This is a genomic window from Halomonas sp. Y3 (assembly GCF_024137965.1).
GTDB lineage: Bacteria > Pseudomonadota > Gammaproteobacteria > Pseudomonadales > Halomonadaceae > Halomonas > Halomonas mongoliensis.
Window position 1 is genome coordinate 900,296 of the sequence record NZ_CP099975.1, and the last position, 55,047, is coordinate 955,342.

The following is a 55,047-nucleotide window of genomic DNA, read 5'->3' on the forward strand; positions in this document are numbered from 1 at the left end:
CGATACCCCAGCACGGCGTAGAGCGCCCGGCTGGCGTCCATGCCGATGAACCAGCGCCCCTCGGCGTCCTGCAGGTGCAGTCGTCCTATCATCGCCTCGAAGCGCTTCCCCAGGGCCTCGGCATCGAACTCCGGCGCCTGGATATCCACCAGGGCCACGCGTTCCCGACGCGGGTGGCGCGAGAGCCAGGCCACCTCTCGCTGGCAGAGCGGGCAGTGGCCGTCGTGATAGAGGGTGACCGGGGGCGTGGCGGAGAGGGCGGCGCGTCGACTCATGGGGTGTCCTCAGGATGCGTGGGCTCGTGGGGAACCGGCTCGGAGGCGTAGCCGGCCAGGTGGTGGCGGCGCTGCTCGTGTGCGGCGTCGCGCCAGGCGCTCGAGCGGGGCAGCGCGTCCAGAAAGGCCTGTGCCTGTTCCCGCATGGCCGAGCGCTTCTCGTCGCTCATCCTCGTCAGCGAGCCGTAGATCAGCTTCATGCGCGGGTTGGCGGAGAGGGTCTCGGCGTGGCGCTCGAGGAAGCGCCAGTAGAGGCTGTTGAGGGGGCAGGCCCTGTCGCCGGTGGCCTTCTTCGGGTCGAAGCGGCAGTGGCGGCAGTGGTCCGACATGCGGTCGATGTACTTGCCCGAAGCGCAGTAGGGCTTGGAGCCCATCAGGCCGCCGTCGGCGTGCAGCACCATGCCCAGCACGTTGGGTAGCTCTCCACCCACTCGCAGGCGTCGGCGTAGACCGCCAGGTACCAGTCACAGAGCGCCTCGGGGGAGACGTCGCAGAGCAGGGCGATGTTGCCGGTGACCATCAGCCGCTGGATATGGTGGGCGTAGGCATTGTCGCGGGTCATCTCGATGGCTCGGCGCAGGCAGCGCAGCTCGGTGTCGCCGCTCCAGTAGCAGGCGGGCAGCTCGCCGTTTGCTCCCAGGGCGTTGCCGCGCTTGTAGTCGGGCATGCGAGTCCAGTAGAGGCCGCGCACATACTCCCGCCAGCCCAGAATCTGGCGGATGAAGCCCTCCACCGAGTTGAGGGGCGCGCGCCCCTCGAGATACTCCCGCTCGGCGGCTTCGCACACCTCCCGGGGGGAGAGCAGGCCGATATTGAGCGCCGCCGAGAGCCGGGAGTGGAAGAGGAAGGGCTCGCTGTCGCTGATGGCGTCCTGGTAGCGACCGAAGTCGGGCAGCAGGTGAGCCAGGAAGTGGCGCAGGTCGACCAGCGCCTGGCGCCGCGTCACCGGCCACTGAAAGCCTGCCAGGCCGCCGAAGTGATCGCCAAAATGCTCCTCGACCAGGGCCATCACCGCCTCGGTGGTGGCGTCCAGGCCGTGGCGGGGCGCGGCGGGTATCTCGAGGGCATCGGGCAGCGGCTCACGGTTGTCGGCGTCGTAGTTCCACTTGCCGCCGGCGGGGGCGCCGTCCTCCATCAGCAGGCCCGTACGGCGACGCAGTTCGCGATAGAAGTACTCCAGGCGCAGCGCCTTGCGGCCGTCTGCCCAGGCGGCGAATGCCTCCGGCGTGGTGTAGAAGCGGTCGTCCTCGATCAGGCGCCAGGGGAGGGGGGCGCCCGCACGCGCCGTCATCGCCTGCCACAGTCGCCACTCGCCGGGGCGCACCGCACGGATCTCGTCGCAGCCGTAGAGGGCCGCCAGGCGCTCGGCCTCCGGGATCAGCGACTGCAGGTTGTCGGGGTCGTCCAGGGCGCTGTAGTGCACCCGCAGCCCGCGCCGGCGCAGCGCCTCGGCGAAGTGGCGCATGGCGGAGAGGATCAGAACAATCTTCTGGGGATGATGGGGCACGTAGCGCCCTTCGCCGGCCACTTCGCACAGCGCCACCACGGCGTCGTCGGGCAGGTCGCCCAGGCTGGCAAGGTCAGTGCTCAGCTGGTCGCCGAGGATCAGCACCAGGGGGCGGGGCATGTTGTTTACCTCAAGCTGTACAAGTATAGATGATAGTACAACTCGATCACCCCTCAGGGCGAGGGGCCTGATACACTAGCGCCACCTCATCTTTTGCGCGCATCGATCAAGGAGCCCAGCCATGACCACCCCGACCAAGGAACCGGCCAACGCTGCCATGGACCGCCCCGGCGAGGGTCGCCTGGCCCACGCCCCCGCCGACCATCCGCCCGTTCGGCGCGCCCGAGTCGGCGTGGTGCTGGCCAACCTGGGCACCCCGGACGCCACCGACTACTGGTCCATGCGCCGCTATCTCAGCGAGTTTCTCTCCGACAAGCGGGTGGTGGACTACCCGAGCTGGAAGTGGCAGCCGCTGCTGCAGCTGATCATCCTGTCGCGGCGCCCCTTCAAGTCCGGGGAGGCCTATCGCAGCATCTGGAACACCGAGAAGGACGAGAGCCCGCTTTTGACCATCACCCGGGAACAGACCCGCAAGGTGGCCGAGGGTCTCGAGGGGCTGTTCGGCGACGGAGTGATGGTCGACTTCTGCATGCGCTATGGCAACCCCTCCACCGACAGCGTGCTCAAGCGCATGCAGGCGGCGGGCTGCGAGAAGATCCTCTTCTTCCCGCTCTACCCCCAGTACGCCTCGCCGACCACGGCCACCGCCAACGACCACGCCTTCCGTACCCTGATGCAGCTCAAGTGGCAGCCCGCCCTGCGCACAGTGCCCGCCTACTTCGAGCATCCGCGCTATATCGAGGCGCTGGCCAATACGGTGCGCGAGGGCTATGCCGCCGCCGAGACCCCGCCGGAGGTGCTGGTGGCCTCCTACCACGGGGTGCCCAAGCGCTTCCTGATGGAGGGCGACCCCTACCACTGCCAGTGCCAGAAGACCACGCGGCTGCTGCGCGAGGCGCTGGGCTGGGAGGCGGACGCCGTCCAGACCGCCTTCCAGTCCCAGTTCGGTCCCGAGGAGTGGGTGGGGCCCCAGACGGTGGAGCACGTGGCCGAGCTGGCCCGCCAGGGGAAGAAGCATATCGCGGTGATCTCGCCGGCCTTTGCCTCGGACTGCGTGGAGACCCTGGAGGAGATCGAGGAGGAGATCCGCGAGGCCTTTATCGAGGCGGGAGGCGAGACCTTCACCTATATCCCCTGCCTCAACGATCGCGACGACCATATCGCCGCGCTGCTGGCGGTGATCGAGAACGAACTCGCCGGCTGGGTCAGCCGCCAGGCCTGAGGCGTGATGCCCGCCCCCGTCAGCGGGGCAGGCGTCCCCTGCGCTTCTGGCGGCGGGAGCGCCAGGGGTGGCGCGCCTTGGCCGGGCGCGCGACCCGGCTCTGGCCCACGTCCTCGTCGCGGAACTCCGGCACCGAGCCCCGGGTGCCGGTGGTGAAGCGCAGGTGCATGTGCAGGCCGGTCTTGGCCAGCATATGGCCGGTCACCGGGGCGGTGATGAACAGGAACAGGGTGATCAGCAGCTCCTGGACGTGAAACTCGCCCTGGGTCACCGTGAAGTAGAGCATGGAGGCGATCAGGGTGCAGCCGATCCCCAGGGTGGTGCCCTTGGTGGGGCCGTGCAGGCGCATGAAGAAGTCCTTGAACTGCAGCATGCCCAAGGAGCCGGTAAAGGCGAAGATGCCGCCCGCCACGAGCAGGAAGGCGACCACGGCTTCGGCCAGCAGATAGAGGTTCATGGTCGGCTCCTTACTCGATGATGTCGCCGCGCAGCAGGTAGCGGCAGATGGCCATGGTGCCCACGAAGCCGAGCATGGCGATCAGGATCGCGGCCTCGAAGTAGGTCTTGGTGTTCAGCCAGAGCCCCAGCAGCACGATCAGCGCGATGGAGTTGACGTAGAGGGTGTCCAGGGCCAGCAGGCGGTCCGGGACATCGGGCCCCTTGGCCAGGCGAAAGACATTCATGGCCATGGCCATCACGATCAGCGACAGGCTGATCATCAGCGCGATCTCTAGCATTCGAAGATCTCCTTGAGCGGGCGCTCGTAGCGCTCCTGTATCTCGCGTACCAGCGCCTGCTCATCGTGCATGTCCAGCACGTGGATCAGCAGCGAGGAGCGGTCCAGGCGGACATTGGTGGAGACGGTGCCCGGCGTCATGGTGATGGTGTTGGCCAGTAGAGTGATGGTCAGCGGGTCCTTGACCGAGAGCGGGTACTCCACGAAGCCGGGGTGGGGCTCACGCTTCGGCGAGAGGATCAGCAGGCTGACCTGAACGTTGGCCTTGACGATATCGTAGAGCACCACCAGCACGAACCGGGCCAGCTTGATGGGGTGCCTGACCTGGGGCAGGGGCTCCCAGAAGCCTCGGGTGAGCAGCGGAATTACCACGGCCAGGACGGCGCCGAGAATCAGCTGGCCGGGTGCGATGCTGCGCACCAGCAGAAGCCAGGTGATCAGCAGCACCAGCGACAGGGTAGGAGTGGGCAGCAGGCGACCCATGGCTTTCATCGTGACTCTCCCTCGATGGTGAGCCGTCCGAACTGGAGGGCGGGGGATTCGCCGAGCAGCCGGGCGATCACCGCCTGGGGCTCGGCCAGCTGTTCGGCGGTGGCCTGGGTATAGCCGCTGACCGGCCCGGCGAAGGCGACCAGCAGGGGGGCGCTGGCCAGCAGCCAGAGCACCCCCGCCAGCTGGGGCCGGGTGACGCGACCGCTATCGACCTCGCCCTTGTAGCTGGCCCAGAAGAACACCGAGCCGGCCCGGGACATGGCGATCAGCGCGCAGAGGCCGGCCAGCAGCAGCAGCGGCCAGAGCCACAGCCGCGCCGACCCCTCGGCGGCCTGCATCAGCAGGGCCTTGCCGAGCGCCCCGGCCAGGGGCGGCAGGCCCGCCACCGCCACGGCGGCGACCAGGAACATGCCGCCCAGCAGGTGGCGCTGATGGAGCCGGCGGCCCCGCACCAGGCGGGTGCCCGCCTTGCCGCGCTGCTGGCTGATCAGCTCGGCGATCAGGTAGAGGGCGCCACAGATCAGGGTGGTATGGGGCAGGTAGTAGAGGAGGGCGCCGATGGCATCGATGGAGCCCAGCGCCGTGCCGGCCATCAGGGTGCCCACGGAGACCAGCACCAGGTAGGCCACCAGGGTCCGCAGGTCACGGGCCGCCAGCACCCCGACGCCCGCCAGGGCGATGGTGGCAAGCCCCGACCACCACAGCCAGGTGGCAATCGCCTCGGCTACCGGGGTGTCGGCGAAGATCAGCGACTGCACGCGCAGGATGGCGTAGAGGCCGAGCTTGGTCATGATGGCGAACAGGGCGGCCACCGGCGCCGGCGCCGCCGCATAGGTGCGCGGCAGCCAGAAGTAGAGGGGCAGCAGCGCCGCCTTGAGACTGAAGACCACGATCAGCAGCAGGGCGCCGGCGGTGACCAGGGCCGCCTGGTCGCCGGACATCTGCGCCACCCGGCGCGCCATGTCGGCCATGTTGAGGGTGCCGGTGGCGCCGTAGAGCACCCCCAGGGCGACGATGAACAGCGCCGAGCCGGCCAGGTTCAGGATCACATAGTGCAGGCCGGCGCCGATGCGCTCCTTGCCGCCGCCGTGCATCATCAGGGCGTAGGAGGCCAGCAGGGTGATCTCGAAGAAGACGAAGAGGTTGAACATATCGCCGGTCAGGAAGGCGCCGTTGAGCCCCATCAGCTGCAGCTGGAAGAGCCCGTGGAAGTTGGTGCCGCGGGCATCCTCGCCGGCGCAGGCGAAGAGCACGCTGCCCAGCGCCAGCACGGCGGTCAGGATCAGCATCAGCGCGGAGAGCCGGTCCAGCATCAGCACGATGCCGAAGGGGGCGTGCCAGTTGCCCAGCGCATAGAAGAGCATCTGGCCGCCGCCCGCCACCGCCACCGCCAGCAGCCAGGCGGCCACCAGCACCTGGGCCACGCAGAGGGCGGTGCTGAGCTGGCGCCTCCGGGTATCGCTGGCCTGGTTGAAGAGCAGCAGGGCAAGGGCGCCGATCATGGGGATCAGGATCGGCAGGGTCACGAGGTGCTGGCTCATTTAGCGTCTCCCGCTTCGCCGGACTGGCCGTCCACGTGGTCACTGCCCAGCTCGCTGCGGGCGCGGATCGCCAGGATCACCACGAAGGCGGTCATGGCGAAGCCGATCACGATGGCGGTGAGCACCAGCGCCTGGGGGAGGGGGTCGGAGGGGGTGATCGATTCGCCGATGACCGCGGCGGCGTGGGTATTGAGTCCGCCGGTGGAGAAGAGGAAAAGGTTCACCGCATAGCCGAGCAGGGCCAGGCCGATGATCACCGGGAAGGTGCGCCCGCGCAGCAGCAGGTAGATACCGCTGGCGGTAAGGACACCGACCACCAGGGAAAAGAGGGCTTCCATCAACGTTCCTCCAGCGTCGGGCGGTGGATCGTGGTGACCCGGCCCAGGTTGATCAGGATCATCAGGGTGGCGCCGACCACGGCCAGGTAGACCCCCACATCGAAGAGCATGGCCGAGGCGAGTTCGATCTCACCTATCAGCGGGATATGGAAGTGACCGAAGGTCGAGGTCAGGAAGGGGTAGCCGAAGAGCCAGCTGGCAAGGCCGGTGGCCACGGCGACGACCAGGCCGGAGACCGCCACCGCCGGGTAGGAGATCGGCAGCCGTTCCCGAGTCCAGTCGTGGCCCCGGGCCATGTACTGCAGGATCAGCGCCACGGCGGTGATCAGGCCGGCGATAAAGCCGCCGCCGGGCTGGTTGTGGCCGCGCAGGAAGATATAGACCGAGACCAGCAGGGCCAGGGGGAGCAGGATCTGGGCGATCACGGCGAGGATCAGCGGGTAGCGGTGGCGCGACCAGCGGATCCCCTCCAGGTTGCCGGACGGCTTGAAGAGCTTCATGCGGTTGAGCAGCTTGAAGGTGGCCAGGCCCGCCAGGGTGAGCACGGTGATCTCGCCCAGGGTGTCGTAGCCCCGGAAGTCCACCAGGATGACGTTGACCACGTTGGTGCCGCCGCCGCCCGGCACCGCCTCGCGCAGGAAGTAGTCGGCGATGGAGATGGTCTCCCGGGTCAGCAGGGCGTAGTTGAGCATCGCCACCACCAGCCCCAGGGAAGCCGCCAGCAGCAGGTCGCGCAGGATACGCCGCTGGGAGACCAGCAGCGGCGGGCGCTGGGGCAGGAAAAAGAGCGCCAGGATGAAGAGGATCATCGAGACCACCTCCACCGAGAGCTGGGTCAGTGCCAGGTCGGGGGCGGAGAAGCGCACGAAGGTGAGCGAGACGGTCAGGCCTACCACCGAGAGCATCAGCAGCGAGACCAGCCGCCAGCGGTGGCTCAGGGCGCTGCCGACGGCGCCGAAGATGATCAGCGCCGCCCCCAGCACCAGCATGCCGTCCAGGGGCTGCATGCCGAGGGGGCCGGTCAGGCTTTCGAGGTTGGCCAGCCCCACACCTACCATCACCAGCGCACAGAGCACCAGCAGCGCCTGGTAGCGCTGCAGGGAGCCGTTTTCCAGGCGCTGGGTCAGCCAGAGGGTGGCCTTGATCACCTTCAGCACCGCCGCCTCGAAGGTCAGGCTGGCATCCCGTGCCGGGAAGAGGGCGGCGATGTTGGCCAGGCGGCGATGGTGACGCACCAGCAGGATGCCGCCGATGACCGCCATCAGGCTCATGGCGAGGGGCAGGTTGAGGCCGTGCCACAGCGCCAGGGAGATCAGCGGGGTGGTATCACCCTGGACCGCAAGGCTGGCAGCGTTGACCAGCGGGGCGGCCAGGGTCATGGGGAAGAGCCCCACTGCCAGGCTCATGGCGGCCAGGAAGAGGCCAGGGGCCAGCATGCCCCGGGCCGGGTCATGGACGTGCATGGGCGGCTCGGCCTTCTGCTCCCGGGTGAGCTTGGGCGCGGCGAAGAAGAGGCTCCAGATCAGGCGCAGCGAGTAGGCCACCGAGAGGGTGGCGGCCACCATCACCAGCAGCGGAATCAGGCCGCTCAGGGCCCCCAGCACGTCGTTGAGCAGGCTCTGCTCGAAGAGCATCTCCTTGGAGAGAAAGCCGTTGAAGGGGGGGAAGCCGGCCATGGCGGCGCCCGCCAGGATCACCATGGTGCCGGTCAGCGGCATCATCGACCAGAGCGCCCCCAGGCGGTCGATGTCTCGGGTGCCGGTCTCGTGATCGATGATCCCCACGCTCATGAAGAGCGCCGCCTTGAAGGTGGCGTGGTTGAGGATATGGAAGACCGCGGCGACGATGGCCAGCGGGCTGCCCAGCCCCAGCAGCAGGGTGATCAGCCCCAGGTGGCTCACCGTGGAGAAGGCGAGGATCCCCTTGAGGTCGCGCTGCAGCAGGGCGAACCAGGCGGCGTAGAGCATGGTGGTCAGGCCCACCAGGGAGAGCGCTACCGCCCACAGCTGGCTGTCGCCCAGGGCCGGAGTGAGGCGTGCCATCAGGAAGACCCCCGCCTTGACCATGGTGGCCGAGTGCAGGAAGGCCGAGACCGGGGTAGGGGCCGCCATGGCGTGGGGCAGCCAGAAGTGGAAGGGGAACTGGGCCGACTTGGTGAAGGCGCCGAGCAGCACCAGTACCAGGATCAGCGGGTAGTGCGCCGAGGCGCGGATGACGTCGCCGGCGGCCAGCACGTCCGCCATGGCGAAGCTGCCCACCACGTTGCCGATCAGCAGCAGGCCGGCGAGCAGCGCCAGGCCGCCGGCGCCGGTGACCGCCAGCGCCATGCGCGCACCGCGGCGGGCGTCGCTCCTGTGGCCCCAGAAACCGATCAGCAGGAAGGAGGAGACGCTGGTCAGCTCCCAGAAGAGCCACAGCAGGATAAGGTTGTCCGCCATGGCGATGCCGACCATGGCGGTCATGAAGAGCATCATGTAGGCGAGGAAGCGACCGTCATCCTCGTCGGCGCTGAGGTAGTGGCCGGCGTAGTAGAGGATCAGGCTGCCGATCCCCAGGATCAGCAGCGCAAAGAGCAGGGTCAGGCCGTCGATGCGCAGCGCCAGGTCGAGGCCGAGCAGGGGCATCCAGGTCAGGGAGACCGAGACCACCTCACCGGCCAGCACCGCCGGGGCGTGGATCAGCACCAGGCCCAGGGCGAGCAGGGGGGCAACGAGGGTCGCGAGCGTGCAGAGGCGTCGGCCGTGGCGGGAGGTGGCAACCGGCACCAGGGCGCCGAGAAGAGTGAGAAGGGGAATCCACAGCAGTGCCATCGGTATGCTCGTCCACTCAGTGGCGGAAGCGTACCTTCCAGGCCCTGGACGCCGGGGCGGCGCCTGTGGCCCGGGCAGTCACGTCACCGCCCGGCTCGTCTTCATTCCGCTGGCTAGCAGCCACCGGAGCGCTGGGGTGCGGCAACCGGGCGCGGCCGAAAATCGCATGGTAATCATTCACTAATGATATGATGTCGACTTCCGTTTAAGGTAACGCGCAGCCCGTTCTTGCCACTCGCCGGCGAGAGTCTATAGGCTTTCTCTATTGATAAACAGGCTCCAGGGTGCTGCGCTGCGTCATCCATTAGGCGAATGCTGATCCAGATCAGACCGCCTGCCATGCGCCCTTGGACCCTAGGACGAACACGACCAGGAGAGCCCCCTTGATCCAATTCGCCGTGCTGTCGGGATTCCTGCTGGCCGCCCTGGCGCCGCTCTTCCACCGCTGGTTCGGCGACCGGACCAGCTTCGTGCTGGCCGTCTTTCCGGCGGCCCTGGCGCTATGGTTCCTGAACCAGCTGCCGGCCGTGATGGCCGGCGAGACCCTGGTGCTCAGCATGGAGTGGGTGCCCTCCCTGGGCATGAGCCTGACCTTCGTGGTCGACGGCCTCTCGATGCTGTTTGCCCTGCTGGTGACCGGCATCGGCACCTTCGTGCTGATCTACGCAGGGGGGTACCTCAAGGGGCATCCGGACCTGGTGCGCTTCCACCTGGCGATCCTGGCCTTCATGGTCTCCATGCTGGGTCTGGTGCTGGCCGACGGCCTCTTCACCCTCTTCGTCTTCTGGGAGCTGACCAGCATCACCTCCTACCTGCTGATCGGCTTCAACCACACCGATCTCGAGGCGCGCAAGTCGGCCCGCCAGGGGCTCTTCGTCACCGTGGCGGGGGGGTTGGCGCTGATGGCGGGCCTGGCCATGCTGGGGGTGGCCGGAGGCAGCTGGTCGCTCGCCGAGCTCAACGCCATGGACGATGTCCTGCGCGAGCACGACCTCTACACGCCGCTGCTCATCTGCCTGCTGCTCGGTGCTTTCACCAAGTCGGCCCAGTTTCCCTTCCATTTCTGGCTGCCCAACGCCATGGCCGCGCCTACCCCGGTTTCGGCCTACCTGCACTCGGCGACCATGGTCAAGGCGGGCATCTACCTGCTGGCGCGGCTGCAGCCGGGCCTCGGCGGCACCGAGATGTGGACGGTGACGCTCTCGGTGGTGGGGGCGCTGACCATGTTCACCGGCGCCTTCCTGGCCATCCGCCACACCAATATCAAGAAGCTCCTGGCCTACTCCACGGTGATGGCCCTGGGCACCCTGACCATGCTGCTGGGCATCGGCACCGAGGGGGCGATGATCGCCTTTGTCACCTTCCTGTTGGCCCACTCCCTCTACAAGGGCGCACTGTTCATGGTGGCCGGCATCCTCGACCACGAGACCGGCACCAAGGACGTCACCGCCATGGGCGGCCTGCGGCCGCTGATGCCGATCACAGCGGTGATCGCCATGGTGGCGGCGCTGTCCCTTGCCGGGGTGCCGCCGCTGTTCGGCTTCATCGGCAAGGAGCTGATGTTCGAATCGGTGCTCGACGCCAGCGCCTGGCGGGCGCTGGTGGTGCTGCTGGCCTTCAGTGCGGCCATCCTGACCATTGCCGTGGCGGCGATCATCGCCCTGCGTCCCTTCTTCGGCCAGCGCCGCCAGACCCCGCGGGTGGCCCACGAGGCGCCGGCCTCCATGCTGCTGGGGCCGGCGGTGCTGGCCACGCTCTCCCTGCTGCTCGGCCTGCTGCCTGCCCTGGCCGGCACCGGCCTGCTCACCGCCGCCGCCTCGGCGGTGGTCGGCGCGCCTGTGGAGGTCAAGCTCTCCCTATGGCACGGCATCAACCTGCCGCTTCTGATGTCGGTGGTGAGCCTGGTACTGGGCTATCTGCTCTTCCAGCGCTGGGATCGGGTGCGGGCCCGCCTGGCACGGCTCGACCCGCTGATCGCCCGGGGTCCCGAGTCCGGCTATGACGCCTTCATGGACGGCGTGGTGGTGGTCTCCGAATGGCAGACCCGTATCCTGCAAAACGGCTATATGCGCAACTACATCCTGGTGATGATCGTCACCCTGATCGCCCTGATCGGCAACTCGCTGCTGCTGCGCCACTCCCCCAGCTGGCCTTCGACCTCGATGTCCAGTTCCACGAGGCGATCGTGGTCGGCACCATGGTGCTGGGCGCCCTGTTTGCCGCCATCTCCCGCTCGCGGCTCGGCGCCGTGGTCTCGGTGGGCATCATGGGCTTCTCCATCGCCCTGACCTTTATCCTGTTCAGCGCCCCCGATCTCGGCATCACCCAGCTGCTGGTGGAGACGCTCACCGTGATCCTGCTGGTGCTGGTGCTGTTCCGCCTGCCGCGCTTCTCCAGCCTCTCCACCCCCATCGAGCGGGTGCGTGACGTGGCGGTGGCCGGCAGCCTGGGCGGCCTGATCACCCTGCTGGTGCTGACCTCCTGGAGCATCGATCAGTTCGTGCCGATCTCCGACTACATGATCGCCAACAGTGCGCCTCTGGCCTATGGGCGCAATATCGTCAACGTGATTCTGGTGGACTACCGCGCCCTGGATACCCTGGGCGAGATCTTCGTGCTGGCCCTGGCGGCCATCGGCGTCTTCGCCATGCTGAAGCTGCGCGCCCCGGAGAAGCCGAAGAAGTCCGCCCCGGCCAAGGAGAACGCCGATGGTTAAGTCCGGCACCATCATCCTCAATACGGCGGCACGGCTGCTGATGCCGCTGCAGCTGCTGTTCTCCATCTTCCTGCTGCTGCGCGGCCACGATGAGCCCGGCGGCGGCTTTATCGCCGGCCTGGTGGCCGCCGGCGCCTTCACCCTCTACCTGTTCACCTTCGGGGTCAGCGCCACCAAGGAGGTGCTGCGCATGATCGACCCCCGGGACCTGATCGGCATGGGGCTGCTGCTCGGCATGATCTCGGTGGTGCCGGCCTGGTTCGTGGGTGAGGCCTTCCTGACCGCCCAGTGGTGGGAGATTCCCGGCATCGACTTCAAGGCCTCGACGCCGCTGATCTTCGACGTGGGGGTCTATCTGGCCGTGCTGGGCGCGGTGATGACCATGGTGATGACCCTGATGGAGGTGGACAAGGATGAGCCCTGAGAACGCCGCCCACCGGACAGGAGGTGACCAATGGAACCCGTGATGGCCATCGCCATCGGCCTGCTCTATGCCGCGGCGATATTCCTGATGCTGCGTCGCTCCATCGTCAAGCTGGTGATCGGGCTGATGCTGCTCTCCAACGCCGCCAACCTGTTGATCTTCACCTCGGCGGGGATGACCCGGGGGCTCCGCCGCTGATCCCCGAGGGGATGCTGGCGCCTGCCGGCGCGGTGGCCGACCCGCTGCCCCAGGCGGTGGTGCTGACCGCCATCGTGATCGCCTTCGGCGTGTTGGCCTTCGCCGTGGTGCTGATTCGCCGTGCCTACGAGATCGTCAAGGCCGATGACCTGGACAAGATGAAGGATACCGACACGTGAGGCCCGAAGTCGCACTTCCCGTCCTCCTGCCGCTGCTGTCGGGCGCCATCTCGCTGCTCTTCTGGCGCTCGCGGCCCATGCAACGCTTCACCGCCGTGGCCGGCAACCTGGCGCTGATGGTGGTGGCGCTCTGGCTGCTCGTCTCCGTCCATCAGGAAGGCTATGTGACCATCCAGATGGGCGGCTGGGAGGCCCCTACGGCATCACCCTGGTGGCCGACATGCTCAGCGCGGTGATGATCGTGCTCACCGCCCTGATCGGCCTGGCGATCGCCATCTACTCCCTGGCCTCCACCGGGCCGGACCATGAGAAGTTCGGCTACTACCCGCTGATGCACCTGCTGCTGGCCGGGGTGGCCGGGGCCTTTCTCACCGGGGATATCTTCAACCTCTACGTCTGGTTCGAGGTGATGCTGGTCGCCTCCTTCGCGCTGCTGATCCTCGGCGGCGAGAAGGCCCAGATGGAGGGGGCGATCAAGTACGTCACCCTCAACCTGCTGGCCTCGGTGATCTTCCTGACCGCCATCGGCCTGCTCTACGGCATGGTGGGCACCCTCAACATGGCCGACATCGCCCTGCGCCTCCGCGAGGCGGAGCACCAGGGCATGGTGGAGGTGCTGGCGGTGATGTTCATGTTGGCCTTCGGCATCAAGGCGGCGGCCTTTCCGCTGTTCTTCTGGCTGCCGGCCTCCTACCACACGCCCCCGGTGGCGGTATCGGCGCTGTTCGCCGGCCTACTCACCAAGGTGGGGGTCTACTCGCTGTTCCGGGTCTTCACCCTGATGTTCGACGAGACCCTGGACTACACTCAGGACCTGCTGCTCTGGGGGGCGGCCTTCACCATGGTCACCGGGGTGCTGGGGGCGGCGGCCCAGTACGAGTTCCGCCGCATCCTGTCGTTCCATATCGTCAGCCAGATCGGCTACATGATCCTGGGGCTGGCGCTCTACACCCCCTGGCCATCGCCGGCGGCATCTTCGCGGTGATGCACAACATCGTGGTCAAGACCAATCTCTTCCTGATCAGCGGCATCACCCGGCGCCTGCAGGGCACCTACCAGCTGAAGAAGATGGGCGGACTCTACAAGGAGCGTCCCTGGCTCGCCGTGGCCTTCTTCCTCTCCGCCTTCTCGCTGGCGGGGATTCCGCCGCTGTCGGGCTTCTTCGCCAAGTTCGTGATCGTGCGCGCCGGCATCGAGGCGGAGGCCTATGTGGTCACCGGCATTGCCCTAGCGGTGGGCCTGATGACCCTCTACTCCATGGTCAAGATCTGGAACGAGGTATTCTGGAAGGCCCTGCCCGAGGACAACCTGGTGCCCGAGCAGGAGACCGTGGTGGGTGACGACGGCCGCATGGTCAAGCCGAGCCTGTGGATGATGACCCTGCCGGTGGGGGTGCTGGCCGCGCTGTCGCTTTTGATCGGCGTCTTCGCCGAGCCGCTCATGGTCATGATGAACACCATCGGCGAGCAGCTGATGACCCCCAGGGCTATATCGACGCCGTCCTGGGCGGTAACGTGGACGTCAGTGAGGCCCTCATCGAGGCGCCGGCAAGCGAGGAGACAAGCCCATGACCGGAGCCATCTGGAACCTGCTGCTGGCCCTGGCCTGGGTCGTGCTGAGCGGCGACTTCACCGGCCTCAACCTGGTGGTGGGCCTGGTGTTCGGCTATATCGCCCTGCTGTTGATCGAGCCTCAGGTGGAGTCGCTGCAGGGCTATCCGGCGCGTATCCCGAGGATCCTGGGCTTCATCGGCTTCTTCATCAAGGAGCTGCTGATGGCCAACCTCAAGGTGGCCTTCGATATCCTGACGCCCCCTGGCACATGAAGCCCGGGGTGATCGCCATGCCCCTGGAGGCGCGCACCGAGCTTGAGATCACCATGGTGGCCAACCTGATCTCCCTGACTCCCGGTACCCTGAGCCTGGACGTCTCTGACGACCGCAAGGTGCTCTACATCCACGCCATGTTCCTCGACGATGAGGAGGAGCTGCGCCGCAACCTCAAGGAAATGGAATACCGTGCCCTGGAACTGTTTCGCTGAGCCTGACCGCGAGGTGCCGACATGGAGATCGTGATTCTGATCAGCCAGGTCATCATGAGCCTGGCCCTGGTCCTCGCCTTCGTGCGGGTGGTGCGCGGGCCCAGCCTGCCCGATCGGGTGGTGGCCCTGGAGCTCTTCGCCAGCATCGTGGTGGGCCTGGTGGGCGTCTATGCCATCCAGTCCGATGTCTCGAGCTTTATCGATGCCGCCATCGTCATCGCCCTGATGGGGTTCCTGGCCGCCATCGGCTTTGCCCGCTTCCTGGAACGTGGAGGACCCCGCGATGATTGATTTCATAAAGGGTGTCTTTGTCCTCTCTGGCGCCTCGCTGATGCTGCTGGCGGCGCTGGGGCTGCTGCGGCTGCCCGATCTGCTGACTCGCATGCACGCCACCACCAAGGCGGCGGCCCTGGGCGTCATCCTGATCATGCTGGCGGTGGCGATGCATTTCGCCGAGGTGGGGGTGGCGGCACGGGCCCTGGCGATCATCATCTTTATCCTGATGACCGCCCCGGTGGCGGCCCACGTGATCGGCCGCGCCGGCTACTTCGTCGGCTCCAAGCTGTGGAGCGGCACGGTCAAGGACGAGCTGCGGCCCAACTATGACCCCTGACTGACCCACGAGCTGAAGAGCGGCTACGAGACCGAGGCCAATGCCCGTCGCGAACCCAGGGAGGAGAGAGCTCCTGACGCAGTCGCTTGCCCGCCGACGAAGGCCGCCTCCGGGCGGCCTTCTTCGTTAGGGAGTGAGCCGAAGCGGAAAGACTTTTAATTGTACACACCCTGTACGATAATCTATGCATGTCCACTTTTAATGGATGCCGACATGCACCGTAAACCCCACCTGCCGAGCAAGCCGTGCGCCCACTGTCGACGCCCCTTCACCTGGCGGCGCAAGTGGGCCCGCTGCTGGGAGGAGGTTCGCTACTGCAGCGAGCGCTGCCGACGCGAGTCGCGCCAGGGGGGAGGTGCCTCATGGGCGTGACTCTCGCCTGGCTTCGCCATGACCTGCGGCTGGCCGATAATCCTCTGTTCCGGTTCGAACGCCCCCCCGAACAGCTTCTTTGCGTCTATGTGCTGGACCGCGATTGGCTGGCGCCGCCGCCCGGGCTGGGCCTCCCGCGCATCGGCCCGGCCCGGCTGCGCTTCCTCTGGCAGAGCCTGATCGCCCTGCGCGGCGAGCTGCTCAGGCGCGGCAGCGATCTGCTGGTGCGTGTCGGGGACCCGGTGGAGGTGGTGGCAGGGCTCGCCGAGCGGCACGGCGCCTCCGAAGTGCGCGTGCGCCGCGATGCGGGCTGGGATGAGACGCAGCAGACGCTGCGGCTGGGCGAGGCGCTGGGGGAGGGCGTCAGGCTGTGGCAGATCGACGGGGGGATGCTGCTCGATGAGGCCAGCCTGCCGATGCCGCTTGCCTCGCTGCCGCCCGGGTTCTCCTCCTTCCGACGCCGGGTGGAGCGTGACTGGGCGGTGCCGGCGGCCTGTCAGGCGCCGGTTACCCTGCCGCCCTGGCCAGACGGGGCCCCCCGCGGGCTGCCGCCGCTGGCTCGCGTCTGTGACGGTGCGGCTCGCTGGCGACCCGATGCGCGGGGCGCGTTCAGCTTTGCCGGTGGGGAAGAGGCGGGGCTGGCGCGCCTGGAGCACTACCTGGCCAGCGGCGCCGTGGCGCGCTACAAGCAGACCCGCAACGGGCTCTCCGGCCCCGATTTCTCCACCCGTCTCTCGCCCTGGCTGGCCCACGGCTGCCTCTCGGCGCGCCAGGTGCACGACGCGGTGCAGGCCTGGGAGGCCCGGCACGGCGCCAATGAGTCGAGCTACTGGGTCATCTTCGAGCTGCTGTGGCGAGACTACTTCCACTGGGCGGCCCGCCAGGAGGGGGCTGCGCTCTTTGGCCCCCGCGGGCTTCCCCCGGAGAGTGACGCCTTCCGGGCCTGGTGCGAGGGGCGCACCGGGATGCCCTTCATCGACGCGGCCATGGGCGAGCTGGTCGCCACCGGCTGGCTCTCCAACCGGGCACGGCAGAACGTGGCCAGCTACCTGGTGCATGAGCTGGGCGGTGACTGGCGCCTGGGGGCGGCCTGGTTCGAGCATGCCCTCATCGACTTCGACACGGCCAGCAACTGGGGCAACTGGCGCTATATCGCCGGCGTCGGCCGCAGCGCTCAGATGCATCGCTTCGACGTGCTCTGGCAGGCCGAGCGCTACGACCCCGAAGGCGCCTATGTGGCGCGCTGGCAGCCGGAGCTTGCCGAGCTGCCGGGGGGCCGGGCGCGGCAGCGGCCCTGGACGGTGGCGCCCGAGCGCTTTGCGCCACCGCTGGCGGGCACGTCCGGCCAGGGGGCTCGGGCCGGAGCGCGCCAGGGTGGCTGAGGCGCCCGTCCAGCTGGTGTGGTTCAAGCGCGACCTGCGCTGCCACGACCACCTGCCCCTCGCCGAGGCCTGCGCCCTGGGTCCCGTGCTGCCGCTCTACGTGATCGAGCCGTCGCTCTGGCAGCAGCCCGACAGCGCCCAGCGCCACTGGGATTTCATCGCCGAGAGCCTCGAGGCGCTGGCCGATGCCCTGGCCGAGCTCGGTCTGCCGCTCTGCGTGCTGGAGGGGGAGGCGGTGGAGGTGCTGGAGCGGGTCACCGCTGCGCTCGGCCCCTGTGCGCTGCGTTCCCACCAGGAGACCGGCAACGCCTGGAGCTTCGAACGGGACCGCACGGTGGCCGAGTGGTGTCGGCGCCGGGGCGTACCCTGGCACCAGGCACGCCAGCAGGGGGTGATCCGCGGGCTCGGGCACCGCCGCGGCTGGGCGACCCAGTGGGAGGCGCTGATGGCCGAGCCCCTGGCTGTCCCGCGTCCGGCCCGTCCTCCGTCAGGGTGGCAGGAGCTTCCGAGCTTGCCCCGGGCGCGCTGGCGGGCAAAGCGGCTGGGCGTGGGGCGAGAGCCCTGTCCGGGGCGGCAGGCCGGCGGGCGCCCGGCGGGGCTCGATGTCTGGCACGCCTTCCTGGCGGGGCGCGGGGTGCGCTTCCATCGGGACATCGGCAGCCCCGACCGCGCCCGCCGCGCCGGCTCCCGGCTCTCACCCCATCTCGCCTGGGGCACGCTCTCCCTGCGCGAGGTGGTGCAGGGGCTGCGCCGGGCCAGGGGCGAGCGTCGCGACGATCCCGAGTGGTCACGGGCGCTGGCTGCCCTGGAGTCGCGGCTGCACTGGCACTGCCACTTCATCCAGAAGCTGGAGAGCGCGCCCGACCTGGAGCATCGCACCCTGCACCCCGCCCTGCGCGGGCTGCGCGAAACCCCCGCCCCCGAGCGGCTGGTCGCCTGGTGTGAGGGGCGCACCGGGGTACCCCTGGTGGATGCCTGCATGGTCTCCCTGCGCGAGACCGGCTGGCTCAACTTCCGCATGCGCGCCATGCTGGTCTCCTTCGCCACCTTCGGACTGGGGCTGCCCTGGCGCGACCCGGCCCTGCACCTGGCGCGGCTCTTCGTCGACTATGAGCCGGGCATCCACTACCCCCAGGTGCAGATGCAGGCGGGGCTCACCGGCACCAACGCCCTGCGCGTCTACAACCCCCTCAAGCAGGCCGAGGAGCGCGACCCGGAGGGGCATTTCGTGGCACGCTGGCTGCCGGCCCTGGCGGGGCTGCCGCCCACCTGGCGACACCGCCCCTGGGCCCTGCCGGTCGCCGAGCGCACCGTTCTGGGCTTCCACCCCGGGCGCGACTACCTGCTGCCGGTGCATGATTTTGAGTCGGAGGCGCGGCGCTGGAAGCGCGAGTTCCACGCCGCCCGGCGCGCCCCCGAGGCTCGAGCGGCCAGCGAGGCGCTGCTTGAGCGGCTCGCCAGCCGCCGGCCTGCGCGTCGCGCCGGAGCGCCCGCCGCCTCGCCCCAGCTCTCGCTTTTTTCGGATTCGGACAAGGAGACGCCATGACCCTCGCCGCCCTGCCTCGACTGCCCCTGGCCCTGGGCCTCGCCGGCCTGATTCCTTTCGTGACCACCGCGGCCATGGCCTGGTGGGCCCCCTTGGCCTGGCAGGTCGTGGCGATCAAGGCCTTTCTGTTCTATGGCGCGGTGATTCTCTCCTTCCTGGGCGGCGTGCAGTGGGGGGTGGCGATGTCCCTGGAGCCGGCGGAGAGTGCCGGCTTTCGAAGGCGCCTGCTGCTCAGCATGGTACCCAGCCTGATCGCCTGGCCGGCGCTGCTGCTGCACCCCTACAGCGGCGCCTGGGTCCTGGCGGCGGGCTTTCTGCTGGTACGCCTGCATGAGGCGGGGCGCGACAGCCGCGAACTGCAGCCGGACTGGTACCAGACGCTGCGCACCCTGCTGACCGTGGCGGTAGTGGCCTGCCATGGGGTCGTGATCTGGCGCCTCTCGTCAGGCTGAACGGGGCTGGTGGCGTGGGCCATTCTGGGCGATGATCGCCCTGAACCATCCCCCCTGAACCATCCCCCCTGAACCTCGCCACGGAGTGCGTAAGCGTGATGAAAAGGACCCTGACCCTCGGCCTGCTGATGCTCCTGCTGGCCGGCTGCCAGAGCGGCCCCGCCCGCGAGGCCAGTGCCGCGGACGGATCGACCCACGAGGCCCCGGCTGCCGGCGACCCCCCGTCCTCCCGGGCCGAGGCCGAGCCGGCCCCGCCCGCGGACTTTCGCGACTGGCTGGCCCGCTTTCGCCAGGAGGCTCGCCGCGAGGGCATCTCGGAGGCTACCCTGGCCAGCGCCCTGGACGGCGTGCGCTATCGCCCGCGGGTGATCGAGCTCGACCGTTCTCAGCCCGAGTTCGTGCGCCCCATCTGGCAGTACCTGGACAGCGCCGTCTCCGCCCAGCGCGTGACCCAAGGGCGAGCCAAGCTCGCCGAGCATCGCGCCACCGCCCGGCAGATGGAGCAGCGCTACGGCGTGCCCGCCGAGGTGATCGTGGCGATCTGGGGCATCGAGAGCAACTACGGTGGCAACTTCGGCAGCTTCTCGACCCTGGAGGCCCTGGCCACTCTGGCCTATGAGGGGCGCCGCAGCGACTTCGCCCGCGGCGAACTGCTTGCCGCCCTGCGCATCATCGACGCCGGCGACATCGCCCCGGAGCGCATGGTGGGCTCCTGGGCCGGCGCCATGGGACACACCCAGTTCATCCCCTCCAGCTTCGAGGCTTACGCCGTGGATGGCGACGGCGACGGGCGGCGAGACATCTGGGGCAGCATTCCCGACGTCATGGCCTCCACGGCCAACTATCTGGCCCGGGCGGGCTGGGTCCCGGGCCAGCCCTGGGGCGTCGAGGTGGTGATTCCCGACGGTTTCGACTACGCCCAGGCGGAGCTCTCCACCCGGCGCAGCGCCGCCGAGTGGGCCTCCCTCGGCGTGCGTCCGGTCGGCGGCGGTCGCCTGCCCGACTTCGACGCGGCCTCGGTGATCGTACCGGCGGGCGCCCGCGGGCCGGCCTTCCTGGTGGGCCCCAACTTCCGCGCCATCCTGCGCTACAACAACGCCACCAGCTATGCGCTGGCGGTGGGCACCCTGGCCAACGAGATCGCCGGGCGCGGCGGCATCCAGGGAAGCTGGCCCCGGGAGGAGCAGCCGCTTAGCCGCGCCCAGATGCGCGAGATGCAGCGCGCGCTCAATGACCGCGGCTTCGACGTGGGAACCCCAGACGGCATCATGGGTCCCAACACCCGTCGCGGGCTGCGCGCCTACCAGCGCTCCATCGGCGTGGCGCCGGACGGCTTTGCCACGCTCAGGCTGCTGGAGCGCCTGGCCCCTTGACCCTTTGACCATGGGGAGGAAGGAGATGAAGCGAGTGACCCTGCACCTGGCTCTGCTGACCGGCCTGGCCCTTGTCGTCATGGCCCCCGCGGCCCTGGCCGACAAGGTGTTCGGCTGGGTGGAGCGAGCCACCATCGAGCCCTGGGGCGTGGCGGTGAAGGCCAAGCTCGACAGTGGCGCCCTGACCTCCTCCCTGGATGCCCGGGAGATCGAGCTCTTCGAGCGAGAGGGAGAGGAGTGGGTGCGCTTCCGGCTCAAGCTCGAGGATACCGAGAGCGAGGAGGTCTTCTCCGAGCAGCTCGAGCTGCCGCTCTATCGCGACCTCAAGGTGCGCGGGGCGGGGGGGCGCGACGAGCGGCCGGTGGTGCTGATGAAGGTCTGCATGGGCGACACCGTCTACGAGGAGCAGTTCAGCCTGCGCGATCGCGGCGAGATGCTCTACCCGCTGCTGCTGGGGCGGCGCACCATCAGCCACTTGGGGCTGCTCGACGTGCGCCGGACCTTCCTGCAGGGTCCCAGCTGCGATGCGGACTCCCCGCTGCAGGCGTATGAGCCGGACGACCTGAGCGAGGGGCACTAGGCGTTGCCGCCGAGGCCGTCAGCGATCAGAAGAGCCGAGCGAGCAGGGCGGTCACGGCGGTCTCCACGCGCAGGATGCGCGGCCCCAGGTGGATGCCTTCACAGCCCGCCTCGAGTAGCTTCTCCACCTCCCAGGGGATGAAGCCCCCCTCGGGGCCCACCAGCAGCAGGGTGGGCGTCTCGATGCCCCGCGGGCAGGCGGCCGCCATGCCCGGGTGGGCCAGCAGGCCGCGGCGCCCCGCCAGCAGGCCCGGCAGCCGGTCCTCCAGGAAGGGGCGAAAGCCCTTCTCCAGGGTCACCGCAGGCAGCCGGGTATCCCGCGCCTGTTCCAGCCCCAGCTCCAGGTGTCGGTGGATCTTCTCGGGCTCGAGCTCCGGCGACATCCAGTAGCTCTTCTCCACCCGGCGGGTGTGCAGCAGGGTGATCTGCTTGACCCCCAGCGCCGTGACATGCTCCAGAGTGCGCGCCAGCATGCGCGGTCGCGGCAGGGCCAGCACCAGGTGGACCGGCAGCGCAGGGGGCGGCGGCTGGTCGAGGACATCGAGGGCGAAGGTGGCCTCGTGGTCGTCGAGGGTGAGCAGCTCCCCCTGGCCGATGCCGCCCTCCATGATGCCCAGGGTCAGGCGATCGCCGGGCCTGGCGCGGTGCACCTCGCGCAGGTGGCGCAGGCGGCGGGGATCGGTGACCCGTGCCAGCCGGTCACTCTCGAGCGCTTCCGGGGCGAGCAGAATCAGGTTCATAAAGCCTCGTGTTGGCGGTATGCCTTGCATGGATGGTGTCGCGGTGCACAATAGCCGTACAGGGGCAGACGCCCCCCACACTGAAGTAGGAGCAGCGCCGTGCGCGTGATTCGCAAGTATGCCAACCGCAGGCTCTATGATACCCAACAGAGCCGCTATGTGACCCTCGAGGATCTGCGTCAGCTGGTGCTCGACAATGAGCCCTTCCGCGTCGAGGATGCCAAGAGCGGTGAGGACCTGACTCGCACCATCCTGCTCTCGATCATCATCGAGCAGGAGCAGGCCGACGGCGATGCCGAGGTGTTCTCCAACGATCTGCTGGCCCAGTTCATCCGCGTCTACGACATGGCCCAGCCGCTGCCCCTGGCCCGCTATCTGGAGCAGGGCACTCGGCTGATGATGGAGCAGCAGCAGCGCATGCAGGACCAGTGGCAGCAGGCCATGCGCCACTCCCCCATGGAGCTGATGCGCGAGCTGGCCGAGGAGAACATGAAGTTCTGGCAGCAGACCATCGGCCAGGCCACCGGCAACGGCGTCAAGGACGACGAGGACGACGACAGCCGTTCATGACGGCCACGCCGGGCGCCCGGGCACGCTTTCTGACATAATGCCGCCTCGGCTCATGAAGCTCTCGATTCGCAGAACGAAGGTGTAACGGATGAAGGTGCTGATCATCGGCGGCGGTGGCCGCGAACATGCCCTGGCCTGGAAGGTCGCCCAGTCCCCCTGGTGGCGCAGGTCTTTGTCGCTCCCGGCAATGCGGGAACCGCCCGGGAGCCGGGGCTGGCCAATGTGGATATCGGCGTGGAGGACCTCGATGGCCTGCTGGCCTTCGCTCGGGACGAGGGCGTCGACCTGACCATCGTCGGCCCCGAGGCGCCGCTGGTGGCCGGGGTGGTGGACCGCTTCCGCGAGGCGGGCCTGGCGATCTTCGGTCCCAGCGCCGGTGCGGCCCAGCTCGAGGGTTCCAAGTCCTTCACCAAGGACTTCCTGGCCCGCCACGCCATCCCCACCGCCGACTATCGGACCTTCACCGAGGTGTCGCCGGCCCTCGCGTATCTCGCCGAGAAGGGTGCGCCCATCGTTATCAAGGCCGACGGCCTGGCCGCCGGCAAGGGCGTGATCGTGGCCATGACCGAGGCCGAGGCCGAGGCGGCAGTGCGCGACATGCTCGAGGCCAACGCCTTCGGCGACGCCGGTGCCCGGGTGGTGATCGAGGAGTTTCTCGACGGCGAGGAGGCCAGCTTCATCGTCATGGTGGACGGCGAGACCGTGCTGCCCATGGCCACCAGCCAGGACCACAAGCGGGTGGGCGAGGGCGATAGCGGCCCCAACACCGGCGGCATGGGGGCCTACTCGCCGGCGCCGGTGGTCACCGATGAGGTGCATGCCCGCATCATGGAGCGGGTGATCCTGCCCACGGTCCAGGGCATGGCCGCCGAGGGGCACCCCTACACCGGCTTCCTCTACGCCGGTCTGATGATCGACGCCGAAGGCAACCCCAGGGTCATCGAATACAACTGCCGCTTCGGCGACCCCGAGACCCAGCCGATCATGCTGCGCCTGCAGTCCGACCTCGCCGAGCTCTGCCTGGCCGGTGCTACCGGCAAGCTCGCCGGCAAGGCGTGCGACTGGGACCCCCGCGCCGCGGTGGGCGTGGTGCTGGCCGCCGGCGGCTACCCCGGCAGCTACCGCAAGGGCGATGCCATCGAGGGCATCGAAGCGGCCGAGGCGACCGGCTGCAAGGTCTTCCATGCCGGTACGGCGGAGCAGGATGGCCGGCTGGTCACCGCCGGTGGCCGGGTGCTCTGCGTCACCGCCCTGGGCGAGGGCGTCTCGGCGGCCGCCGAGCAGGCCTACCGCGGCGTCGATGCCATCCGCTGGGAGGGCGTGCTCTGCCGCCGCGATATCGCCTATCGGGCCATTGCCCGGGAGCGCGGCCAGGCCTGAGGCCCACGACGGCAAGCGACCTCGACCACAACAAGAGCAACACAAGGAGGCATGCATGGAGCGCGTCAGGCTCGAGTTTCCCGAGACCGCCATCGTGCACCGTCAGCCGCTGACGGTGCGCGTGACCGACATGAACTATGGCCGCCACCTGGGCCATGACACCCTGGTGTCGCTGCTCCACGAGGCGCGCATTCAGGCCCTGGCCGCCCTGGGGCTCACCGAGTGGGACCTGGGGGGCTACCCCAGCGTGGTGGCGGACCTCGCCATCCAGTACCAGTCCGAGGCGCGCTGGCCCGATGCCCTGGTGGTGGAGACGGCGATTCCGGCTCCCGAGGGGCGGGCGATCACCGTCTACCATCGCGTGCTCCACGCCGAAGGGGGGCGCCCGGTGGCCACGGCCCGGCTCAACGTGCTGCTGGTGGACCCGGCGACGGGCCGCCCGGAGGCGGTGCCCGAGGCGGTGACCACCGCCATCGCCGGAGCGGGGGGCGCCTGATGTCCCGCGAGTATCCGATCATCGCCGTGACCGGCTCCTCCGGGGCCGGCACCACCACGGTCAAGCGCACCTTCGAGCGGATGTTCGCCCGGGAGGATGTCCACGCCGCCATGGTCGACGGCGACGCCTTCCACCGCTACACCAGGGAAGAGCTTTCGCGCATCTTCCGGGAGGAGCCAGAGCGCAAGGACGAGCTCTCCCACTTCGCCGTGGAGGCTAACCTGCTCGACGAACTCGAGGCGCTGTTCGTGGAGTATGGCGAGCATGGCACCGGCACCTATCGCCACTATATCCACGCCGAGGACAAGCGGATGATCGAGGCCGGCTACCGGGTCGGCACCTTCACCGAGTGGGAGCCGCTGCCCTGCGGCACCGACCTGCTCTTCTACGAGGGGCTGCACGGCGGGCTGGTCACCCCCGAGCACGATATCGCCCGCCATGTGGATCTGCTGGTGGGGGTGGCGCCCACCATCAACCTGGAGTGGATCCAGAAGATCGTGCGCGACACCAAGCTGCGCGGCCACTCCCAGGAGGCGGTGATCGACACCATCCTGGGTCGCATGGACGACTATGTGCGCTATATCCAGCCGCAGTTCTCGCGCACCCATATCAACTTCCAGCGGGTGCCCACCGTGGATACCTCCAACCCCTTCGAGGTCCAGGATATCCCCTCCGATGCGGAGTCCTTCGCGGTGATCCGCTTTCGCGAGCCGGCCACCGTGGACTTCCCCTACCTGCTGGCGATGATTCCCGATGCCTTCATGAGCCGCCCCCACACCCTGGTGGTGCCCGGGGCTCGGGTGTCGCTTGCCATGGAGCTGATCCTGGCGCCGCTGGTGCGCCACCTGCTGGCCCAGCGCCGCTTTCGTTGATCAGCCTCAAGCCACGCTTGCTGCAAGGAGTCGAGATGTCCACGCTGTTCAGCCAGATCATCGCGCGTGAGATTCCCGCCGACATCGTCTACGAAGACGATCAGGTGCTTGCCTTTCACGACATCAACCCTCAGGCCCCGACGCATATCCTGATCATTCCCAAGAAGCCCATCGCCACCCTCAACGATCTCACCGAAGAGGACCAGGCGCTGGTGGGGCGGCTGCCGCTGGTCGCCGCCCGGCTGGCCAGGCAGTTTGGCTTCGCCGACGATGGCTATCGGGTGGTGATGAACTGCAATGACGATGGCGGGCAGACGGTCTACCATATCCATATGCACCTGATGGGCGGTCGACGCTTCACCTGGCCGGCTGGCTAGCCGGCGCCCTGCGGGAAACCGCGCAAGCCCGGGCGATCGACGCATCGGGTGCAGCTTTTTCTATCGATGAGATTGTCATGAACCGCCAACTCTCCCGAACCGACAACCTGATCCACCAGTTCGATACCGTGCTGCGCACCCTGGTGCCCCATGCGGCCCAGGCGTCGCGGCCCTCGCCGGCCACGCCGGAGGTGCGCGACGAGCCCATGGATGACGAGGAGCGCCGCCATGCGGCGGGCCTGATGCGTATCAACCACACCGGCGAGGTGTGTGCCCAGGCGCTCTACCAGGGCCAGGGGCTGACCGCCAAGCTGCCCGAGGTGCGCGGCCAGATGGAGGAGGCGGCAAGCGAGGAGATCGACCACCTGGCCTGGTGCGACGAGCGTCTTCGGGAGCTCGGCGATCGTCCTAGCCTGCTCAACCCCCTCTTCTACGCCGCCTCCTTCGGCATCGGCGCCGCCGCCGGCGCGGTGGGCGACCGGGTGAGCCTGGGCTTCGTGGCCGCCACGGAGGAGCAGGTGGGGCGCCATCTGGAGGAGCACCTGGTGAGGCTGCCGGCGGGGGACCACCGCTCCCGGGCGGTGCTGCGCCAGATGGCCATCGACGAGGCCCACCACGCCCAGCTGGCGCTGGAAGCGGGCGGCGCCCGCTTCCCCGTCCCGGTCAAGTTCGGCATGAAGCTGATGTCGAAGGTGATGACCGGAAGCGTCTATCGGGTCTGATCGGGCCGGGGAAACCAGCGGCTGTTCTGGCGGTGGGGCGCGCTACTCTTCAACGATGGTAAAGGAGTGCGTCACCTCGACGCCGCCCTTGACCAGCATGATGGAGGCGCTGCAGTACTTCTCGGCGGAGAGCTCCACGGCCCGGGCCACCTGCTTCTCCTTGAGCCCCTTCCCGGTGACGGTGAAGTGCACATGGATCCTGGTAAAGACGCTGGGCACGGCGTCGGCGCGCTCCGCTTCGAGACTCGCCACGCAGTCGCTTACCGGGGCGCGGGACTTCTCGAGGATCTCCAGCACGTCGAAGGAAGTGCAGGCGCCCATGCCCATCAGCAGCATCTCCATGGGGCGCGGGCCGGTGTTGCGGCCGCCGTGGTCGGGCGGACCGTCGATCACCACGCTGTGGCCGCTGCCGCTTTCGGCAACGAACTGACGTCCATCGGTCCATTTCACGCTGGCTTTCATGATTCTTGATTCCTTCTCGATTGTCGGGAAATCGCGGCAGCATAGCAGTCGTTGCTAAGCCCCGCACATCGGTCGGGTAGACCGGGCGATTACTCGACCCGGCCCCCCACAGAGCCGGACGTGCGCGATTAACGCATCCGGCTCTTCAATCACCAGCTTCGCTGAAGGGTTCGTTGGTGCACAATCCTTGCCTTGGGTAACGGCAGGCGCTTGAGCAGCAGGTTGGCTTTATCCCACGAGAAGCCTCCCCGTTGAGAGCGACGTCTCAGCCATTTGACCCAGATCCGTCGGGCCTGATCCACAAGCGCTTTCAGCGCTTCATAATTGCCTGTGATGCCATAGTAGGCAAAGTGCCCCTTGACCTTCCGACATAGGTGGCGATGCTGGATCAGAAGGGGCTGGTGCCGATTCGCCCGGCACCAGACCGACAGGTGCCTCAAGGCTCGCTTGAGTCGATCCTTGGCCGTCTTCTGCTTGATAACCCAGTAACCGCGCCGGGACTTCCCCCAGTAGTGGGTGAAGCCCAGGAAGTCGAAGGTCTCGGCGCGCTGTCCACCGTGTGGCTGAAACCGTACCAGTCGGGTCTTGGCGGGGTGCAGGGTAAGGCCGAAGCGTGCAAAACGCCTGGGCAGTACCTCCAGCACCTTGCGGGCTTCGGCTTCGTTGCTGAAGGCGAGCACGGCGTCGTCGGCAAACCTTACCTCGAACGCGCGTCCACGCAGGCGTGGCTTGACGTCTTTCTCAAACCACTCGTCCAGCACATAGTGCAGGTAGATATTCGCCAGTAAGGGGGATATCACACCCCCTTGCGGGCTTCCTACCTCACCTTTCTGCCACTGCCCGGCCTCCAGGACTCCGGCCTTGAGCCACTTACCGATCAGGCGGAGGACGACACCGTCCTTCACTCGTTGCTGCAGAAACTCACGCAGGTGCCGATGGTCGATCGTGTCGAAGAAGGCTTGGATGTCCAGGTCAATGACCCAGCCACCTCCCATCGACATCAAGCTCTCCCTCACCGTCTCGATCGCCTGGTGCGCCGAGCGTCCCGGCCGGAAGCCGTACGAGCCGTCCAGAAAGTCGTACTCGTAGAGCGGCTCCAGCAGGGCCACTACAGCACGCTGCAGGACCTTGTCTTCGAAGGTGGGGATGCCGATCGGCCGTGTGGTGCGCCCATCTCCCTTGGGGATATGGACACGCCGCACTGGCGGCGCCCGGTAGCAACCACTCTTGGCCGCTTCCAGCAACCGCTGGATATTGGCCTCGAAGTCGCGCGCGAAGTCGTCCGCCGTCTGGCCATCAATCCCGACGGCGCCATCACGGCGCGTCATCAGGTAGGCCGTCTTCAGCCACTGGGCATCGATATGATGCGCCAGTGACGTGAAGGCACGCTGCGGGAAGCACTCTGCCAGTGCTGCTATCCGCACTTGTTTCGTGGACATGACCTCAGGTTCCTGTGCACCTGTCATGTTGCCCTCGTGCAGTTCTGATGATTGGCCGCCCCTTCCCTCCAGTGGGTCCCGTCGAGTCGGTTCCCCACCTTCCCGGGTACTATGAGCGACTCCGACTCCCGCCCCTCCATCCGGCTGGCTCCTTGTCGTCGCCTGGCCGTACCCCCTGAGTGCCTGCTGTTTGCTTCCGGTACCGTCAGGCACGACAGCACCGGACCGGGAGCTTTCTCGGCAGGCAGCCCCATGCCTGTCGTCCTGGTTTTCGGAGGAGAAGGACGGGCCTCCCAGGTTCCTGGGAAACCCCTATATGAACATGCCCTGCTCTTCGACCCCGGCGGCCCGCATCCGCCAAGCCATAAGGCGGAGACGTTTTGCCTTCCATTCTTAAGACAATGTCGGCAGCCACGTTTCACAATTTCGGGGCTCTATCACACGGCCTGCTCACTCGCTGTGTACGCTTCGCAGCGGCGGTTGCCCGACACCACGCAACACTCGCTACCGGCTGGTGGCTAGCCTTGGCCGGGTGGGACTTGCACCCACTGGGTTTCATTTCATCCTTTCAGCTGTTTGACACTGCTTCCCGGATGACCAGGCTTTCCCTGGCGCACCTCAAGGCTGTTCCGGCGACAGGCCTGTTCGGGGGCGCTGTAAATACTTCCCTGTACGCTACCGATGCCCTGCTGCGCTCTCGCATCCTGCTCCGCTTGTAGGACCGGTGCTGGCCTTCCATGGCCAGCCCGTTCGAAGCAGGGCTTCTCACCCCTGGCATAGGACCCCCTCTCAGACCTGCCCCCGGCGCCTCTCGCTCTAGGAGATATGCCTATCGCGCAGGCGCCGGTCGAGTTCGGCCAGCCGCTCGGGGGTGCCCACGTCGACCCAGTCGCCGCGATAGTGGTGGCCGCCCACGCGGCCATCGGCCATGGCGCGGCGCAGCAGCGGCGCCAGGGCGAAGGCGCCCTCCGGTTCGTCGGCCACCAGCGCCGGGTCGAGCAGGCTGATGCCGGCGAAGGTGAGGCGCGGCTCGCCCTCGGCGTGGACCCGGCCGGCGGCGTCCAGGTGGAAATCGCCACTGGCGTGGTGCTCCGGGTTGTCCACCAGCGCCAGCCACGCCAGGTCGTCGCCCAGGGCCGGCAGTGCGGCCGGGTCCAGGTCGCACCAGACGTCGCCGTTGACCAGCAGGAAGGGCGCCTCGCCGAGCAGCGGCAGGGCCCGGCGGATGCCGCCGCCGGTCTCCAGCGGCGACTCCTCCCGGCTCCAGGCGATCCGCACCCCGTGCTCGGCGCCGTCTCCCAGGGCGGCGATGATCTGCTCCGCCCGATAGCTGACGTTGATCACCACCTCGGTGATGCCCGCCGCGCGCAGGCGCGCCAGGTGGTGGACGATCAGCGGCCGGCCGGCCACCGGCAGCAGCGGCTTGGGGCAGCGGTCGGTGAGCGGGCGCATGCGCTTGCCGAGGCCGGCGGCCAGGATCATCGCCCTCATGCCGTCCCCTCCAGGCGTGCCGCCAGGGCCGGGCGGAAGGTGTCGCCCAGCCAGGCCTTGAAGGCGTCATGGCCGTGGAGTCCCGTCAGGCTATCCTCCAGGTGGGCGAGGAAGTGCGGCAGGCGTTCCAGGTAGCCGCTCTTGCGGTCGCGCAGGGTCAGCCGACAGAAGATGCCCAGCACCTTGAGCGAGCGCTGGGCGGCCATGGCCTGGGCCTGGGCGAGGAAGGTGGCGGCGTCCACGCTGGAGGAGACGGCCGTCGGCCACGGCGCGGCGGCGAAAGGCCTCCACCCAGGCGGCGAAGCGTGCGGCGTCGAAGCGGCAGTAGCGCCCCCGCAGCAGCGATATCAGGTCGTAGCTCAGCGGGCCTGCCACGGCGTCCTGGAAGTCGATCAGCGTCAGGGAGTCGCCCTGCACCATCAGGTTCATGGCGTCATAGTCGCGATGCACGGTGACCACCGGCTGGACCAGGGCCGAGGCGATCAGCGCCTCGCGCAGGGCCTCCCATCCCGGCGGCGCGTCGAGGGCGAGCCACTCGCCCAGGCACCACTCGGGGAAGAGGTCCAGCTCACGACCCAGCAGCTCGGCATCGAAGGGGGGCAGCGCATCGGGCCCCGCCCGGTTCTGCAGGGCGTGGATCAGCGCCAGGGCGCGCTCGTGCCAGGCGCCGATCTCGGCGTCGCCGATAAAGCAGCGCTGCAGGGGGGTGTCGCCCAGATCCTCCAGCTCCAGGAAACCCTCCGCCAGGTCGTCGGCGTGAAGCCGCGGCACCGGCAGGCCGGCGGCGGCCCAGCGCCGGGCGATGGCCACGAAGGGGCGACTGTCCTCCTGCTCGGGGGGCGCATCCATCAGCATGCGGGTGGTGCCGTCGGCAAGGTAGAGGCGATAGTAGCGGCGAAAGCTGGCATCGCCGGCGGCCAGGCGCAGGTCGACCTCCGCAAGGGGCAGGCCGTGGCGCTCGGCAACCCACTGCCTGAGCTGCTCGAGGCGCGAAAGGGAGGCGTCGGTCATGGCGGGCTTGGCTCCTGGTCGAAGAGGGTGGGGCAGGGTGGATGCTGTTGCCGGAGGCGGCCTGTATAATACCGATTCACCCTGCCAAGGACATCGAGGAACATGGGCAAGCGACTCACATGGACGGCCCTGGCCGGCCTGGCGACCCTGGGCCTGGGCGGCGCACCCCTGGCGGCGGCCTCGTCCGCCTCCCTCACGGCCGAGTCGCTGGACTTCCGCCCCTGGGGCGATGACCGGCCCGCCGACGCGCTCTGCCGCGGTGTCTACGTGATGCCCGACTACCGCCTGCCCGAGCCGCCTGCCGGGCGGGTCACCAGCGAGTCCGACAGCGCCAGCTACGGCGAGGATGGCGAGACGATTCTGCGCGGCGAGGTGGTCCTGCGCCGCGACGGCGCCCAGCTCGAGACCCCAGAGGTGCGCGTTCCGGGCTCCCGGGAGCGTGCCTTTGCCGAGGGTCCAATGGCCCTGCGCGACCAGAACCTGCTGGTGCGAGGCGAGGCCGCCGAGCTCTCCCTGGTCAGCGATGCAGCAAGCATCGACGACGCCCACTATGTGATTCACGACCGTCACCTGCGCGGCGACGCTCGGCGTCTTGAGCGCCTCGAGGATGGCCGCTACCGGCTCTCCTCGGCGAGTTTCACCACCTGCGACCCGGGTGACGACCTCTGGCGCCTGGTGGGGGGCGACGTGGTGCTCGACCGGGAGAGCGGCTTCGGCACCGCCCGCAATGCACGGCTCGAGGTGGGGCGGGTGCCGGTCTTCTACTGGCCCTGGGTGCGCTTTCCCATCGATGACCGCCGCCACACCGGCTTCTTGTGGCCCAACGTCGGGCTTTCCAGCGACGCCCTGGACTACGCTCAGCCCTTCTACTGGAATATCGCGCCAAACCAGGATGCCACCATCACCCCGCGCTGGATCACTGACCGCGGCCTGCTGCTGGGCGGTGAATATCGCTACCTGCTGCCCAGCGACGCCGGCCAGATCGAGGGGGCTTTCCTCGGCAGCGACGACGGCGGATCCAGCGACGACCCGAACGCCGCCTCGCGCCGCTACGAGAGCGAGGATCGCTGGTACCTGGACTACCGCCACGCCGGCGTCCTGAACCCGCGCAGCCGCTACCAGCTGCGCTACGGTGCGGCCAGCGACGGCCGCTACTTCGACGACTTCGGCAGCGACTTCGCCGAGCAGAACACCTCCGCCATGCCGCGCCTGGCCCAGATCGACTACCGCGGCGACGTCTGGCGCCTCGACGCCCGGGCCCAGGGCTTCCAGAAGCTCGACGACCCCCTGCGTGACCGCGACAAGCCTTTCTATCGGCTGCCGAGTCTCTCCGCCAGTGCGCGCTGGAACCAGGGGGGCTTCTACCAGCAGTGGGGCTCCAACTACACCTACTTCTGGCGTGACGTGGACGAGAACCGAGTGCGTGAGCGTGAGTCCGCCACCGGCTCGCGGCTGCATCTCTCCCCGGCGGCGGGCTGGCGCTTCGACGAGAGCTGGGGCCACCTGGAGCCGCGCCTGGAGTGGCTGGCCACCGCCTACGAGCTCGACTACGGCGAGCGTGACACCGACCGCGACACCAGCCTGACACGCCAGGTGCCGGTGGCTTCGGTGGACGGTGGCCTGGTCTTCGAGCGCGAGCTGGAGCTTGGCGGACGCGGCTACCGCCAGACCCTGGAGCCCCGGGCCAACTACGCCTATGTGCCGGCCCGTGACCAGTCCGAGTTCCCCGACTTCGACACCAGCGAGCGCGCCTTCTCCTGGAATCAGCTCTGGTCGCCGCACCGCTTCTCGGGCAGCGACCGGGTGGGCGACCTCAACCGCCTCTCACTGGGCGTCGACTCGCGGCTCCTCGAGGACGAGCGCGGCCGCCAGCGGCTCGCCGTGGGGCTGGGGCAGGCCTTCTACTTCGAGGATCGCACCATCGATATCAATGGCGATCCCGACGTGATTCCCGACCGGGACAGTGATTTTGCGAACTGGTACCGGGCGACCCGGGACCGCTCGCCCCTGGTAGCCCGCGCCGACTGGCAGATCACCGACCGCTGGCGCACTCGCTGGCAGTGGCTCTACGACGACAACTTCGAGCAGACCGAGCGCACCTCGGTGGACCTGCAGTATCGCTCCCCGGCGGGCCACGCATTGAACCTCGGCTACCGCTGGGAGCTCCAAGGCTTCGACCCCTCGGTCGAACCGGGGGATGACGAGTTCCGCGACTTCAACCGCGAGGAGTACGACCTGTCATTCGCCCTCAAGGCCAGCCATCGCGTTGACCTGATCGGTCGTTTCCTCTACGACAACACCAATGACCGCGCCTTGGAGCAGCTCGCCGGCGTGCAGTGGAACGACTGCTGCTACGGTCTGCAGCTGGTGTGGCGGGAGTGGATCGACGACAACGACACGGCACGCATCGACGATGACTTCACCGATCGCGGGATCTTCCTGCGCTTCGTCTTCAAGGGTCTGGGCGGCGTGGGCCGTGAGGCCGACAGCTACTTCGAGGAGGCCATCCCGGACTACCGTTCCACCGCCTTCTGACCCGGGTGCCCCTGCCGTTGCCAACTTCCAGAGAGGAAAGATGAAACAGAAGCAGACATTGCGCCGCCGGACCCCCTTCCTGGCCGCCGGGCTCGCCCTGGCGCTGGGCCTTGCCGTCGCCCCCTTGGACGTCCAGGCCCAGCAGTTCCAGTCCATGCAGCGCCAGGCCCTGGATCGCATCGTGGCGGTGGTCAACCAGGGGGCGATCATGGAGAGCGAGCTGGAGGAGCGCCTGGCCCAGACCCGCAGCCAGCTGACCGCCCAGCAGATCGACCTGCCCCCGGAGCGGGTGCTGCGTGAGCAGCTGCTCGAGCAGATGGTCCTCGAGGAGATCCAGCTGCAGATGGCCCGGGATGCGGGCCTCTCCATCGACGATACCGAGCTCAACCGCCAGGTGCGGGCGATTGCCGAAAATAACGGCATGAGCGTGGAGCAGTTCGCCGACGCCCTGGAGGCCGACGGGCTGGCGCTGGCCACCGTGCGCGAGGAGATCCGTCGCGAACTGGTCATCCGCGAGCTCCAGCAGCGCCGGGTGGGCAGCCGGGTCAACCTCTCCGAGCGCGAGGTGGAGCGGCTGGTGGAGCAGGAGGGCGTCAGCCGCCAGCAGGCCCAGCAGAGACTCTTCCAGCGCCGCGCCAATGAGGAGCTGGAGGGCTGGCTGCAGGAGATCCGCTCCGAGGCCTTCGTCGACTACCGCCTCGACGACCGCTAATGGCCTCTATGCCGCGCCCCGTGCTGGCCCTGACCAGCGGCGAACCCGCCGGCATCGGCCCCGAGCTCACCGTCATGCTGGCCGCCGAGGGGGTGGCCGGCGTGGACCTGGTGGCGGTGGGCGACCCTGACCTGTTGGCCGAGCGCGCCGAGCGCCTGGGTCTCTCCGTCGAGATTGTGCCCCTGGCCCTGGATGAGCCGCTGCCGGCACCGCGTCCCGGCCGGCTGCCGGTCTGGCCGGTGGCGCTGCGGGCGCCAGCGCCCCCCGGCCTGCTGCAGGTCGCCAATGCCGACTACGTGCTCGAGACCCTGGACGTGGCGGTGCGCGCCTGCCTGGCGGGGCGGGCCGCCGGCATGGTGACCGCACCGCTCCACAAGGGGGTGATCCTCGAGGCGGGGCACGCGGGTTTCACCGGCCATACCGAATACCTGCGCGACGCCTGCGGGGTGGAGGAGGTGGTGATGATGCTGGCCACCGACCGCCCCCTGCACGCCACCCGCGAAGGCTGGCGGGGCCCGGGGGCGCTGCGGGTGGCCCTGGCCACCACCCACCTGCCGCTGCGCGAGGTGGCCGATGCCATCAGCGCCGAGGGGCTTTCTCGGGTGCTGCGCATCCTCGACGCCGACCTCCAGCGCTGGTTCGGTCTCCCGGCGCCCCGCATCGCCGTCTGCGGGCTCAACCCCCACGCCGGCGAGGGAGGACACCTGGGCCGCGAGGAGCTCGAGGTGATCGAGCCGGCCCTGGCGGCCCTGCGCGCCGAGGGGCTGCGCCTCGACGGCCCGCTCCCCGCCGATACCCTCTTTACCCCGCGCCATCTCGAGGGGGTCGATGCGGTGCTGGCCATGTATCATGACCAGGGCCTGCCGGTGCTCAAGTACGCCGGCTTCGGCAGCGCGGCCAATATCACCCTGGGTCTGCCGCTGGTACGCACCTCGGTGGACCATGGCACCGCCCTGGACCTGGCTGGCAGCGGCCGTGCCGACCCCGGCAGCCTGCGGGTGGCCGTGGCCCTGGCCGCGGAGATGGCCGGGCGCGACCCCATCAAACAGCGATAGAAGGACACCCCTGAATGGCATCTCGCCCCCCGGTACATCGGGCTCGCAAGCGCTTCGGCCAGAACTTCCTGCGCGATCGCGGCATCATCTCGCGCATCGTGCGCGCCATTGGGCCGCGTCCCGGCGAGCGGATCGTGGAGATCGGCCCCGGCCAGGGCGCTCTGACCGAGCCGCTGCTGGAGGCCGCCGAGGGACGCCTCGAGGTGATCGAGCTCGACCGCGACCTGATTCCCGGGCTGCGGGTGCAGTTCTTCAACTACCCCGACTTCGTGATCCACGAGGGCGACGCCCTCAAGTTCGACTTCCACGCCCTGCGCGGCGAAGGGGAGCCGCTGCGGGTGGTGGGCAACCTGCCCTACAACATCTCCACGCCGCTGATCGCCCACCTGCTCCAGGCCGGCGATGCCATCGCCGACATGCACTTCATGCTGCAGAAGGAGGTGGTGGAGCGCCTGGCCGCCGAGCCGGGCGGCCCCGACTGGGGGCGCCTCTCGGTCATGGCCCAGTACCGCTGCCGGGTGGAGTCGCTCTTCGTTGTGCCGCCGGAGGCCTTCGTGCCGCGGCCCAAGGTGGATTCCGCCATCGTGCGCCTGACGCCCCATGCCGAGCTGCCCCACCCGGCCGCCGACGAGGCGCTGCTCTTCACCCTGGTGCGCGAGGCCTTCGGCCAGCGCCGCAAGACCCTGCGCAACAACCTCAAGGGGCGTATCGAGGCCGAGGCCCTGGAGGCGCTGGGCATCGACCCGGCGCGGCGCCCCCAGACCCTCTCGGTCGAGGAGTTCGTGCGCATCGCCAACCACCTGGCCGCCGTCGGCGAGGGGGAAACCCCATGAGCCAGCGGCTGCCCGAGGCCCTGCCGGACCAGGTCCGCGTCGAGGTGGAGCCCGAGTTCCGTGACGAGGAGTCCGCCCCGGGGGAAGGGCGCTTCGTGTTCAGCTATACCATCACGGTGCACAACGCCTCGCCCCACAGCATCCAGCTGATGGCCCGCCACTGGAAGATCACCCAGGGCAGCGGCAAGGTGCAGGAGGTACGCGGCAAGGGGGTGGTGGGCCAGCAGCCGGTGATCGGCCCCGGCCAGCGCTTCCGCTACACCAGCCGCGCCATTCTCGACGGCCCGGTCGGGGTGATGGAGGGGGACTACACCTGCGTGGATACCGCCTCCCAGCGCCCCTTCGAGGTGGCCATCGCCCCCTTCCGCCTGGCCGGCCCCAACCAGGTACACTGAATCCACTGCTTCACCCCTTGCTGGGAGCGCCATATGACCACCTATGCCGTCGGTGACCTCCAGGGCTGCCACGCCGAGTTCGTCGAGCTGCTCGAGACCCTTGCCTTCGACCCGCGCCGCGACCGGCTCTGGCTGGCCGGGGACCTGGTCAACCGCGGGCCGGAGTCGCTTGCCTGCCTGCGCGAGGCGATGGCGCTGGGGGAGGCGGCACGGGTCGTGCTCGGCAACCATGACCTGCACCTGCTGGCGGTGGCTCGGGGCGGCGCCGGGCTCAAGGGCAAGGACACCTTGGACGCCATCCTCGCCGCCCCGGATCGGGAGCGGCTGCTGGACTGGCTGCAGTCGCGCCCCCTGCTGGTGGCCGAGACCCGGGACGACACCCCTGGGGCGGCGACGGTGATGACCCATGCCGGCCTGCTGCCCCAGTGGTCGCTGCCCCAGGCCCGCCGCCTGGCCGGCGAGGTGCAGGAGGTGCTGGGCGGCGAGGGCGCCGGGGCCTTCCTCGAGCGCATGTACGGCAACGCCCCGGCGCTCTGGCGCGACGACCTCGAGGGCATCGACCGGCTGCGCGCCGTCGTCAACGTCCTCACCCGCATGCGCTTCATCGACGCCGAGGGAAGGCTCGACTTCGCCGCCAAGGAGGGGCTCGACAGCGCCCCGCCGGGCTTCGCCCCCTGGTTCCAGTACCCCCGCGGCGACGATGCCCGGCTGCTGTTCGGCCACTGGGCGGCCCTGCAGGGCGCGACGCCCCACAGCCGGGTCGACGCCCGGGCCCTGGATACCGGCTGCGTCTGGGGCGGCAGCCTGACCGCCCTGAACCTCGAGAGCGGCGAGCGCGTCAGCGTTCCCAGCCGCCAGCGCCCCTAGGCGCCGCTTTCCTCATCCCCGACGACGACCTTCCCCTTCTCCGACGACGAGATTTGCCCATGAGCTTCCAGCACCTCGATATCGCGACCCTGACGGCCTGGCTCGATGCCGGCCGCCCCCTCGCCCTGGTGGATATCCGGGACCCCATGAGCTTCGCCCAGGGGGCCATTCCCGGCAGCCGTCGCCTGGACAACGACAGCGTCGGCGCCTTTCTCGACGAGACTCCGGCGGAGCGCCCGGTGGTGGTGGTCTGCTATCACGGCCACTCCAGCCAGCAGGCGGCGGCCTGGCTGGCCGGTCAGGGCCTCGGCGAGGTCTACAGCCTCGACGGTGGCTTCACCGAGTGGCAGCTGCGTTATCCCGACCGCGTGGAGGCCTGAGGTGGGTGCCCCGCGGGATCCTGCCGTGGAGGGCCTCGAAGTCTACTGCGTGGGCGGCGCGGTGCGCGACGCCCGCCTGGGCTGGCCGGTCTACGACCATGACTGGGTGGTGGTGGGCGCCACCCCGGAGGCGATGCGCCGCCGCGGCTTCAGGCCCGTGGGGCGCGACTTCCCGGTCTTCCTGCATCCCGAGACCCACGAGGAGTATGCCCTGGCGCGCACCGAGCGCAAGGCCGGCCACGGCTACACCGGCTTCGTGGTCCACGCCAGCCCCGAGGTGACCCTAGAGGAGGATCTCGCTCGTCGGGACCTGACCATCAACGCCATGGCCGAGAGCCCCGGGGGGGAGCTGGTCGACCCCCACGGTGGCCTGGCCGACCTGGAGGCCCGGGTGCTGCGTCACGTCTCGCCGGCCTTCGTGGAGGACCCGCTGCGGGTGCTGCGTACCGCACGCTTCCTGGCCCGCTATGCCGGCCTTGGCTTCACCATTGCCGAGGAGACGCAAAGCCTGATGCGTCGCCTGGTGGAGAGCGGGGAGATCGCCCACCTGGTGGCCGAGCGGGTCTGGGTCGAGACCGAGAAGGCCCTCGGCGAGCCCTGGCCCGAGGTCTACTTCCAGACCCTGGCCGGCTGCGGTGCCCTGGCGGTACTGATGCCGGAGCTCGCCGCCGACGAGGAGGCCCTGGACGACGCTCTGGGGCGGCTGCACCGCCTGCCCGAGGAGCTCGACGACGAGGCGCTGGTGCGCTGGCGCTGGGCGCGGCTGGTGGAGCACCTGGATGACGAGGCCCGCGGGCGGCTGGCCGAGCGGCTGCGTCTGCCCCGGGCCCATGCGGCCCTGGCCCGACAGGCGGCACTGACCCGTACCCTCTGCGCCCGGGCCGCCCGGGAGGGGCTCGACGGGGAGGCGGTGCTGGCCTGGTTGGACTCCATCGATGCCTGGCGGCGCGGCGAACGGGTGGCGCCGCTGCTCAGCCTGATCAGCCTGGAGGCGCCGGCGCTGGCCGAGACCCTGGCGCTGGCCTGGCGGCTGGCCGCCCAGGTGCTGCCCAGGGCGCTGGTGGAGGAGGGCTATCAGGGGCGTGAGCTGGGCGAAGCGCTGGCGCGCCGCCGCCAGGAGGCGATCGAGGCGGCCCTGGGCGGGAACTGAGGCGCGCCTCAGTCGGGGTGGGAGATCTTGCGCCCCGCCCACGCGAAGGGTACCGCCCAGAGGCGCTGGCTGCCGGGGTCGAAGTCGGCCCAGAGAGCGGCATAGGTCGCGCCGCTTTCGGGGTGGCGCGTTTCGGGGAGCAGCTCGGCCAAGGGCTGGAGCACGAAGGCGTGGTGGCAGATCTCGCCCCTGGGCAGCGCCACCCCGTCATGCTCGCCGGTGAGCTCGCCCACGGTAAGCAGGTCGATATCCAGGGTGCGGGGGCTGAACTTGGGGCTGTCCGGGCGCCTGCCGTTGGCGAACTCCAGCCGCTTGCACCAGGCCTGCAGTTCGCCCACCGACCAGTCGCTCTCGAAGGCGGCCACCAGATTGTAGAAGTTGCGCCCATCCTCGAAGCCCACCGGCTCGCTCTCGAACACCCGCGATATCGCCAGCGACTCGAAGGTGGCCGCCAGGGCATCCAGGCAGGTGCGCACATGGCGGTCGCGCTCGATATTGCTGCCGATGCTCACCGTCACCAGGGCCATCAGCTCGCCTCCGGGCGCTGTCCACGCTCGATCTGCACCCCCACCGCGGCGGCGGCGGCCACTGCGCCGGGTTTGCGCACGGCAAGGCGCAGCCAGGGAATGCCGAGCTCCTGGCGCAGGGTCTCGGCCAGCCGCTCGGCGAAGGTCTCCACCAGGGCGAAGTCGTGCTCAGCGGCGAAGTCCTGGATACGCTCGCTGATGGCGGCGTAGTCCAGGGTCAGGGCGATATCGTCGTCGGCCGCCGCCGGCCGGATATCGGTGGCCAGCGCCAGGTCGAGCACCAGGCGCTGGGTGATGGTGCGCTCCCAGTCGTAGACGCCGATCACGGTGTCGACGCCGAGGGACTCGATCAGCACGAGATCCATGGTGAGGGTTCCACGCTAGAGAGAGTGAGGCCGGGTGGGAATGGTCCGGCAGGCGTGGCCGGATTGTACGCGAGGCGGCCTTCGGGGAACACCGCCGGCGCTGGGCGCGCCGGGGTTCGCCTGGCAGAATGGCAGCTGTTCGAGTCTCGGGAGGTCCGCCATGGAGGCGCCACTTGTCCTGCCTCTGCCGGCCCTGCTGCCGCCGCTGGTGGCGCTGGGCTATCTCAGCGGCAGCTGGCTGGGCGCGCTGAGCGTCTGCCGCCTGGCCGGCGTGGAGGATCCGCGCCTGGCGGGCTCCTTCAATCCCGGTTTCTCCAACGTGCTCAGGGTGCATGGCCCCCGGCTGGCCCTGGCCACCCTGCTGGTGGATGCCGCCAAGGGCGTGCCGGTGCTGCTGCTGGCGATCCTGCTGGGGCTGCCTCCCTGGGCCCAGGGCGTGGTGGGTCTGGCGGTGCTGCTGGGCCACAGCTATCCGCTCTGGCACCGCTTTCGGGGCGGCAAGGCGGTGGCCAGCGCCTTCGGGGTGATGCTGGTGCTGACGCCGGGGGTAGCCCAGGTGTGCGCCGCCCTCTGGGCGCTGCTCGCCTGGCGGGTGCGCACCGCGGCGGTGGCGTCGCTGGTCAGCGCCGCTGCCGCGCCCCTGACCAGCCTGTGGCTGGCGCCTGACTATGTGGTCGTGGTGATCGCCTTTACCCTGCTGGTGCTGCTGCGCCACCTGCTCAATATCCAGCGCCTGGGGCGCGGCGATGAGCCGGGGCTCTAGCCGGGCAAGGTACTCGCCAGCCGGGTAACGAGACTCGCGATCCCGGGAACGAAACCCTGCCACTTCGCTTGCCGCTTGCACGTCGGGGCACAACATAATCCCTCACGGGTGCCCCTCACTCGACATCCCTGTCGATTGACGTGCGCGGCGGCGCTCGTTGCCAGCGTTCCCGGGTATATATCGCGTCGCTTCGTTACCCGGCCTTCCGCCTTGCCGCCCTCAGTGCCGTTCAGCTTCCGGCAGGAGCCTCCAGGGTATCCATCGGCCAGCGCGGTACCGCCTTCATCACGCCCTGCTCGTCGCGCTCGCCCGCCAGCAGCCGCTGGGCACCCACATAAGCGATCATGGCGCCGTTGTCGGTGCAGAAGCGGCCCCTGGGGTAGTAGGACCGGGCGCGGCGCTTCTCGCACTCGTGCTCCAGTCGCTCGCGCAGGCGCGCGTTGGCGCTGACCCCGCCGGCCATCACCAGGCGCTTGAGCCCGGTCTGGTCCAGGGCGCGGCGGCACTTGATCACCAGGGTATCCACCACCGCTTCCTCGAAGGCGCGGGCCACGTCGGCGCGGGCCTGGTTGTCGAGCCCGCCTGACGCCTCGAGCTGGCGGATGGCGGTGAGGGTGTGGGTCTTGAGGCCCGAAAAGCTGAAGTCGAGCCCCGGGCGGTCGGTCATCGGCCGCGGGAAGCGGAAGCGTCCGGGGTCGCCCTGCTCGGCCAGTCGCGCTACCTGGGGGCCGCCCGGGTAGTCCAGGCCGAGCATCTTGGCCGCCTTGTCGAAGGCCTCGCCGGCGGCGTCATCCACGGATTCGCCGAGCAGCGTATAGCGCCCCAGGCCGCGTACCTCCACCAGCTGGGTGTGGCCGCCCGAGACCAGCAGCGCCACGAAGGGGAACTCGGGGCGCTCATCCTCCAGCATGGGCGCCAGCAGGTGGCCCTCCATGTGATGAACGCCGAGCACCGGGATGCCCAGCGCCCGGGCCATGCCGTGGGCGGTGGCAGCGCCTACCATCAGAGCGCCCACCAGGCCGGGCCCCGCGGTGTAGGCGATGGCGTCCAGCTCGCTGCGGGAGAGGCCCGCCTCGTCGAGCACCTGCTGGATCAACGGCAGCAGGCGGCGGGTGTGATCACGGGAGGCCAGCTCCGGTACCACGCCGCCATATTCGGCGTGCATGGCGACCTGGCTGTAGAGCGCATCGGCCACGAGGCCGTGCTCGGTGTCGAAGAGGGCGACGCCGGTCTCGTCGCAGGAGGTCTCGATGCCCAGTACGCGCATGGTGTTGGCTCGGTTGTGCGGAACAGGCCGGCATTCTACGCGGTTTGAAGGGGGAAAGCATTTGCAAAGGCTGGGGCTGGCGACTAGACTACCGTGCGCTGCAAGACTGGGTCGTGCACCCAGGTGGCGACTCCCCGCGACCGACACGCTGCCCTCCGGCTCGCTTACGCGCTCCGGAACCGTTGCTGTCGCGATCACTGCCACCCACAGGGGTGTGCGTACTAACCGAACTCTAGTTACCTAAGGTAGGTGAGTGCTTAATGCCTTCTGTTAAAGTACGTGATAACGAGCCGTTTGACGTCGCACTGCGTCGTTTCAAGCGTTCCTGCGAAAAAGCCGGTGTTCTCTCCGAAGTGCGTCGTCGCGAGTACTACGAGAAGCCGACCGCAGAGCGCAAGCGCAAGTCGGCGGCCGCCGTCAAGCGTCACGCCAAGAAGCTCCAGCGTGAGCGCAAGCGCTTCGAACGGCTCTACTGATCCGTACTGGAGGCAGCCAGGGCCCCGGGCCCGGGCGGTCTCAGGAGGACGCCAAGCGGCCGCCATCCGGTGGCCGCTTGTTTTTTCCGGGGCGTTGGCCCACTGGTGCCGGCGACCCGCCGCGATCGCATCGCCAGTCGTCGAGGTGATCCGACCCCATGGCAGGACAGATTCCCCAGCGCTTTATCGATGACCTGCTGGCCCGCGTCGACGTGGTCGAGGTGGTGGGCGAGCGCGTCAAGCTCAAGAAGGCGGGCCGCAACTACTCCGGGCTCTGCCCCTTTCATCAGGAGAAGACGCCGTCGTTTACCGTCAGCGCCGACAAGCAGTTCTACCACTGCTTCGGCTGCGGTGCCCACGGTAACGCCCTGCGCTTCCTGATGGAGTATGACAAGCTGCGCTTCCCCGAGGCGGTGGAGCAGCTCGCCGGCCGGCTGGGGCTGGAGGTGCCTCGCGAGGGCGCCGACGATCCCCGGGCCCAGGCCCGTGAGCGCAAGCGCAAGGAGGGGGTCAACCTGCTGGAGCTCTCGGCGAGCTTCTTTCGCGAGCGGCTGAAGATGCCGGAAGGCCAGGGGGCTCGGGAATACCTCGAGCGCCGCGGGCTCTCGCCGGAGGTACAGCAGACCTTCGGGGTCGGCTATGCGCCGAACGGCTGGGAGGCCCTCAAGCGACACCTCTCCGAACGCGGCGTCGGTGAGGCGGTGCAGGTGGAGTATGGCCTGCTGGTGCACCGGGAGGAGAGCGGGCGCACCTACGACCGCTTCCGGGATCGGGTGATGTTTCCGATCCGCGATATCAAGGGGCGCACCATCGGCTTCGGCGGCCGGGTGCTGGGCGATGCCAAGCCCAAGTATCTCAACTCGCCCGAGACGCCGGTGTTTCACAAGGGGCGTGAGCTCTACGGGCTCTACGAGGCGCGCCAGGCCGACCACCGTCTGGAGCGGGTGGTGATCGTCGAGGGCTACATGGACGTGGTGGCCCTGGCTCAGTTCGGCATCCGCAACGCCGTGGCGACCCTGGGCACCTCCACCAGCGAGGAGCACCTGACCCGGCTGTTTCGCATGGTGAGCGAAGTGGTGTTCTGCTTCGACGGTGACCGCGCCGGCCGCCAGGCGGCGGCTCGGGCCCTGGAGACGGTGCTGCCGCTGATGATCGACGGACGCCAGGCGCGCTTCCTGTTCCTGCCCGAGGGGGAGGACCCGGATACCCTGGTGCGCCAGGAGGGGGCCGAGGCCTTCCAGGATCGCATCACCTGCGCCAGCCCGCTGTCGGAGTTTCTCTTCGACCAGGCGGCGGCGGGGCGCGACCTGGCCAGGATCGAGGATCGCGAACGCTACGCCAGTCAGGTGCTGGCGGCGCTGGCGAGGCTGCCGGAGGGGGTGCTGAAGTCGCTGATGCTCAGCGAGCTCTCGCGGCGTACCGGGGTCGAGGCGTCGAGCTTTGCCACCCTGCTGGCTCGCTCCCGTCAGGCGGCTCCCGAGCCGGCTGCGGGGCCGGGGGAATCGGCGCCGATGGGGGAGGCGGCGGGCGAGATGCCGGAGGCGCCGCCGCTCGGCGAGCGTGCGCCGCCGGCACGCCGCAGCGGCTCCCTGAGCCTGGCGGCTCGGGCGCTGCAGCTGCTGGTGCATGAGCCCGAGCTGGTGGCCCAGCTGCCGAAGGCAGACGACTGGTGCCCGGAGGAGGATCCCGACGGGCGCCTGTGTCGCGAGGTGATCCGCCTGCTGCGTGCCGGGCGCTACCGCAGCGCCCAGGTGCTGCTGGCGCACTTCCACGGCACGCCGGAGGGAGAGCGGCTGGCGGCGCTGGCGCGGCGCGAGCTGCTGATCCCGAGGCCGGCGCGGGGCGCCGAACTGGAGGGGCTGGTGTCGCACTTTCTTCGGCACCGGGAGCGGCGCTCGCCTCAGGAAGAGATCGATACGCTGCTGGCCAGGGAGAAGGCGGGGGAGCGGCTCTCCAGGGAGGAGAAGCAGCGCCTGATGGTGCTGCTGACCGAACTGCATCGCTGACCGTAAGGTCAATAGGGCATTCGCCTGCTTTCTAACGATTAGCTGGCGCCAGGGTTGATTTTTCTCCTACCATCCCCACATAGGAGAGGGCGCTTGGCACCGGCGTAACCAGACAACTTAACACACCTGAATGACCGCGCAAATAGATCGAACTGGCAGGAAGGTGCTTTCTGCCGCTATACTGTTCGGCTTCACGACTTTTCTCCACCCAGCGCTTCAGGTGCTTCATTCTTCTTCGTCGAGATAGGGTTTCTATGGCTGGAAATGCGCAGCAGCAGTCACGTCTGAAGGAGTTGATCGCGCGCGGCAAGGAACAGGGCTACCTGACCTATGCCGAGGTCAACGACCACCTTCCCGAGGATATCGCCGACCCCGATCAGGTGGAAGACATCATCGGCATGATCAACGACATGGGTATCAGCGTCGTTGAGGAAGCCCCCGATGAAGACACCCTGATGATGTCGGATCACTCCACCGACGAGTCTGCCGCCGAGGAGGCCGTGGCGGCCCTGGCCGCGGTGGAGAGCGACGTGGGCCGTACCACCGACCCGGTGCGCATGTACATGCGCGAGATGGGCACGGTGGAGCTGCTGACCCGCGAAGGCGAGATCGAGATCGCCAAGCGCATCGAGGAGGGTACCCGGGAGGTGATGTCCGCCCTGGCCTACCTGCCCGGTGCGGTGGAGTCGATCCTCGACGCCTATGATACCACCCAGGACGAGGAGGCCCCTGGCCGCCTCTCCGACCTCTTTTCTGGCTTTATCGACCCCGACGAAGGCATTCCCGGCGTGGCCGAGGCGGAGCCGCCCGAGCCCGAGATCAGCGATGAGCTCGACGATGAGGGCGACGGGTCGGACGATGATGAGGAGGAGGACACCTCCTCCAACGAGGGTGGCCCGGACCCGGAAGAGGCCCGCGCCCGCTTCGAGCAGATCCGCGAGCAGAACGCCGCCGCCCATGCCGCCATCGCCGCCCACGGTCGCGGCTCGAAGGAGGCCCAGGAGGAGCTGGCGCGACTGGCCGAGCTCTTCTCGCCGATCAAGCTGGTGCCCAAGCACTTCGAGCGCCTGGTCAACCAGGTGCGGATCAGCGTCGAGCAGGTGCGCGCCCAGGAGAAGGCGGTGATGCAGCTTTGCGTCAAGAAGGCGCGCATCCCCCGCAAGACCTTTATCAAGGCCTTCCCGGGCAGCGAGTCCGACCCCCAGTGGCTGGACCGCTTCGCCGGCGAGCATCCCAAGTATGCCGATCGCCTCGAGCCGCTGCGCGCCGATATCCAGCGCGCCCAGCGCAAGATCGCCTTCGAGGAGGAGATGGTCTGTCTGCCGGTGACCGAGATCAAGGAGGTCAACCGTCGCCTCTCCATCGGTGAGGCCAAGGCGCGTCGTGCCAAGAAGGAGATGGTGGAGGCCAACCTGCGTCTGGTGATCTCCATCGCCAAGAAGTACACCAACCGCGGCCTGCAGTTCCTGGACCTGATCCAGGAGGGCAACATCGGCCTGATGAAGGCGGTGGACAAGTTCGAGTATCGCCGCGGCTACAAGTTCTCCACCTACGCCACCTGGTGGATTCGCCAGGCGATCACTCGCTCCATTGCCGACCAGGCGCGCACCATCCGTATTCCGGTGCATATGATCGAGACCATCAACAAGCTCAACCGGGTCTCCCGGCAGATGCTTCAGGAGATGGGCCGCGAGCCTACCCCCGAGGAGCTGGGTGAGCGTCTCGAGATGCCGGAAGACAAGGTGCGCAAGGTGCTCAAGATCGCCAAGGAGCCGATCTCCATGGAGACGCCCATCGGTGACGACGACGACTCGCACCTGGGCGATTTCATCGAGGACGGGACCATGATCCTGCCCATCGATTCCGCCACCGGCGAGGGGCTGATCGAGGCGACCCGCAACGTGCTGGGTGGGCTCACCGCTCGGGAAGCCAAGGTGCTGCGCATGCGCTTCGGCATCGACATGAACACCGACCACACCCTCGAGGAGGTCGGCAAGCAGTTCGATGTCACCCGCGAGCGGATCCGCCAGATCGAGGCCAAGGCGCTGCGCAAGCTGCGTCATCCCAGCCGCTCCGAGCCGCTGCGCTCCTTCCTCGACGAATAGCGTCAGGGAGCAGGCTCGGGTCGAATGCCCCGCCGTAACGAAGAAGCCCCGCAGGCAGTGCCTGCGGGGCTTCTTGCTTTCCGGGACGTCCGGATCAGCCTTTGCGACGGGCCAGGGCCCAGCGCCGGGCGAGCAGGGTCAGCTCGATGACCGCGATCAGGATCAGCGCATAGCCGAGCAGCTCCACCACCTCTTCGGCGGCGTCCTTGAAGGTGCGCACATAGTGCTCCTCCATGACCGCCATCCAGAAGTCCTGGCGGCCGTAGAGGCGCGAGAAGACGTAGGTAGTGAGCACCCCTGCGGCAAAGAGGCCGAAGGAGAAGCTGTTGGCGTAGCTGGCGAACTCCTCGACGAAGCGCTTGCGCTCGCGGATCACCCAGAAGAGGATCGGCACTATCACCAGGGCCACCAGCACCTTCCAGGTATGGTAGGCCACCCGAGTATCCAGGAAGTAGTCCTGCTCCCGGATAAAGGAGCTGAAGGTGAAAGCGAACATCAGCAGGGTGACAGTGGGCAGCACCTTCAGCACCTGGCGGGTATAGAGCAGCAGCAGCGACGCCGTGAGCAGCACCGCGCTCTGGGCGAGCTCGGTGAAGCCGTACTCCGAGAAGCGCACCTCGGGGAAGTGCAGCGCCTCGATATAGGCGCCCTGGGCAAGCCCTGCGACCAGCAGGATATAGAGGGTGGCGCGCAGGCAGGTAGCGGTGAAGCCGATCGGCCAGGGCTGGCCGGGAGAGAGGGGCTGAGACATGGCGTGTAGGGACTTCCGGGTCGAGACATTCATGATTGCATGTATTCTACTACCTAGGTCTCATGCTGCCCATGGATGGGTAAACTTCTTTCTTTTCAAGGCTCTGTATCAGCTGGACGGTTTGTTTTCAAGCTATTGAAAAGCCTGGAGCTACGCCATTGGTCGAGTCATGCCCAACAGGCTATTGCCGTGACGTCTCGACTCCTCTAGCTTACGTTAACGTAAAGTGCCGAACGCGAAGACGCATCGGCCAGTCCGCTGCCGAGATGGCCATAACAACGACAACGGCGCACAACAACGACAACAGCAATAACGGCGGATCGCTTCTGCGATCCAGAGAGGACGTCACATGACCCAGGAGTTCATACTGGAAACTCGCGGGTTGACCAAGGAGTTTCGCGGCTTCACCGCCGTGGACGATGTCAACCTGCAGATCCGGGAGGGGCATATCCATGCCCTGATCGGCCCCAACGGGGCCGGCAAGACCACGGTCTTCAACCTGCTCACCAAGTTCCTGCCGCCCACCCGCGGCGAGATCCTCTACCGCGGCAAGCCGATCACCGGCATGAAGGCCAACGAGATCGCCCGGCTGGGCCTGGTGCGCTCCTTCCAGATCTCCGCGGTGTTCGGCCACATGACCGCCATGGAGAACGTGCGCGTGGCGCTGCAGCGTCCCATGGGCACCTCCTTCCACTTCTGGAAGTCCGAGCGCACCCTCGACCACCTCAACGACCGCGCCATCGAGCTGCTCGAGGAGGTGGGGCTGCGCGACTATGCCGACGTGCTCACCGTGGAGATGCCCTACGGCCGCAAGCGCGCCCTGGAAGTGGCCACCACCCTGGCCATGGACCCGACCATGATGCTGCTCGACGAGCCGACCCAGGGCATGGGCGCCGAGGACGTCGATCGCATCGTCGAGCTGATCCGCCGCGTGGCCCGCGGGCGCACCGTGCTGATGGTGGAGCACAACCTCAGCGTGGTGAGCCGGCTGTGCGACCGCATCACCGTGCTGGCCCGCGGCGCGGTGCTGGCCGAGGGCGACTACGCCACCGTCTCCGCCGACCCGCGGGTCAAGGAGGCCTACATGGGCAGCGAAGCGGCGGAAGAGGAGGCCACGGCATGAATCAGGCAGCCCAAGCGGTGCAGGACCCGGCGCTCCAGTACCAGGACAACGATGGCGCCGAGATGCTCCGGGTCAGCGACCTGCACGCCTTCTACGGCGAGTCCCATATCCTCCACGGCGTCGATTTCAATGTGAAGCGTGGCGAGCTGGTGACCCTGCTCGGGCGCAACGGCGCCGGGCGCAGCACCACCCTCAAGTCGATCATGAACATGGTCGGCCGGCGCACCGGCTCGATCATGATCAACGGCAACGAGACCCTGGGCATGAAGGCCCACCGCATCCCGCGGTTGGGCATTGGCTACTGCCCCGAGGAGCGCGGCATCTTCGCCAGCCTCGACGTCGAGGAGAACCTGCTGCTGCCGCCCACGGTGCGCTCCGGCGGAATGTCGATCGACGAGATCTACGAGATGTTCCCCAATCTCTACGAGCGGCGGCGCAGTCAGGGCACCCGGCTCTCCGGGGGCGAGCAGCAGATGCTGGCCATGGCGCGGATCCTGCGCACCGGGGCGCGGCTGCTGCTGCTCGACGAGATCACCGAGGGGCTGGCGCCGGTCATCGTCCAGAAGCTGGGCGAGGTGCTGGTCAAGCTCAAGGAGCGCGGCATGACCATCGTGCTGGTGGAGCAGAACTTCCGCTTTGCCGCCCCCTTGGCCGACCGCCACTTCGTGATGGATCACGGGATGATCGTCGAGGAGATCTCGGCGGCGGAGCTGCCGAGCCGGCGCGAGCACCTGCATACCCTGCTGGGCGTATGAGCCGCCGCTGCTCCTCGCCGCGGCAACAACGAATGCAACAACTGTCGTAACAACAACAAGAGCCCCGCCTCGGGGCAGAGGAGAATCACATGACCTTCATCAAGAAGAGCCTTACCGCCGCCGTCGCCCTGGCCGCCACCGCCGCCATGGCCACCACCGCCCAGGCCGAGATCAGTGACGGCGAGGTGCGCATCGGCTACCTGGCCGACATGTCCGGCACCTACCGCGATCTGGCCGGCCCCGGCGGCCTCGAGGCGCTGCGCATGGCCGTCGAGGACTTCGGTGGCAACGTCAACGGCGCACCGATCCAGGTGTTCAGCGCCGACGACCGCAACAGCGCCGACGTGGGCGCCAGCACCGTGCGCGAATGGATCGACACTCGCAATGTCGACATGGTGGCGGGCCTGGTGGCCTCCTCGGTGACCATCGCCGTGACCCGCGTGCTGGAGGAGAACAACAGCTTCGGCATCGTCTCCGCCTCCGCCGCCTCGAGCATCACCAACGAGCACTGCACCCCGAATCATATCCACTGGGTCTATGACACCTACCCGCTGGCCAACGGCACTGCTCGCGCGGTGGTGGAGCAGGGCGGTGACAGCTGGTTCATGCTTACCGCCGACTACGCCTTCGGCCACGCCCTGGAGGGCGATGTGACCCGCGTGGTCGAGGAAGCCGGCGGCGAGATCATTGGGGGCGTGCGCCATCCCTTCCCCACCGACGACTTCTCCTCCTACATCCTCCAGGCCCAGGGCTCCGGCGCCAAGATCATCGGCCTGGCCAACGCCGGCTCCGATACCGTCAACTCCATCATGACCGCCAGCCAGTTCGGCGTGGTCCAGGCTGGCCAGCAGCTCGCCGGTCTGCTGGTCTTCCTCAACGACGTCTACGCCATGGGCCTCGAGGATACCCAGGGGCTGCTGTTGACCACCGGCTGGTACTGGAACATGGACGACGAGTCCCGGGAGTGGTCCGAGCGCTACTACGAGCGCGTGGGTCGCATGCCGACCATGGTCCAGGCCGGCATCTACTCCAGCACCATGCACTACCTGCAGGCCGTCGAGGCCACCGGCAGCGATGACCCGGCCACCGTGCGCGAGTACATGATGGGGCAAGAGATCAACGACTTCTTCGCCCGTAACGGTCGCCTGCGCGAGGACGGCCGCATGGTTCACGACATGTACCTGGCCCAGGTGAAGTCGCCGGCCGAGTCCGAGCACGAGTGGGACCTCTACGAGATCCTCTCCACCATCCCCGCCGAGGAGGCGTACCGTCCGCTCTCCGAGAGCCAGTGCAAGCTGGTGCAGAACTGAAGCGAGCAGACCGGCGGCGGCGTGAGCCGCCGCCCCCTCTGACGGGAGATTCCTGACATGACGATGATATTCGGGGTGCCGCTGGCGGTGTTCCTCGGCCAGCTCCTGCTCGGCCTGATCAACGGTGCCTTCTACGCCCTGCTCAGCCTGGGCCTCGCGGTGATCTTCGGCCTGCTGAAGATCGTCAACTTCGCCCACGGCGCCATGTACATGCTGGGGGCCTTCGCCACCCTGCTCGGCATGCGCTACCTGGGCATCAACTACTGGACGGCGCTGCTGCTGGCGCCGCTGATCGTCGGCCTGTTCGGCATGCTGCTCGAGCGCACCATGCTGCGCCGCATCGCCCATCTGGACCACCTCTACGGCCTGCTGCTGACCTTCGGCCTGGCGCTGATCTTCGAGGGGACCCTGGTCAACTTCTTCGGCGTCTCGGGCGCTCGCTACCCGACCCCCGAGCTGCTGCAAGGCGGCTTCCAGACCGGCTTCATGTTCCTGCCCAAGTACCGCGCCTTCGTGCTGGTGGCGGCCATCGCGGTCTGCCTCTTCACCTGGTACATGATCGAGCGCACGCGTCTCGGTGCCTATCTGCGCGCCGGCACCGAGAACCCGGCGCTGATGCAGGCCTTCGGCGTCAACGTGCCGCTCCTGATCACCCTCACCTATGGCTTCGGCGTGGCCCTGGCTGCCTTCGCCGGGGTGCTGGCCGCGCCGCTCTACCCGGTGTCGCCCACCATGGGCTCGAACCTCTTGATCGTGGTCTTCGCGGTAGTGGTGATCGGCGGCATGGGCTCGATCCTTGGCGCTGTGCTCACTGGCCTCGGCATGGGGCTGATCGAGGGCCTGACCAAGGTGTACTACCCCGAGGCGGCCAACACCGTGATCTTCCTGGTGATGATACTGGTGCTGCTGCTGCGACCCGCCGGCCTGTTCGGCAAGGAGGCATGACCATGTCCGCGACCCAGACCCAGACGCTGCCCCCCTCCATGAAGCGCCAGCGGCGCGCCGATATGCGCCGCAACGTCTTCTACCTGGTGCTGATCGGCATCGGCCTGGTGGCGCCCTTCGTCGCCTACCCGGTGTTCCTGATGAAGGTGCTCTGCTTCGCGCTCTTCGCCTGCGCCTTCAACCTGCTGCTCGGCTATGCGGGGCTGCTCTCCTTCGGGCATGCCGCCTTCCTGGCCACCGGCGGCTATATCACCGGCTACCTGCTGGCCAGCTATCCCGGCTTGACCCCGGAGCTTGGCATCATCGCCGGCACCCTGGTCGCCGTGGCCCTGGGGGCGGTGTTCGGTGCCCTGTCGATCCGTCGCCAGGGCATCTACTTCGCCATGGTGACCCTGGCGCTGGCCCAGCTGGTGTTCTTCGTCTACGTCCAGTCGCCCTTCACCGGCGGTGAGGACGGCCTGCACGGGGTACCGCGGGGCGAGCTGTTCGGCATCATCAGCCTGCGCAGCAACCTGGCGATGTACTACTTCGTGTTCGCCATCTTCCTGTTCGGCTTCGCCCTGATCCAGCGTGCGGTGCACTCGCCCTATGGCCAGGTGCTCAAGGCGATTCGCGAGAACGAGCCGCGGGCGATCTCGCTGGGCTACAACGTCGATGCCTACAAGCTGGTGGCCTTCGTCCTCTCCGCGGGCCTCGCCGGCCTGGCCGGCTCCACCAAGACGGTGGTCTTCCAGCTCGCTTCCCTGACCGACGCCCACTGGCACATGTCCGGCGAGGTGATCCTGATGACCCTGCTGGGCGGGGTGGGCACCCTGTTCGGCCCGGTGGTGGGCGCTGGCATCGTGGTCAGCCTGCAGCACATGCTGGCGCAGTCGCCCCTGGGCAACTGGGTGGGACCGATCCTCGGGGTGATCTTCGTGATCTGCGTGCTGAGCTTCCGCAGCGGCATCGTCGGCGAGATCCTCAAGTCCTACCGCAAGAACTTCAAGTAGCCGGCAAGGGGCGTCCGGTCGCGCAACGCCGAGGCCCCCGACCATACTCTTCACTTCTACCTTCAGGCGCCCCATGGGGCGCCTTTTTTGGTGCGCCTGGCGCGGCGCTCACCGGTGCCAGAGAAAGCTCGAGGCCATCACGCCGCTGCCCGCACCGGTGCCGGTTCGTCCTGGCAGGCTGCTGGGCAGATGCGCCACCAGATGATCGATGAACTGGCGTACCTTTGGGGAGCGCTGGCGGTGGCGTGGAAAGACCGCCCAGACGGCAGTGTCGTCATGGCGATAGGCGTCGAGCACCGAAATGAGGGCGCCGCTGGCCAGGTGCTCCTCCACGTAGTAGTCGGGCAGCTGGGCCAGGCCCAGCCCCTTGAGGGCGGCATCCAGCAGGGCAGGACCCGAGTTGGCGCGCCATGCTCCGGATACCCTTACCTCGCGACGTACGCCTTCCACGGCAAAGCGCCAGTGGTCTCGGGTGCCGATCAGACAGCGGTGGCGGGAGAGCTCCGCCAGGGCGTGGGGCTGGGAGACATGGGCGAAGTAGGCTGGTGCTCCCACCACGTACTCGCGCCGCTCGCAGAGCCGACGGGCCACCAGGCTCGAGTCCTCCAGCCGCCCCATGCGGATGGCGATATCGAAGCCCTCGTCGATGATGTCCACCTGGCGGTTGGTGAAATGCATGCGCACCTCGAGGCGCGGGTGGGCCAGCAGGAAGTCGTTGACCAGGGGGGCGATGAAGCGTTCGCCGAAGGTGGTGGCCGAGGTGAGGCTGAGCAGGCCCCGAGGGCGCTCCTGGAGGTCGCTAAGGGCCGCCTCGGCCTCGCGGAAGCCGTCGAACAGCTGGCGGCAGTGGGTGAAATAGAGCCGCCCCTCGTCGGTCAGGTGGGTCTGGCGCGTAGTGCGGTAGAGCAGGGCGGTACCGAGCTGCTGTTCGAGCTGGGCCACGAGCCGACTGACGTGGGAGGGCGAGACGGAGAGTTCCCGGGCGGCGGCGGCGAAGCTGCCCAGGCGCACCACTTCCACGAAGGCTTCAACACGGTCCCAGCGCTGCATGATCGCTCCTTCCGGTGACGGGATATGGACGGGCCGATGGGGGCGGCGTAGGCTGATTGTTGCTGTGTGGCAATAATGTCGTGCCTTTGGTGCAGTTTATCTCGTTGGGCACTCTTGCCTAGACTGAAAGAGATGATTCCCTGAACGAGGAGAGCCACCATGAAGTCACGCGCCGCCGTCGCCCTGGAAGCGGGCAAGCCCCTGGAGCTCGTCGAGCTCGATGTCGAGGGGCCCAAGGCCGGCGAGGTGCTGGTGAAGATCGCCGCCACCAGCGTCTGCCACACCGATGCCTATACCCTCTCCGGCGCCGACCCGGAGGGCAATTTCCCGGCGGTGCTGGGCCACGAGGGGGCCGGCATCGTCCAGGAGGTGGGGGAAGGGGTCACCAGCGTGCGCCCCGGCGACCACGTCATCCCGCTCTATACCGCGGAGTGCGGCAAGTGCAAGTTCTGCCTCTCCGGCAAGACCAACCTCTGCGGCAGCGTGCGCGCCACCCAGGGCAAGGGGGTGATGCCCGACGGCACCAGCCGCTTCTCGCTGGAAGGCAAGATGCTGCACCACTACATGGGCACTTCCACCTTCAGCGAGTACACCGTGCTCCCCGAGGTGTCGCTGGCGGTGGTCTCGAAGGAGGCGCCCCTGGATAAGATCTGCCTGCTGGGCTGCGGCGTGACCACCGGCATCGGCGCGGTCATGAACACCGCCAAGGTGGAGCCGGGCGCCACCGTCGCCGTCTTCGGCCTCGGCGCCATCGGCCTCGCCGTGATCCAGGGGGCGGTGATGGCCAAGGCGTCGCGCATCATCGCCATCGACATCAACCCCGAGAAGTTCAAGCTGGCCGAGCAGTTCGGCGCCACCGACTTCGTCAACCCCAAGGAGTACGGCGACCCCATCCAGCAGGTGATCGTCGATTTGACCGACGGCGGCGTCGACTACTCCTTCGAGTGCATCGGCAACGTCAACGTCATGCGCTCGGCGCTGGAGTGCTGCCACAAGGGCTGGGGCGAGTCGATCATCATCGGCGTGGCCGGTGCCGGCGAGGAGATCTCCACCCGCCCGTTCCAGCTGGTCACCGGGCGGGTCTGGAAGGGCTCCGCCTTCGGCGGCGTCAAGGGGCGCTCGGAGCTGCCGGGCTACGTGGACCAGTACATGAAGGGTGAGCTCAATATCGACGACTTCATCACCCACGACCTGCCCTTCGAGAAGATCAACGAGGCCTTCGATCTGCTGCATCGGGGTGAGAGCATCCGCACCGTGCTTCACTACTGAGCGCCATGCGCCGCGTAGCCCCTTATCCCTGAAAGTGCGGCCGGGACAGGCGTCCCGGCCGCCAGGAGACCCAACCATGACCATGACCGAGAACCTGGAGCTGGTATCGGCCAACAAGAGCTTCGGTGGCTGGCACAAGCGCTACCGCCACCGCTCCCGGGCGCTGGACTGCGAGATGGTCTTCGCCATCTACCTGCCGCCACAGGCCGAGACCGAGCGGGTGCCCCTGCTGTGGTGGCTCTCCGGTCTCACCTGCACCGACGAGAACTTCATGCAGAAGGCCGGTGCCCAGCGCCTGGCGGCGGAGCTGGGTATCGCCATCATCTGCCCCGACACCAGCCCCCGGGGCACCGACCTGCCCGGCGAGCACGACAGCTATGACTTCGGCAGCGGTGCCGGCTTCTACGTCAACGCCACCCAGGCGCCCTGGAAGAAGCACTACCGCATGTACGACTACGTTACCGAGGAGCTCCCCTCGGTGGTGCGCCAGCACTTCCCGGTGAACGGCCGCGAGTCCATCAGCGGCCACTCCATGGGCGGCCATGGGGCGCTGATCATGGCCCTGCGTCGGCCCGGCCACTACCGCTCGGTATCGGCCTTCGCCCCCATCGTCAACCCGTCCGACTGCCCCTGGGGCCAGAAGGCCTTCAGCGGCTACCTGGGCGAGGATCGCGGCAACTGGACCCAGTACGACGCCTGCGAGCTGGTGGCCCGGGGCGCCTCCAGCCAGCCGCTCTTCATCGACCAGGGCGAGGCCGACGACTTCCTCGAGGAGCAGCTTCGGCCCGAGCGGCTGGAGGCGATATGCGCCGAGCACGACCATCCGCTGACCCTGCGCCGCCAGCCCGGCTACGACCACAGCTACTACTTTATCGCCTCCTTTATCGAGGACCACCTGCGCTATCACGCCGAGCGGCTGTACAGGAAGCGGTGAGGCGCCG

51 protein-coding genes and 7 pseudogenes (1 of these 58 running past the window's edge) are annotated in these 55,047 nt (G+C 68.3%); 39 read left to right on the forward strand and 19 right to left on the reverse strand.

What is annotated here, in order from left to right; all coding sequences use genetic code 11:
• Both NHL60_RS04255 and NHL60_RS04260 read right to left on the reverse strand, forming a co-directional pair.
• A protein-coding gene (locus NHL60_RS04255) for a thiol-disulfide oxidoreductase DCC family protein (protein WP_253449398.1) crosses the window boundary here: on the reverse strand, positions 1-275 show its 5' portion. Its footprint begins 124 nt before the window's first position; 275 of the gene's 399 nt are visible here — the first part of the coding sequence; it begins with the start codon at positions 273-275; the stop codon falls past the left edge of the window.
• Positions 272-1,902 (reverse strand): annotated as a pseudogene (locus NHL60_RS04260) (cryptochrome/photolyase family protein). Before NHL60_RS04260 ends, NHL60_RS04255 begins: the two are co-directional and overlap by 4 nt.
• Before the next feature lie 121 nt (positions 1,903-2,023).
• Between NHL60_RS04260 and hemH the strand changes: the two are divergent.
• Entirely contained in the window at positions 2,024-3,124 is a 1,101-nt protein-coding gene (hemH, locus tag NHL60_RS04265) for a ferrochelatase (RefSeq protein WP_253449401.1), read from the forward strand.
• A gap of 19 nt (positions 3,125-3,143) precedes the next feature.
• Here hemH and NHL60_RS04270 read toward each other — a convergent pair whose 3' ends face one another.
• Genes NHL60_RS04270 through NHL60_RS04295 form a run of 6 tightly spaced genes read right to left on the reverse strand, consistent with a single transcriptional unit; the run spans position 3,144 to position 9,041 of the window.
• Positions 3,144-3,581, reverse strand: coding sequence for a Na+/H+ antiporter subunit G (locus NHL60_RS04270; protein WP_169957545.1), 438 nt, complete (start codon positions 3,579-3,581; stop codon positions 3,144-3,146).
• Positions 3,582-3,591: 10 nt separating this feature from the next.
• The gene (locus NHL60_RS04275) at positions 3,592-3,861 is read right to left on the reverse strand and encodes a K+/H+ antiporter subunit F (RefSeq protein ID WP_169957546.1); all 270 of its coding nucleotides are present in this window, start codon (positions 3,859-3,861) and stop codon (positions 3,592-3,594) included.
• A complete protein-coding gene (locus NHL60_RS04280; RefSeq protein WP_253449404.1) occupies positions 3,855-4,352 on the reverse strand; it encodes a Na+/H+ antiporter subunit E in 498 nt (165 codons plus the stop codon). The genes NHL60_RS04275 and NHL60_RS04280 overlap by 7 nt, the downstream gene beginning before the upstream one ends.
• The gene (locus NHL60_RS04285; RefSeq protein WP_253449407.1) at positions 4,349-5,893 is read right to left on the reverse strand and encodes a monovalent cation/H+ antiporter subunit D; all 1,545 of its coding nucleotides are present in this window, start codon (positions 5,891-5,893) and stop codon (positions 4,349-4,351) included. Before NHL60_RS04285 ends, NHL60_RS04280 begins: the two co-directional genes overlap by 4 nt.
• Positions 5,890-6,231: a Na+/H+ antiporter subunit C gene (locus tag NHL60_RS04290; protein WP_253449410.1), complete on the reverse strand. Its 342-nt coding sequence runs from the start codon at positions 6,229-6,231 to the stop codon at positions 5,890-5,892. The genes NHL60_RS04285 and NHL60_RS04290 overlap by 4 nt, the downstream gene beginning before the upstream one ends.
• Positions 6,231-9,041, reverse strand: a complete 2,811-nt coding sequence (locus NHL60_RS04295; protein ID WP_253449413.1) for a monovalent cation/H+ antiporter subunit A — start codon at positions 9,039-9,041, stop codon at positions 6,231-6,233. The genes NHL60_RS04290 and NHL60_RS04295 overlap by 1 nt, the downstream gene beginning before the upstream one ends.
• 386 nt (positions 9,042-9,427) lie before the next feature.
• On the opposite strand from NHL60_RS04295, the pseudogene NHL60_RS04300 reads away from it, so the two are divergent.
• From NHL60_RS04300 to NHL60_RS04365, 13 genes and pseudogenes are all read left to right on the forward strand, one after another.
• Positions 9,428-11,757 (forward strand): annotated as a pseudogene (locus tag NHL60_RS04300) (putative monovalent cation/H+ antiporter subunit A).
• On the forward strand, positions 11,750-12,181 hold the full coding sequence (locus NHL60_RS04305) for a Na+/H+ antiporter subunit B (protein WP_253449416.1): 432 nt from the start codon (positions 11,750-11,752) through the stop codon (positions 12,179-12,181). The pseudogene NHL60_RS04300 and the gene NHL60_RS04305 overlap by 8 nt, the downstream one beginning before the upstream one ends.
• Before the next feature lie 30 nt (positions 12,182-12,211).
• Positions 12,212-12,558 (forward strand): annotated as a pseudogene (locus NHL60_RS04310) (Na+/H+ antiporter subunit C).
• A pseudogene (locus tag NHL60_RS04315) lies at positions 12,555-14,129 on the forward strand (Na+/H+ antiporter subunit D). The pseudogenes NHL60_RS04310 and NHL60_RS04315 overlap by 4 nt, the downstream one beginning before the upstream one ends.
• Positions 14,126-14,598 (forward strand): annotated as a pseudogene (locus tag NHL60_RS19650) (Na+/H+ antiporter subunit E). Before NHL60_RS04315 ends, NHL60_RS19650 begins: the two co-directional pseudogenes overlap by 4 nt.
• A gap of 21 nt (positions 14,599-14,619) precedes the next feature.
• On the forward strand, positions 14,620-14,889 hold the full coding sequence (locus NHL60_RS04330; protein ID WP_253449422.1) for a monovalent cation/H+ antiporter complex subunit F: 270 nt from the start codon (positions 14,620-14,622) through the stop codon (positions 14,887-14,889).
• Positions 14,882-15,271, forward strand: a pseudogene (gene mnhG / locus NHL60_RS04335) (monovalent cation/H(+) antiporter subunit G); the annotation flags it as partial. The gene NHL60_RS04330 and the pseudogene mnhG, both read left to right, overlap by 8 nt.
• Before the next feature lie 153 nt (positions 15,272-15,424).
• Complete coding sequence (locus NHL60_RS04340; RefSeq protein WP_253449425.1) at positions 15,425-15,583, forward strand: DUF2256 domain-containing protein; 159 nt, start codon at positions 15,425-15,427, stop codon at positions 15,581-15,583.
• Positions 15,574-16,965, forward strand: a complete 1,392-nt coding sequence (locus NHL60_RS04345; RefSeq protein WP_253449428.1) for a DASH family cryptochrome — start codon at positions 15,574-15,576, stop codon at positions 16,963-16,965. The genes NHL60_RS04340 and NHL60_RS04345 overlap by 10 nt, the downstream gene beginning before the upstream one ends.
• Complete coding sequence (locus tag NHL60_RS04350) at positions 16,958-18,511, forward strand: FAD-binding domain-containing protein (protein ID WP_253449431.1); 1,554 nt, start codon at positions 16,958-16,960, stop codon at positions 18,509-18,511. Before NHL60_RS04345 ends, NHL60_RS04350 begins: the two co-directional genes overlap by 8 nt.
• Complete coding sequence (locus NHL60_RS04355; RefSeq protein ID WP_253449434.1) at positions 18,508-18,963, forward strand: DUF3429 domain-containing protein; 456 nt, start codon at positions 18,508-18,510, stop codon at positions 18,961-18,963. The genes NHL60_RS04350 and NHL60_RS04355 overlap by 4 nt, the downstream gene beginning before the upstream one ends.
• A 98-nt stretch (positions 18,964-19,061) precedes the next feature.
• Positions 19,062-20,336 carry a lytic murein transglycosylase gene (locus NHL60_RS04360; RefSeq protein ID WP_253449437.1) on the forward strand — a complete coding sequence of 425 codons (1,275 nt, stop codon included), beginning with the start codon at positions 19,062-19,064 and terminating at the stop codon, positions 20,334-20,336.
• Positions 20,337-20,415: 79 nt separating this feature from the next.
• Positions 20,416-20,916, forward strand: coding sequence for an ATP-dependent zinc protease (locus NHL60_RS04365; protein ID WP_253451998.1), 501 nt, complete (start codon positions 20,416-20,418; stop codon positions 20,914-20,916).
• 25 nt (positions 20,917-20,941) lie between these two features.
• Here the strand turns inward: NHL60_RS04365 and NHL60_RS04370 are convergent, their stop codons facing one another.
• Positions 20,942-21,655: a 16S rRNA (uracil(1498)-N(3))-methyltransferase gene (locus tag NHL60_RS04370; RefSeq protein WP_253449440.1), complete on the reverse strand. Its 714-nt coding sequence runs from the start codon at positions 21,653-21,655 to the stop codon at positions 20,942-20,944.
• Between the two features lie 99 nt (positions 21,656-21,754).
• Between NHL60_RS04370 and phaR the strand changes: the two genes are divergently transcribed.
• The 6 genes and pseudogenes from phaR (at position 21,755) to coq7 (ending at position 26,072) form a co-directional block, all read left to right on the forward strand.
• Positions 21,755-22,225, forward strand: coding sequence for a polyhydroxyalkanoate synthesis repressor PhaR (phaR, locus tag NHL60_RS04375; protein ID WP_253449443.1), 471 nt, complete (start codon positions 21,755-21,757; stop codon positions 22,223-22,225).
• Between the two features lie 88 nt (positions 22,226-22,313).
• Positions 22,314-23,605, forward strand: a pseudogene (purD, locus tag NHL60_RS04380) (phosphoribosylamine--glycine ligase).
• 55 nt (positions 23,606-23,660) lie between these two features.
• Entirely contained in the window at positions 23,661-24,101 is a 441-nt protein-coding gene (locus NHL60_RS04385) for a thioesterase family protein (protein WP_253449446.1), read from the forward strand.
• Entirely contained in the window at positions 24,101-24,973 is an 873-nt protein-coding gene (locus tag NHL60_RS04390; RefSeq protein ID WP_253449449.1) for a phosphoribulokinase, read from the forward strand. The genes NHL60_RS04385 and NHL60_RS04390 overlap by 1 nt, the downstream gene beginning before the upstream one ends.
• Positions 24,974-25,008: 35 nt before the next feature.
• Positions 25,009-25,350, forward strand: a complete 342-nt coding sequence (locus NHL60_RS04395; protein ID WP_253449452.1) for a histidine triad nucleotide-binding protein — start codon at positions 25,009-25,011, stop codon at positions 25,348-25,350.
• A gap of 77 nt (positions 25,351-25,427) precedes the next feature.
• Positions 25,428-26,072 carry a 2-polyprenyl-3-methyl-6-methoxy-1,4-benzoquinone monooxygenase gene (gene coq7 / locus NHL60_RS04400; RefSeq protein WP_253449456.1) on the forward strand — a complete coding sequence of 215 codons (645 nt, stop codon included), beginning with the start codon at positions 25,428-25,430 and terminating at the stop codon, positions 26,070-26,072.
• A 42-nt stretch (positions 26,073-26,114) separates the two neighbouring features.
• On the opposite strand, the gene NHL60_RS04405 is transcribed toward coq7, so the two are convergent.
• The 4 genes from NHL60_RS04405 to NHL60_RS04420 all read right to left on the reverse strand — a co-directional run bounded on the left by NHL60_RS04405 (position 26,115) and on the right by NHL60_RS04420 (position 30,475).
• Complete coding sequence (locus tag NHL60_RS04405) at positions 26,115-26,534, reverse strand: OsmC family protein (RefSeq protein WP_253449459.1); 420 nt, start codon at positions 26,532-26,534, stop codon at positions 26,115-26,117.
• A gap of 149 nt (positions 26,535-26,683) precedes the next feature.
• Positions 26,684-27,973, reverse strand: coding sequence for a group II intron reverse transcriptase/maturase (gene ltrA / locus NHL60_RS04410; protein ID WP_253445189.1), 1,290 nt, complete (start codon positions 27,971-27,973; stop codon positions 26,684-26,686).
• A gap of 816 nt (positions 27,974-28,789) precedes the next feature.
• Positions 28,790-29,464, reverse strand: a complete 675-nt coding sequence (gene murU, locus NHL60_RS04415; protein WP_253449462.1) for an N-acetylmuramate alpha-1-phosphate uridylyltransferase MurU — start codon at positions 29,462-29,464, stop codon at positions 28,790-28,792.
• A gap of 90 nt (positions 29,465-29,554) precedes the next feature.
• A complete protein-coding gene (locus NHL60_RS04420; protein ID WP_367399342.1) occupies positions 29,555-30,475 on the reverse strand; it encodes an aminoglycoside phosphotransferase family protein in 921 nt (306 codons plus the stop codon).
• 102 nt (positions 30,476-30,577) lie between these two features.
• Here NHL60_RS04420 and NHL60_RS04425 point away from each other — a divergent pair, with 102 nt between their 5' ends.
• From NHL60_RS04425 to NHL60_RS04460, 8 genes are read left to right on the forward strand one after another with little or no spacing between them, the layout of a single operon-like run.
• Positions 30,578-33,010, forward strand: a complete 2,433-nt coding sequence (locus NHL60_RS04425) for an LPS-assembly protein LptD (protein ID WP_253449465.1) — start codon at positions 30,578-30,580, stop codon at positions 33,008-33,010.
• A gap of 40 nt (positions 33,011-33,050) precedes the next feature.
• Complete coding sequence (locus NHL60_RS04430; protein WP_253449468.1) at positions 33,051-33,722, forward strand: SurA N-terminal domain-containing protein; 672 nt, start codon at positions 33,051-33,053, stop codon at positions 33,720-33,722.
• Positions 33,723-33,730: 8 nt separating this feature from the next.
• Positions 33,731-34,777, forward strand: coding sequence for a 4-hydroxythreonine-4-phosphate dehydrogenase PdxA (gene pdxA / locus NHL60_RS04435; RefSeq protein ID WP_253452001.1), 1,047 nt, complete (start codon positions 33,731-33,733; stop codon positions 34,775-34,777).
• Positions 34,778-34,791: 14 nt separating this feature from the next.
• Positions 34,792-35,610, forward strand: a complete 819-nt coding sequence (gene rsmA / locus NHL60_RS04440) for a 16S rRNA (adenine(1518)-N(6)/adenine(1519)-N(6))-dimethyltransferase RsmA (RefSeq protein WP_253449471.1) — start codon at positions 34,792-34,794, stop codon at positions 35,608-35,610.
• Positions 35,607-36,005, forward strand: a complete 399-nt coding sequence (gene apaG, locus NHL60_RS04445) for a Co2+/Mg2+ efflux protein ApaG (protein ID WP_253449474.1) — start codon at positions 35,607-35,609, stop codon at positions 36,003-36,005. The genes rsmA and apaG overlap by 4 nt, the downstream gene beginning before the upstream one ends.
• Positions 36,006-36,038: 33 nt before the next feature.
• Complete coding sequence (locus NHL60_RS04450; protein ID WP_253449477.1) at positions 36,039-36,872, forward strand: symmetrical bis(5'-nucleosyl)-tetraphosphatase; 834 nt, start codon at positions 36,039-36,041, stop codon at positions 36,870-36,872.
• 59 nt (positions 36,873-36,931) lie between these two features.
• Positions 36,932-37,252, forward strand: coding sequence for a thiosulfate sulfurtransferase GlpE (gene glpE, locus NHL60_RS04455; protein WP_253449480.1), 321 nt, complete (start codon positions 36,932-36,934; stop codon positions 37,250-37,252).
• 1 nt (position 37,253) lies between these two features.
• Positions 37,254-38,402: a polynucleotide adenylyltransferase gene (locus tag NHL60_RS04460; protein ID WP_253449483.1), complete on the forward strand. Its 1,149-nt coding sequence runs from the start codon at positions 37,254-37,256 to the stop codon at positions 38,400-38,402.
• 8 nt (positions 38,403-38,410) lie between these two features.
• On the opposite strand, the gene folK is transcribed toward NHL60_RS04460, so the two are convergent.
• Together folK and folB are read right to left on the reverse strand one after the other, a co-directional pair.
• On the reverse strand, positions 38,411-38,929 hold the full coding sequence (gene folK, locus NHL60_RS04465) for a 2-amino-4-hydroxy-6-hydroxymethyldihydropteridine diphosphokinase (protein ID WP_253449486.1): 519 nt from the start codon (positions 38,927-38,929) through the stop codon (positions 38,411-38,413).
• The gene (folB, locus tag NHL60_RS04470) at positions 38,929-39,294 is read right to left on the reverse strand and encodes a dihydroneopterin aldolase (RefSeq protein ID WP_253449489.1); all 366 of its coding nucleotides are present in this window, start codon (positions 39,292-39,294) and stop codon (positions 38,929-38,931) included. The genes folK and folB overlap by 1 nt, the downstream gene beginning before the upstream one ends.
• 160 nt (positions 39,295-39,454) lie before the next feature.
• Here folB and plsY point away from each other — a divergent pair, with 160 nt between their 5' ends.
• Positions 39,455-40,057, forward strand: a complete 603-nt coding sequence (gene plsY / locus NHL60_RS04475) for a glycerol-3-phosphate 1-O-acyltransferase PlsY (RefSeq protein ID WP_253449492.1) — start codon at positions 39,455-39,457, stop codon at positions 40,055-40,057.
• Between the two features lie 229 nt (positions 40,058-40,286).
• Here the strand turns inward: plsY and tsaD are convergent, their stop codons facing one another.
• The gene (gene tsaD, locus NHL60_RS04480) at positions 40,287-41,324 is read right to left on the reverse strand and encodes a tRNA (adenosine(37)-N6)-threonylcarbamoyltransferase complex transferase subunit TsaD (protein WP_253449495.1); all 1,038 of its coding nucleotides are present in this window, start codon (positions 41,322-41,324) and stop codon (positions 40,287-40,289) included.
• A gap of 260 nt (positions 41,325-41,584) precedes the next feature.
• Here tsaD and rpsU point away from each other — a divergent pair, with 260 nt between their 5' ends.
• A complete protein-coding gene (gene rpsU / locus NHL60_RS04485; protein WP_253449498.1) occupies positions 41,585-41,800 on the forward strand; it encodes a 30S ribosomal protein S21 in 216 nt (71 codons plus the stop codon).
• 158 nt (positions 41,801-41,958) lie between these two features.
• A complete protein-coding gene (dnaG, locus tag NHL60_RS04490) occupies positions 41,959-43,806 on the forward strand; it encodes a DNA primase (protein WP_253449501.1) in 1,848 nt (615 codons plus the stop codon).
• 31 nt (positions 43,807-43,837) lie between these two features.
• Here dnaG and NHL60_RS04495 read toward each other — a convergent pair whose 3' ends face one another.
• Positions 43,838-44,035 (reverse strand): hypothetical protein, encoded by a 198-nt coding sequence (locus tag NHL60_RS04495; RefSeq protein ID WP_253449504.1) that lies wholly within the window; start codon positions 44,033-44,035, stop codon positions 43,838-43,840.
• 25 nt (positions 44,036-44,060) lie between these two features.
• On the opposite strand from NHL60_RS04495, the gene rpoD reads away from it, so the two are divergent.
• Complete coding sequence (gene rpoD / locus NHL60_RS04500) at positions 44,061-45,911, forward strand: RNA polymerase sigma factor RpoD (RefSeq protein WP_253449507.1); 1,851 nt, start codon at positions 44,061-44,063, stop codon at positions 45,909-45,911.
• A gap of 94 nt (positions 45,912-46,005) precedes the next feature.
• On the opposite strand, the gene NHL60_RS04505 is transcribed toward rpoD, so the two are convergent.
• On the reverse strand, positions 46,006-46,662 hold the full coding sequence (locus tag NHL60_RS04505) for a hypothetical protein (RefSeq protein ID WP_253449510.1): 657 nt from the start codon (positions 46,660-46,662) through the stop codon (positions 46,006-46,008).
• Between the two features lie 349 nt (positions 46,663-47,011).
• Between NHL60_RS04505 and NHL60_RS04510 the strand changes: the two genes are divergently transcribed.
• The 5 genes from NHL60_RS04510 (at position 47,012) to NHL60_RS04530 (ending at position 51,787) form a co-directional block, all read left to right on the forward strand.
• Positions 47,012-47,785 (forward strand): ABC transporter ATP-binding protein, encoded by a 774-nt coding sequence (locus tag NHL60_RS04510; RefSeq protein ID WP_253449513.1) that lies wholly within the window; start codon positions 47,012-47,014, stop codon positions 47,783-47,785.
• Positions 47,786-47,847: 62 nt separating this feature from the next.
• Positions 47,848-48,540, forward strand: a complete 693-nt coding sequence (locus tag NHL60_RS04515; protein WP_253451963.1) for an ABC transporter ATP-binding protein — start codon at positions 47,848-47,850, stop codon at positions 48,538-48,540.
• A gap of 89 nt (positions 48,541-48,629) precedes the next feature.
• Complete coding sequence (locus tag NHL60_RS04520; protein WP_253448752.1) at positions 48,630-49,850, forward strand: ABC transporter substrate-binding protein; 1,221 nt, start codon at positions 48,630-48,632, stop codon at positions 49,848-49,850.
• A 57-nt stretch (positions 49,851-49,907) separates the two neighbouring features.
• Positions 49,908-50,795: a branched-chain amino acid ABC transporter permease gene (locus NHL60_RS04525; protein ID WP_253448753.1), complete on the forward strand. Its 888-nt coding sequence runs from the start codon at positions 49,908-49,910 to the stop codon at positions 50,793-50,795.
• A 2-nt stretch (positions 50,796-50,797) separates the two neighbouring features.
• Positions 50,798-51,787, forward strand: a complete 990-nt coding sequence (locus tag NHL60_RS04530; RefSeq protein ID WP_253449516.1) for a branched-chain amino acid ABC transporter permease — start codon at positions 50,798-50,800, stop codon at positions 51,785-51,787.
• 108 nt (positions 51,788-51,895) lie between these two features.
• On the opposite strand, the gene NHL60_RS04535 is transcribed toward NHL60_RS04530, so the two are convergent.
• Positions 51,896-52,837, reverse strand: coding sequence for a LysR family transcriptional regulator (locus tag NHL60_RS04535; RefSeq protein WP_253449519.1), 942 nt, complete (start codon positions 52,835-52,837; stop codon positions 51,896-51,898).
• 159 nt (positions 52,838-52,996) lie between these two features.
• Between NHL60_RS04535 and NHL60_RS04540 the strand changes: the two genes are divergently transcribed.
• Positions 52,997-54,106, forward strand: coding sequence for an S-(hydroxymethyl)glutathione dehydrogenase/class III alcohol dehydrogenase (locus NHL60_RS04540; protein ID WP_253449522.1), 1,110 nt, complete (start codon positions 52,997-52,999; stop codon positions 54,104-54,106).
• Between the two features lie 76 nt (positions 54,107-54,182).
• Positions 54,183-55,040, forward strand: a complete 858-nt coding sequence (fghA, locus tag NHL60_RS04545) for an S-formylglutathione hydrolase (RefSeq protein ID WP_253449526.1) — start codon at positions 54,183-54,185, stop codon at positions 55,038-55,040.
• The last annotated feature ends 7 nt before the right edge of the window (positions 55,041-55,047 follow it).

Excerpts from the sequence above, each read along its gene's own strand:
- hemH (WP_253449401.1), top strand. The coding sequence starts at position 2,024 with ATGACCACCCCGACCAAGGAACCGGCCAACGCTGCCATGGACCGCCCC.
- NHL60_RS04270 (WP_169957545.1), bottom strand. The coding sequence starts at position 3,581 with ATGAACCTCTATCTGCTGGCCGAAGCCGTGGTCGCCTTCCTGCTCGTG.
- NHL60_RS04275 (WP_169957546.1), bottom strand. The coding sequence starts at position 3,861 with ATGCTAGAGATCGCGCTGATGATCAGCCTGTCGCTGATCGTGATGGCC.
- NHL60_RS04280 (WP_253449404.1), bottom strand. The coding sequence starts at position 4,352 with ATGAAAGCCATGGGTCGCCTGCTGCCCACTCCTACCCTGTCGCTGGTG.
- NHL60_RS04285 (WP_253449407.1), bottom strand. The coding sequence starts at position 5,893 with ATGAGCCAGCACCTCGTGACCCTGCCGATCCTGATCCCCATGATCGGC.
- NHL60_RS04290 (WP_253449410.1), bottom strand. The coding sequence starts at position 6,231 with ATGGAAGCCCTCTTTTCCCTGGTGGTCGGTGTCCTTACCGCCAGCGGT.
- NHL60_RS04295 (WP_253449413.1), bottom strand. The coding sequence starts at position 9,041 with ATGGCACTGCTGTGGATTCCCCTTCTCACTCTTCTCGGCGCCCTGGTG.
- NHL60_RS04305 (WP_253449416.1), top strand. The coding sequence starts at position 11,750 with ATGGTTAAGTCCGGCACCATCATCCTCAATACGGCGGCACGGCTGCTG.
- NHL60_RS04330 (WP_253449422.1), top strand. The coding sequence starts at position 14,620 with ATGGAGATCGTGATTCTGATCAGCCAGGTCATCATGAGCCTGGCCCTG.
- NHL60_RS04340 (WP_253449425.1), top strand. The coding sequence starts at position 15,425 with ATGCACCGTAAACCCCACCTGCCGAGCAAGCCGTGCGCCCACTGTCGA.
- NHL60_RS04345 (WP_253449428.1), top strand. The coding sequence starts at position 15,574 with ATGGGCGTGACTCTCGCCTGGCTTCGCCATGACCTGCGGCTGGCCGAT.
- NHL60_RS04355 (WP_253449434.1), top strand. The coding sequence starts at position 18,508 with ATGACCCTCGCCGCCCTGCCTCGACTGCCCCTGGCCCTGGGCCTCGCC.
- NHL60_RS04360 (WP_253449437.1), top strand. The coding sequence starts at position 19,062 with ATGAAAAGGACCCTGACCCTCGGCCTGCTGATGCTCCTGCTGGCCGGC.
- NHL60_RS04365 (WP_253451998.1), top strand. The coding sequence starts at position 20,416 with ATGGCCCCCGCGGCCCTGGCCGACAAGGTGTTCGGCTGGGTGGAGCGA.
- NHL60_RS04370 (WP_253449440.1), bottom strand. The coding sequence starts at position 21,655 with ATGAACCTGATTCTGCTCGCCCCGGAAGCGCTCGAGAGTGACCGGCTG.
- NHL60_RS04385 (WP_253449446.1), top strand. The coding sequence starts at position 23,661 with ATGGAGCGCGTCAGGCTCGAGTTTCCCGAGACCGCCATCGTGCACCGT.
- NHL60_RS04390 (WP_253449449.1), top strand. The coding sequence starts at position 24,101 with ATGTCCCGCGAGTATCCGATCATCGCCGTGACCGGCTCCTCCGGGGCC.
- NHL60_RS04395 (WP_253449452.1), top strand. The coding sequence starts at position 25,009 with ATGTCCACGCTGTTCAGCCAGATCATCGCGCGTGAGATTCCCGCCGAC.
- coq7 (WP_253449456.1), top strand. The coding sequence starts at position 25,428 with ATGAACCGCCAACTCTCCCGAACCGACAACCTGATCCACCAGTTCGAT.
- NHL60_RS04405 (WP_253449459.1), bottom strand. The coding sequence starts at position 26,534 with ATGAAAGCCAGCGTGAAATGGACCGATGGACGTCAGTTCGTTGCCGAA.
- ltrA (WP_253445189.1), bottom strand. The coding sequence starts at position 27,973 with ATGTCCACGAAACAAGTGCGGATAGCAGCACTGGCAGAGTGCTTCCCG.
- murU (WP_253449462.1), bottom strand. The coding sequence starts at position 29,464 with ATGAGGGCGATGATCCTGGCCGCCGGCCTCGGCAAGCGCATGCGCCCG.
- NHL60_RS04420 (WP_367399342.1), bottom strand. The coding sequence starts at position 30,475 with ATGACCGACGCCTCCCTTTCGCGCCTCGAGCAGCTCAGGCAGTGGGTT.
- NHL60_RS04425 (WP_253449465.1), top strand. The coding sequence starts at position 30,578 with ATGGGCAAGCGACTCACATGGACGGCCCTGGCCGGCCTGGCGACCCTG.
- NHL60_RS04430 (WP_253449468.1), top strand. The coding sequence starts at position 33,051 with ATGAAACAGAAGCAGACATTGCGCCGCCGGACCCCCTTCCTGGCCGCC.
- pdxA (WP_253452001.1), top strand. The coding sequence starts at position 33,731 with ATGCCGCGCCCCGTGCTGGCCCTGACCAGCGGCGAACCCGCCGGCATC.
- rsmA (WP_253449471.1), top strand. The coding sequence starts at position 34,792 with ATGGCATCTCGCCCCCCGGTACATCGGGCTCGCAAGCGCTTCGGCCAG.
- apaG (WP_253449474.1), top strand. The coding sequence starts at position 35,607 with ATGAGCCAGCGGCTGCCCGAGGCCCTGCCGGACCAGGTCCGCGTCGAG.
- NHL60_RS04450 (WP_253449477.1), top strand. The coding sequence starts at position 36,039 with ATGACCACCTATGCCGTCGGTGACCTCCAGGGCTGCCACGCCGAGTTC.
- glpE (WP_253449480.1), top strand. The coding sequence starts at position 36,932 with ATGAGCTTCCAGCACCTCGATATCGCGACCCTGACGGCCTGGCTCGAT.
- folK (WP_253449486.1), bottom strand. The coding sequence starts at position 38,929 with ATGGCCCTGGTGACGGTGAGCATCGGCAGCAATATCGAGCGCGACCGC.
- folB (WP_253449489.1), bottom strand. The coding sequence starts at position 39,294 with ATGGATCTCGTGCTGATCGAGTCCCTCGGCGTCGACACCGTGATCGGC.
- plsY (WP_253449492.1), top strand. The coding sequence starts at position 39,455 with ATGGAGGCGCCACTTGTCCTGCCTCTGCCGGCCCTGCTGCCGCCGCTG.
- tsaD (WP_253449495.1), bottom strand. The coding sequence starts at position 41,324 with ATGCGCGTACTGGGCATCGAGACCTCCTGCGACGAGACCGGCGTCGCC.
- rpsU (WP_253449498.1), top strand. The coding sequence starts at position 41,585 with ATGCCTTCTGTTAAAGTACGTGATAACGAGCCGTTTGACGTCGCACTG.
- dnaG (WP_253449501.1), top strand. The coding sequence starts at position 41,959 with ATGGCAGGACAGATTCCCCAGCGCTTTATCGATGACCTGCTGGCCCGC.
- NHL60_RS04495 (WP_253449504.1), bottom strand. The coding sequence starts at position 44,035 with ATGAAGCACCTGAAGCGCTGGGTGGAGAAAAGTCGTGAAGCCGAACAG.
- rpoD (WP_253449507.1), top strand. The coding sequence starts at position 44,061 with ATGGCTGGAAATGCGCAGCAGCAGTCACGTCTGAAGGAGTTGATCGCG.
- NHL60_RS04505 (WP_253449510.1), bottom strand. The coding sequence starts at position 46,662 with ATGTCTCAGCCCCTCTCTCCCGGCCAGCCCTGGCCGATCGGCTTCACC.
- NHL60_RS04510 (WP_253449513.1), top strand. The coding sequence starts at position 47,012 with ATGACCCAGGAGTTCATACTGGAAACTCGCGGGTTGACCAAGGAGTTT.
- NHL60_RS04515 (WP_253451963.1), top strand. The coding sequence starts at position 47,848 with ATGCTCCGGGTCAGCGACCTGCACGCCTTCTACGGCGAGTCCCATATC.
- NHL60_RS04520 (WP_253448752.1), top strand. The coding sequence starts at position 48,630 with ATGACCTTCATCAAGAAGAGCCTTACCGCCGCCGTCGCCCTGGCCGCC.
- NHL60_RS04525 (WP_253448753.1), top strand. The coding sequence starts at position 49,908 with ATGACGATGATATTCGGGGTGCCGCTGGCGGTGTTCCTCGGCCAGCTC.
- NHL60_RS04530 (WP_253449516.1), top strand. The coding sequence starts at position 50,798 with ATGTCCGCGACCCAGACCCAGACGCTGCCCCCCTCCATGAAGCGCCAG.
- NHL60_RS04535 (WP_253449519.1), bottom strand. The coding sequence starts at position 52,837 with ATGCAGCGCTGGGACCGTGTTGAAGCCTTCGTGGAAGTGGTGCGCCTG.
- NHL60_RS04540 (WP_253449522.1), top strand. The coding sequence starts at position 52,997 with ATGAAGTCACGCGCCGCCGTCGCCCTGGAAGCGGGCAAGCCCCTGGAG.
- fghA (WP_253449526.1), top strand. The coding sequence starts at position 54,183 with ATGACCATGACCGAGAACCTGGAGCTGGTATCGGCCAACAAGAGCTTC.